The organism is Niabella soli DSM 19437 (assembly GCF_000243115.2).
GTDB lineage: Bacteria > Bacteroidota > Bacteroidia > Chitinophagales > Chitinophagaceae > Niabella > Niabella soli.
Genome location: NZ_CP007035.1, coordinates 2,767,561 through 2,825,231 on the forward strand (window position 1 = coordinate 2,767,561; position 57,671 = coordinate 2,825,231).

Consider the following 57,671-nt stretch of genomic DNA (forward strand, 5'->3'; position numbering starts at 1 on the left):
CCGCTTCCGCAATAGCCGGGTTCAGCCGGGATTTTACCTCCAGCCTGATCTCGCTTGCGGTAATGGGAGCAAAGTGCAACAGTCGTTTGTACCCGATAGTGGTTTCCTGTATGAACGGCTTCCATTCCGCGCCGTCTTTATACGATACCGTAAACTGTTCTACCCGCTGGCCTACCCGTATATTCTCCTGCACGGAAAATACATTAAAGGTTTTGGGTTGTTTTAATTTGAAAATAATGGTGGCAGCAGTATCCGCTCCTTTCGTGGTAAAATGAGTGGCATTATTACCATCCAGCAAGGCCGGCATATTCGTTCCGTTTTTACAGGTAATGGCCGCTCCTTTCAGCAAATTGGTTTTAAACAGTTCCTTGCGCATCCGGGCCCATTCCTGCAGGGTTTTTACATCCGCATCGCTGACACGTCCCCGTTTATCCGGCGGTACATTCAGCAGCAGCACACTGTTCATTCCCACAGAAGTAAAATAAATATTCATCAGTTGTTCCGGGGTCTTTACTTTTTGGTCCTGGTCTGTATGGTAGAACCAGCCCGGGCGGATGGATACATCGGTTTCTGCAGGGTACCAAACCAGGCCTTTGGCATTCAGGATTTTTTCCCGACTGCCGAGGTCATCTCCTTTAAGATCGCTGATAGGTTTAAATAACATTCCCTGTTGCGAATTCGCCGCTACCGCCTGCTGATCCAGGTTATTGGTGGTCACCACGCTCCATTCCATCCGGCGGCCTTTTCCAGTCTCGGTACCTACCCATCTTACATCGGGCCCCATAATAGCAATTACCGCCTGTGGTTGTAATTTTCTAATTAATTGATACCAGCGGTTAAAATCATACACCTGCTTTTTACCATTGGGGCCTTCGCCATTGGCGCCATCGAACCAAACTTCATCTACCCGGCCGTATTGCGTAAGCAGCTCAGTAAGCTGTCGCACAAAAAAATCGTTGTAGGCATCCGATCCGTATACCGGGGAATTACGATCCCAGGGCGAAAGATAAACGCCAAAGCCCATATTCAGCTTTTTACAGGCCTCCGCCACTTCCCTTACCACATCTCCCTTTCCGTTTTTCCAGGGACTGTTTTTTACCGAATGTTCTGTAGTGCTGGTAGGCCACAAACAAAAACCATCATGGTGTTTGGCCGTGATGATCACTTGTTTGAAACCCGCATCCTTCATGGTTTTTACCCATTGTACCGCATCTAATGCAGTGGGATTAAACAGCGTGGGGTTTTCCTTGCCATCGCCCCATTCCCTTCCGGTAAAAGTATTCATACCAAAATGAAAAAAGGCAGTCAGCTCCAGTTGCTGCCATCGCAGTTGCCGGGGCGTGGGCACTATATTGGCAGCCTGTTGAATGATCTGCTTTTCCGTTTCTCCAGTTTTAATGGAAACATAATTTTGTTTCTGGGCGTTGGCGCCAGCGACGCTGATAAGCGCTGTAAGAATAAGTAATTGTTTAATCATGCTTGAATTTATTGTTGGAGCGTAAGGTGAAAGATCTTTCGCCCTTGCATTTTCGTTCAAAAATAAGAAACACAATGGAGTTGCTCTTTCCATTGCGTTTCGGTTTTTAGTATGTTATTTTAATACGCGTCCGTTAACCACGGGTGGTCAAAACCATGCTTTATCAATAATCCTGTTACTGCCATCCCGGATTTTGTGTAAGCGAACCTTTTCCCAGGTTGATCTGATCTGTGGGGATGGGGTTCAGGTATAACTTATCGTTCCACACCCGCATGGGTATCGTATAGGGCGCTATTACCTGTTTGCTTTTACCATCCCAGTCATTAATGGTAGTAAGATTTACGCCGGTAAATACATTGCTGTTGTAATAGCTGTTATACTCGTTTCTTACATTCTGGCTGGCTACTATTCCATACACCGTTTTGGGGTTCTCAATTAATTTACCGGCATTCCATCTTACAATATCATCCCACCTGAACCCTTCAAATGCCAGTTCAATCCTGCGTTCCCTCCTGATCTCATAAATAAGCGGGGAAACGGCATAACCGTACCTTGACTTACCGGCGATAGTGGTTGCATTAGGATCTGCAGGCGGGTTTAACGTTAACCGCGGCATAATGCCTCCCGGAAGTGAAGGTTCATCTAAACGGGCCCTTAATAAGTTGATTGAGTTATCCAAATCCGTTTGTGAGATGGTCCCCAACTCAGCCAGTGCCTCTGCATACGTTAGCAAAACCTCTGCATAGCGGAATACAAACATGTCGTAAGTAGTTTGATTGGCTTCATTTTGCTTGGTAATGGGGCTTCTGAATTTTGAAGCCATGTATCCTGTAGGTGTACTGGATGCAACCGGTGACAGATAGTTGGAAACAAGGCTGTTGTTATTCATATTGTTCGGCAAAAACCTGTTGTCGATCATATTACGTAAGCGGGGATCCCGGTTTTGAAATTCTATACTTGCAGAATCATCGCCTTTATATCTCGGGCTAAGCGCAATAGGCAGTCCGTCATCGCATAAAAAGTCTTCGATAAGATCTTTGCTCACCCCTACATTGGCCTCATTTACCGATCTCGACAAACCACTGGTCAATACATTAACAACATATATTTTGGGCATCACACATTCTTTATTACCGGTAAGGTCTTCCGTAATAAATTGTTCCCGGTAATACAGGGGGTAATCTCTTGTAGCATAGGTGCCTGTTTTTGCATCTACCAGGTCGCCGTTCTTATAGTAATATAAAGCGGCAGGCCTGGGGATGGAATAAAGCCCGCTTTGCATCACCTGTTTGGCTGCATTTACCGCCGCGGTCAGGTAGTTCTGCCAGCCACTTATATTACGGTATTTCATCCAGGTACCCTGGTACAAAGCAACCCTGGCAAGCATTTGAAAGGCGGCATATTTATTCAGCCTTCCCAGTTCTGTGCTGGCCGGCACCGGCAGATTGGCAGCGGCAAAATTAAGATCGGCAATAACACTGTCAATTACTGTTTGACGGGGTGTTCTGGTCTTGTAAAGAAAAGCGCTGTCATTGATGTTAAGGTCTTTATTGATCCAGGGCACATCACCAAAGGCCTTCACCTTATTGAAGTATTCATACGCCCTGAAGAACTTTATTTCGCCTACATACCGGTTGATCAGCGCCGGATCGTCCATTACCTGCTGGTAACGGGCTAAAAAATAATTGGCGTTCTTAATATAGGACCAGTCGCCGTATGCCCAGCCGCCGCCGCTGGCGGGAACCACCGTTTGGCTGTAAAGAAAACTGTTAGGGGAATTGGGTATGGCATTATCACTTTGGTTATCAGAAGTGCTGCCGGGTACGGATAACCTACTATAAAAATTATTGCAAAATAATTTAAGATTATCTACACTGCTCCAGAAATTAAGATCGGTAATGGCATCCTGTGGCGTTCTGTCCAAAACCTTTTTACAGGAGCTGCCCAATGCCAGCAATAGGATGATGTATATTAATTGTCTTGTTTTCATGTTCAAATTTTTAGAAGTCCAACTCAAATGGATGGGTTAAGAAATGGCAGTTATCTGAAGGTGATATTTAGGCCAACTGCCCAGGACTTGGTAATAGGGTAACCCAGCAGGTTAAGATTCTCCGGATCATACAATTTGGAAAGTTTCGTAATAGTAAGCACATTCTGACCCGTTACATAAACTTTTACTGTACTGATCCTTGCCCGCTCCAACCAGGGTTGTACAATATTGTATCCCAGGGTTACCTGTTTCAGACGCAGGTAAGCCGCATTCTGCATATAACGGTCTGTGCCGTATCCGAAGCCACCCCGGTTTCCATGGGCGCCATCAATATAAGGGCGGGGAAGGAATCCGCCGGGGTTTCCATAAGACCAGTAGTTCAACGCCGCTTCCATCGGCACATCCCACTGGCTGGCAATACCATAATAGCGCCCGTCCGGCATCCAGTCTCTTTTGGCTACCCCCTGTACAAAAAGATCCAGGTCCAGCCCCTTCCAGGAAAAACCTCCTGTAACCCCATATTGATAGCGGGGTGTGGTATTCCCTATAATACGCAGATCGCCACTGGAATCGGCTGTGTTTTTGCCGCGGGTTATTTTATTATCGCCATCCAGATCAAGATATTTTACATCCCCCGCATGCCATTTGCCACCGAATAACTGCGACTGGTCAATTGGATAAGATGCCGCCTCGGCTTCTGACTGGAACAATCCATTGGATTTTAATCCCCAGATCTGGCCTAACCGGTAACCTACATAATACGGGTCATTTATTAATTTAGTGGGGTTGTTGTTATATTTAGTAATGTAGGCGTCAGAATTAGACAGCACAATACCTACCCGGTAGCTGGCATTTTTGCCAATATTATCCTGCCAGTTGGCGGAAAATTCCCAGCCTTTGGTTTTCAGATCTGCAGCATTAAGCCTGGGCGGTGTTGCCCCTAATACAGCAGGCATGGCCTGGGCTGTAACAAACATCCCCGTTGTATACCGGGTGTAGTAATCGTAAGACAGGCTTAACCGGTGCTGCAACAGCTCCATTTCGGTACCAATATTCCACTGGCTTACATTTTCCCAGGTAAAGCCAGGGTTCACCAGGCTACCAGGAGCAACCGATACGGGCAAAGTAGTGTTACTTCCTAATATGTACGAATACGCGGTGTTAGTGGCATAATTGGAGATATAAGGGAAGTAACCAAAATCCGTTGGATTTAGCGCCTGGTTACCCGCCTTTCCGTAGGAGGCCTTTAATTTAAATTCATTAAAAAGATCGGAAAGGGCAGCATTGTTCTTCCAGAACTTTTCATTGCTGACCCGCCATGCGCCCGATATAGAAGGGTTGAACACATACCGGTGACCGGGAGCGAAAATGCTGGTACCATCATACCTGCCGATCAGGCTTAAATAATACCGGCTGTCATAATCATAATTGAACCTGCCAAAATAACCCTGCACCGCCCAGCTGCGCAGTTGCTCATTAACCGTCATCGTTCCTGTAGCCTGGTTCAATACCGGCAGGTTATTGTCGATGAGGTTGGTTCTTTGAGCAGAATAGAATTTCAACAGTTTTACTTCCTCATTATATCCTGCCATTAAACTAAGGTTATGGGACCCGAGGTGCTTTGAATAAGTACCGTATGCATTAAGTGCATGATAATAGTCATTATTATTATTCAGGTTCACCAGGTTGGGGTTGGTCCAGGGATAGATGTTATACGTACCATCCGCATGATATTCCCGGAACAGTTTTGAGGTAAATTCGGTATTGGATGAATACGGATTAAATGAATAATCTATATCCAGTTTGAGGTCTTTTATTGGTGTAAGTGTTGCCGCCGCCGTTGCCCACAGATCATTCTTTTTGGTTTGGCTATGTCCGCCCAAAGCGCCTACTGCAAAGGGATTGGTAAAGCTGCCCTGGCCGGCAAAATTGCCGTCGGGATGTCTTACCGGCATTATTGGCCGCAGATCCCCTTTAAGTGAGCCGCTGGTAGCTGAAAGACCTGAGTTACCACCGGTACCACCGGATGGATGATCCTCAAATGAATAGGTGTAGCGTATTTTGCCGGATAGTTTCAGCCATTTGGTTATATCTGATACAACATTCAGGCTGATATTGTGCCGCTGGTAATAATCATTGTAGGAAGCCAGAAAGCCGTTTTGCCGCATATTGCCATACGACATATAATAAGTCGTATTTTTTGAACCGCCATTCAACGAAACACCATTGTTGAGAATGCTGCCGCTTTTGTATAAAGCATCTGTCCAGTCTGTATTTCCTACATAAGTATAGTAGCCTGTTTTATCAATAGCCGGGTCATACAATACATAAGGATTATGCGCCGGGTCATTGAAATAGGCTGTTACGCCGTCCCGGATCCGTTGGGAAAAATAGAGGCCGCTACCTGCATTAATACTGGCGGAATCCATGTAATTGACATAAGCAAGGGAGTTCAGGTATTTTGGCCTTACGGTAATATCATTGATCGCATAAGAACTGGTAAGGCTGATAGTAGGTGATTGCTCCTTCCTGCCGGATTTTGTAGTAATTAAAATAACTCCGTAAGCGGCCCTGGCGCCATAAATGGCCGCCGAGGCACCATCTTTCAAAACAGTAACACTGGCCACATCAGCGGGATTCACCAGGTTGGGGTCCTGTACCACTCCATCCACTAAAATCAATGGACCGCCATTTGTAAGTGAAGTAAACCCTCTTATATTGAAGTTAGAGCCCTGCCCCGGCGCACCGCCCTGCGGGGTGATTTGCAGGTTGGGCACCATCCCCTGCAAGCCGGCGCCTAAATTGGTGATCGGCCTGTTTTCCAGCACTTTCCCGGACACCTGGGTAATAGCTGCAGAAACATCTCCTTTTTTCTGTGTACCATACCCTACCACAATCACCTCGCTTAAACTGTTGTCTACGGTTTGCAAGGTTACTTCTATCGTTTCCTGATCGCCCACTGTAACTTCCTCGGCCAGGTAGCCAATGCTTGAAAACACCAGCACATCTCCCTTATTAGCATTAATGGAAAAACGCCCGTTCTCCGAAGTGGTTACTCCGTTTGCCGTGCCTTTTATGACAACCGATACATTTTGCAGCGGCAACCCTTTACTATCTTTTACAAGACCTGTGATAATACGTTTTACAGCGCCCGCGCCTGCATCAGGTACATTGGCAGCAATAACCACCTGGGTGCCCTGTAACAGCCGCCAGTGCAGGCCGGAGCCTGCCAGCAGTTTGGTCATCACCTCATCCAGGGTGGCATTTACCGCCTGTATAGAAGTAAAATTCTTTTCGGGCACCACATCATTGCTGAAATAAAAACGGTAGGGGGATTTTCGTTCAATTTTTTTAAAGATCTCGGAGAGCGTGATGTTCTCTTCCTTCAAATTCAGCACTTTCTGTCCATAATTATTGGCAGACACTTGTAAAGCAAGAATTAAAAAAATCGCAGATAACTTCATAGTCAATACAATTGTCCTGAAGCGCGGCCGGTTGCCCGCTTCATGGCAAGTACATTTTTGCATATATTTGTTTTGAGTTAATTATTAATCACATCAGAGCGTCAACTTTAATGTGCAATTACTTAGGGAGAACGCGCCAACGTTCTCCTTTTTACATAAATGTGTTATTTCTTTTCTTTTACATGCAATCTGATTTTAAGGGTTTGCAATCATTATTCAATAGTGATCTGGTTTTTATCGCGTTGATAATTAATTGGTTTGGAGAGTTTTAGGATCTCCAGTATCTGATCAGGACTGCTGTTGTCAATATCAAATACCCCTGTATACCTGTATTGTTTGGTTTCGTCTGACTTAAAAATTATCGTTATCCCATATGTTCGTTCCAATTCCACTGCTATTTCCGCCAGGGGTTTGTTCCCAAAAACCAACTGTCCTTTGGTCCAGGAGGTTTCCGCTACCAGCGTATCTTTAACGGTTGTAATCGGAATAATATCGATCGAGTCGCTACGGCTTTCTTCCGTATTCGTCACCAGTTTCTGCCCCGGGCTCAGTACAAAATTTTCTTCTTTATGCTGCTTTAGGTAAATCGCTACTTTGCCCCGTATCAGCGCCGTTTCAAAAACACCATCGTCAAAAGCCCTTACATTAAAGGCGGTACCCAGTACTTTTATATCACCCGCTTTTGTGTGTACAATAAACGGATGCGCCGCATCATGCACCACATCAAAATAGGCCTCCCCCGATAATGTTACTTCGCGCGTATCGCCTTTAAATTTTTCATTATAGCTGATCCGGCTGTTTGCGTTCAACATTACCACTGTACCATCCGGCAACGTAATAGTGGATTTTGATTTTTTCGTAGTTGCCATTTCATTTTTCAATGAGCCACTCTCCTGTTTTCCCTTCAGTATACTGATCAAAAAACCTGCAAGCGACAATATCACTGCCGCTGCGGCATAACGGGCAATTTTCCTTCTGAAACCCGTAGGCCGGGGAACAGGAGCTAATTTCTTTTCATCATCAAACAATCCCTGCAAATGCAGTTTCGTAAAATGCGCCGCATATGCCTGTTCTGCCAAACCAGCGTCCTCTTTTTCTTCTGCCTTTTTAATAACCAACTGGTCATAAAAAAAGCGCAACTCCGGATTTTCACCCAGGATCGCTTCCAGGCGCTCCAATTCTTCGACAGATGCTTCTCCGGATAATTTCAGGGCAAACAACCTGTAAAACTTATTTTCCAGTTTTTTGTCCATTACAATATTATAAGACTATTAAAAATAACGTTGCCGTGAAGGGATCAGGATTTTTTTTTCAAAAGATAGGTATCCAATGCGCCTTTCAGGCGTTTTAAAGCAGTGCGCATGTGTGTTTCAAGGGTATTTTGCGATAATTCCAGTACACTCCCGGCTTCCTTATAGGAAAGTCCTTCTTCTTTTATTAACCGGAAAACCAACTGACATTGGTGCGGCAACGTTTTTACAGCCCGTTCAATCAGCAGGGAGAGTTCCTTGGTTGCCAAATGCTGATCCGGTTCATTGCCTGGAACCGGCTCGTCACCAACCATCATTTCCGGCAGGCAGGCTTCACGCCGATACTTTTTCAAATAGGTGATCGCTGTATTCCTTGTGGCAGTCAGCAGGTACATTTTCAAATGATCTATATACGCCAGCTTCGTTTCCATTGTCCATAGCCGCGTCATTACGTCAGAGACGATCTCTTCGGCCAGATGTTCCTGTTGAATGATCAGAACAGCCAGCTTGCGGAGCATTGGATAAAAATGCAGGAACAATTCTTTGTATGCCACCTGGTCACGGGCATACGCCACCCGGTTCTGCAGATATACAAGATGTGCCTTATCCTTCATAACAAGCCTTATAGCGCCATGAAGGTATAACAAATGAAAATAGCAACAAAAAGATCACCTAATGGAGATCAGCATAACTTATTTTGTTAATGGCCGGATCTTAATATTCCTGAAATGCACGGTATCCCCGTGCTCCTGCAACAGGATAGGAGATTCCTTTACCAGTCCAAACCCTTTTTCGTTTTTAAATTTACTTTTGGCAATACCAGCATTAAAAGCAGCGCTGCCCCGGTCGTATTCCAGCATTTTTACTCCGTTTAACCAATGCTCCACGTGATTGTTTTTTGCAATGATCACGGCTTTATTCCACTGCCCCACCGGCTTAACCGGTTTTTTCAACGGGGCCGGGATAACATCATAAAAGGATGCCAGGCGGCGGTTGCCGGCTATTCCCAATTTAGCATCGGGGTGATTTTCATCATCAATGATCTGGTATTCGCAGCCCAGCGAAGTATTCGGCAACAGATAATATTTAATACCGCTGTTAGCCCCTTTTTCCACTTTAAATTCAACAGATAATTCAAAATCGGAAAATTTCCGATCCGTAACGATATCGCCGCCATGGCCATCGGCAGGGTTTACACTCAGCACACCGTCATCAATCTGCCAGCCTTTTGCTGTGAACGGCTGCCCGCTGGCTTTTTTCCAGCCATCAAACGTTTTTCCGTTGAACAATAAAACCCAGCCTTGTTTTTTTTCTTTTTTTGTCAGCGCCGGTAGCTGTGCTTTTAACTGCATTGAAGTTCCCAGCAATAATAATGCTGCAAACAGCTTTACTTTTTTCATATAGAAACATTATTAAATTTTGGGCAGACAATGATCGTCTGCTTCAGCCAGTGAAGTTAGCAATACTATTTAGAATCGAAAACAAAGAGGCGGATCAAAATTGACCCGCCTCTCACAATTAATTGCGAAAACGTTATAGCCCGCCGAAGCTTAAACCAACCGTTACAGGGCGCAGATCAGGCCCTACCCCCTCCTTCAGCAACTTGGTAAATTGATAAGAACCAAACAGGGTAAAATGCCCCACCCCGATCCGGGCGGTCCCCGCAACCCGGGTAGTATTAAAATAATATTTGCTGGATTCTTTTAAAATAAACTGCTGTGTTCCTACTTCCTGCAAACGGGTGCGGGTATCCGCTTTGATCATCGTTCCCACCTTTACACCCAGCGCAAATTTGAAGCTGCGGTCGCTATGTTCCGGATCTGCCACAAAGCGTAATTCTACCGGCAGCTCAAGGTAGGTAGTTGCCAATTTTGTCTTTTTTATGGTCATCCGTGTAGAATCATAAAGAAAGGGCAATCGTGCAGAGGTTGCTTTTACATTAACAAAATTCTGTTTTTTATCGAGCGAAATATTATCTGATCCGATACCCAATCCAATCGCCGCACTTAACTGGGGCGTTGTTTTGAAAGGAAAGTCCAGCATAAAATAGGCGTTGATCGTTTTAGGTAAGCCTCCGGTTTTAATACTATCCGGCGTGTTTAACCATTGGGTATACCCCAACTGCAAAAGAAAATGATCGTTGGCTCTTTTAGTAAGATCGTATTTCTTTTTATGCTTGACCGGCGTTTCTGTTGTAGTTTTTGTTGGCGGGGGAATGCTGTTAGCAGATGTGTCAACCTGTGCAAAGGACGCCTGGCCTAGCAAGAAAGCGGCGATAAGGAATAAGACTATTTTCTTCATAATTCATTTAAGTTGGCGCAAATATATTTGTCTTTGGGTTAAAATTAGGTTAATACGCCCTTGTTCTTTTGAAGAAGTTGCACTTTTTCTTTATTAAATATTGATTTTACATTGCCAGAATAACTATTTCCTTTAGTTTTGCACTCCCCAAGCCGGAAAATATTTTTGCTAGGCTTTGGGGGCAGATGTTATCAGGAGTTCGGATCTCGTGAAAAAGGTAAACAGTTCTTTTTAGATAGAAATATATTATTTATGCGATTTATTGCATAAGGTCCTATAGCTCAGTTGGTTAGAGCACCTGACTCATAATCAGGTGGTCCCTGGTTCGAGCCCAGGTGGGACCACATAATTAAGCAGTTACGAATGTGTAGCTGCTTTTTTTATTCCCTTAGAACTTCTGAATATAACAACGGCTGAAAACCATGAGCGCTCCCGGCCGGCATATATTCATTTTTTCTTCTACATTATTCACCAAAAATCCAAAAAGGACTCCCATCCGGAGCATCGAATGCAACGGGTTCAACTAACCTAAAAAAAATTGTTGCCCCGTCTTTCAAAATAACCCAAAAACCAACATCTCCTTTTAAGGCGCCCAGGTCAGCACTCTGCGCCTCCGGGTACCTTTGATAGATCCTGGCTAATGTTTTACTCCTGTTTTCATTAAAGTCCATACACAATCGTTCAATTTTGCCGATGCCATAGGAAGGTATCGCGAGCAAACGGCTATTTTGTAGTGAGTACGGCCAAATATAGGCAAATATGCTCATAGGTTTATTTGCCTATTTAGCGACTTTTATTTTTGTGACCAAAGAAGAGGCACAAATATTAAAAGATTTCGGTAAACGACTGAGGGGCATTCGTTTAAAGAGAAAGTTTACCCAGGAAAAATTGGCCTTTACGATGGAGATGGAAATTTCGCAAATAAGCAGAATAGAACGAGGTGTGATAAATACATCGCTTCTCAATATTATTAAAATAGCCGAAACGCTTCATATTTCACCCTGTGAATTATTTGAAGGCTAACAAAAAATACCGCTCCAGCGACGAACGGGAGTGTCCTTACTTTTGTGACCAAAGGAGTGCACGATAAATGACAGCACTATCCCCTTCAGAATACTATTGAAATTAGACAGGTGCATAACATTTTTCTACCTGGGTCATTCTATCCCTTTACTTCTTTGTCGGTTTTCTGGCGACCGGGAGACTTGTGTAACAGCAATAGTACAATGCTGCTGTGCGCCGCCCCAGTCTTCTCTGTCTCACTAGAAAACCAAACTAACACCGGGTTTGTTTTTAATGCCCAGCCTTAAAAAAACCATCATCTTGAAAAAAATGTTATGCACCCATTGGAAGCACCGGTAACACAACTATTACCTTATTTTATACCTTTGCAACATCCTGTTTTACGGGTTCTAATAAATGGAATAATATGCAAACACAACTCTTTCCTGCATCTGAGCGTGGTAAAAAAGATATCGGCTGGCTGAAAAGCAATTTTGTTTTCAGCTTCAGCAACCATTATCATCCCATGCGAAGCGCATTTGGTACTTTGTTTGCCTTTAACGATGACTATGTGCAGCCGGGGAAAGGTTTTGGGATTCACCCCCATGTGAATATGGAAATCATTTCCGTATTGCTGAAAGGCAACATGAATCATATTGACACCCTGGGGTACAGTACTAAATTTGAAGCGGGCGGCGTGCAGATCATGAGCGCCGGCAGCGGTCTGCGACACGAGGAATATAATATTGGAGCAAACGATGTGAATTTTTTGCAGATCTGGATCTACCCCAAGCTACAGAACATTACTCCCCGCTACCAGTTCCGTAATTTTCCAAAAGAGGAACGCAAAAACAAACTGGTCACCATCGTTTCGCATGAAGAAGGTTTCGGCCATTGCTGGATCAACCAGAATTCAAAATTATCACTGGGCTATTTTGATAAAAACGAAACAATCAACTATACCTTCCCCCCGGAAAATATGTGTCTTTTTATTTTCGTGATTACGGGAAACGTTATCATCAATGACATTGCTGTTCCCGAGCGGGACGCGATTGGCATCTGGGATACCGACCGGATTATGATTACCTGTAATACGGAAAGCGAATTTTTAATAATTGAAACGCCGGTTAATCAGAAATAAAAAACGGTAAAATTAAGGCCCTATAATTCAACTTAAGGGTCCAGAAATATTAACCTGATATATTTGCACGAAATCTCACTCCAAATGCATTGGATCTTATTAATCATAGCCGGGCTATTTGAAGCGGGTTTTGCAACCTGCCTGGGCATGGCCAATCAAACCAAAGGGCAAACTTCTCTTTTATGGTTTGCAGGTTTTATTGTTGCGCTGATCATAAGTATGGTGCTCCTGTACCTTGCCACGCAAAAGCTGCCTATAGGCACTGCTTATGCCGTGTGGACGGGCATTGGCGCCGTTACAACCGTAATTGTAGGAATTGTCGTATTTAAAGAACCGGCCACTTTTTGGCGCCTGTTCTTCATTGTTACACTTATCGCAAGTATTATAGGGTTGAAGTACGTTTCGCCCGCTTAACGTTTGCTGTGCGCGGTAATAAAACACCCGGGTCTGCCTGGACCCGGGTGGATATACTATTTTTTGCCGCAGTTTACCTACGCCTGTGTTTCATCAGCGACCGCTGCTTCGGGCGCATTCTTTTTTACTGATTCAATACCATTTTCCCTCGCTGCTTCTGATTCATACAATTCACTCGTCCCGATCACCTGCCCGTTACCGGCTTTCAGGTTAAAAAAGGGTTTGTTGTTAGAAGATGTTTTGCGTTCATAATGCTTGTCATCCGATGCATTTTTCTTAACGGATTCAATGCCGTTATCGCAGGCGGCGCGTGTTGTGTACCCTTCGCTGGCAAGAATGGTTTGTCCGTTTGCAGCATTCAGTTTAAACTGGAATTCCCCGTTTTTTCTTGTGGTAATTACAAATTTGCCCATAGATTAAAATTTTTTTGTCCTTAAAGATGGTGAATTAATAATATCCGGGCAAATTTATAATAGTTTTTATTGCTGGCTACCTGATTCTGACTAGGGCAGAATGCTAAACGCAGAACGCCAAATGCAAACGGACAATCACTAACAGCTTTAAGCGTTAAGCGTTACGCATTTAGCACAATCACAGTCCCAGCACGGCTTTCAGCTTACCGTAACCATTACGGCTTACGTTGATCTTGGTGCCGTTTTTAAGTATGGCCACATGCCCATCTTTTTCATAGGGGTCAATGCGCGTAATTTCCTGTACATTAACAATATAGGACCTATGGCATCGCACAAAAAGATCCTGCGAAAGGAAGTTTTCAAAAAAGGACATGGTTTTATTTTTCAGATAATACCCGTCTTTGGTAAAGATCTTTACAAAATCGTCAGCCGCCTCCAGGTACAGCACTTCGTGCACCGGGATGATCTTTATTTTACTTCCATTTTTTACAACAATACGACTGTTAGAGTTGGGCAACTGCACATCATTCAGCAATTCCTGTGTATTGGTTTGATTACCTTTTTGCTGTACCAGGAACTTATTCACCGCTTTATCAAAACGCTCCTGGTCAAACGGTTTTAATAAATAATCAACAGCATGCGCCTCAAAAGCTTTAATAGCATATTCATCAAACGCAGTAGCAAAAATCACTGCAGGAGGCTCTTCAATCAGCTCCAGCATTTCAAAGCCGCTTATTTTTGGCATCTGAATATCCAGGAAAATGAGGTCAGGCTTATGCTCCTGGATCGCTTTTATCCCTTCAAATCCATCGCCGCACTCGGCTGCCAGCTCCAGTTGAGGAAATTTCTGCAGGTATTCCTTCACCATACTTCTTGCCAGGAACTCATCGTCAATTATTACTACTTTGCTCATGCTGTTGCGGTATTTTAACTATTGTAAAAAAAATATTCTCTTTTGTTTTTGTCGTCAGGAGGTCGTTCCTGCCATATAAAAGATACAGGCGCCGTCTTATAGAGGTAAGCCCAAAGCCCGTTCCTGTTTTAGGCAGCGAGGTTTCCGGGTCAAACGGGTTACTTACCAAAATACAAAGATCGCCCTGATCCACCATACATTCCATTTTTATAAGTGTTTCGCCGATGGTATCGTATAATCCAAATTTAATCGCATTTTCCACTATCGGCTGCAAAAGCAGGGTAGGTAATTTCATTTCCTTTGTATCATCGCCCACAATAATAGCCGTCATCAGCCGGTTGCCAAACCGCACTTTTTCTATTTCCAGATAAAGGTTCAGGTAGTTAATTTCTTCTGTTAGCGAAATCAGTTGTGATTCTTCCTTTTTCAGCGTACCTCTTAAGAAGTCAGATAGCTGCTGTACCATCTTCCGCGCCTGTTGGGGGTTCAGGCCAATCAGGGCATTAATGGAGTTCAGACTGTTAAACAAAAAATGCGGCTGCAATTGCTGCCGCAGTTTAAACAGTTCCGCGTCGCGGGATAAGCGGTCGGCATCCGTTCTCCGTTGTTCTACTTTTTGTTTTTCTACCCAGTTATACCACAAAATTGCAGCAATGGTAACGATCGTTAAAACCAGGAAAGCAATGCCCGCCCGAACCACCAGTGAGGTATTGAGGAAAGAGGCGTAGGCTTCGTTGTCGCCTAAAAAGAGTTTTAACAATGAATTGCTGACAAACAGCCACAAACCGGTTATTACCAAACAGGAGCCGATCACGTTGGTGTACTGATAGGTGGACGGCAGGTAATAGCGGGTCATATTTAATATTAACAGGCTTGCCAGCAATAACAGTGAATTGCTCAGCAGGCTGTCGCTCACCACTATTTTCAGTGGAAAGTGGAAATAAGATGAAAGAAAAAAACCCTGCACCAGCATTAGGGTTATCCACCCCAGAATAAGAGAGAATAAAAATTTTTTTGTAGCTAACGGTGATGCTGGCACTGCAATTACGGGTTTGATATTTGGTTAAAAACTTTTGATATCGATACCACCAAAAATTACGGTACCTTTTAAGATGAGGGTCTTTGACTGGTCGACGTTACCCATTGAAACCCTGCGGTCCTTTATTTCTCCCAGGATAGCGGTAGCTTCTGAAGAGATCACATTCCAGTGAGAGGGGATCAGCAGGGTGGCCCCTCCAAACACCGCCGTTACTTCCAACACGGCTGTTCCCTCAATATCTGCCTGCAGCAAATCGATTTCGCTTCCGCCAAAGATATTCACCATCTCACCTCCCCTGAAATTTTTCGACAGAACTTTCTTTTTGGTCCCGCCAAAAATAGAAGTGGCTTCTATCAAATCATCGCCGCTAATATTGCCCCTGTACACATTGGTACCGTTGGGCAAACCGGTGTTGGGGTCTTTGGTAACAAATTCATATGATCTCTTGGGCCGCAGAATAAAAAACAAACCCGCCCCGATCAGTATAATAGGCCATATATAGGGTTTTAGTGAATTAAACAGAAAATAACTATCCACCAGCGAAAGCGATCCGATCAGGATAAGGATCAGCCAACCCGGCCCCTGGAAATTTTTACGGAAACCGATGAATATTCCCAACACAATCAGGAACATTTGCCAGGAGAATACAAAATCGGGGAAATCGATCCCCATTCTCCTAAGCAGGTATACCACCCCTACCAACACCATCATCAACCCGATCCAGATATGGGATTGGGAACTGCGCGGCCGGTAGTTTGGCTCTTCCACCGGCGGGGGACCTGCCGGAGGTACCGGCTTCTCCCCTTTATTATAAAAGTCTGTGTTATACGGATTATTTTCACTCATTATTCAATATTTTCTGTAAAAATACCCCCCTAAGATAGGGCTTACAATAGATTTTTCGCCTGTAAACACCAGATATCGGTAAACGCCGGGAACCGCACGGTGAATAACACCCCCTTTTTTCCCGGTAAACTGCTATACCGGCGAATGAACCCTATGATCCATCCCGCGGGACCATCAACTCAAAGCGTTGCCCGTCAAAAAGGCCTTTATCACTCAGCTTCAGATCCGGGATCACCAATAACGCCATAAAGGACAGGGTCATAAAGGGCGCCCCCAAAGTGGAACCCATCTTTTTTGCCAATGCATCGGCTTGAGTATAGGCCTCCGCAATCCTATACCCGTCCGCATTACTCATCAAACCTGCAACCGGCAGCGGTATCAATTGCTCTTCGCTCCCGGCAATGGCACTCACCCCGCCTTTGGCTGCAATAACTTTATTTACCGCCCTGCTAATGCTTTCGTCATCCACGCCAACAGCGATAATATTGTGACTGTCATGCGCTACTGAAGAGGCGATTGCTCCCTTTTTTAATCCAAAATTCCGCACAAACGCAACGGCTACTTTTGCATCCGCATACCGGTTCACCACCACCATCTTCAAAATATCCCGTTCTACATCGCTCACATAATATCCGTTGATAGTTTTAGGTTCCAAAAGCAGCTTACGGGTGATCAATTGCCCGTCCAGGGCCTCAATAACCGGAATGGTTTTACTACCATTTGATGGCTGGACAAAAGAAGCAACATTTTTAGGCGTACAATTAAAGTTATTAATGGCAGGAGCAACAACCGGTTCTATTAGTGTGGTTCCCTGCTCCGCCACCAGGATGCCGTTTATAAAAGTTTGCAGCACTTCAAAATCCTTCAGATCTTTTACCACAATAAAATCGGCTGCGGCCCCTTCGGTCAACAATCCAACATCCAGTTTGTAATGCAGCACGGGATTGATGCAGGCTGCCTTCAATATTTTGAAAACCGAAATGCCCTTTGCCACCGCCCGGGCGCAAAGCTCATTGATATGCCCCGATGCCAGGCTGTCCGGGTGTTTATCATCGCTGCAAAACATGATATCATCCGGGTAATCAGAAAGCAAACCGATCAAAGCTTCGAAGTTTTTTGCGGCGCTTCCTTCGCGGATGAGAATTTTCATGCCCGCTTTCAATTTATCCAGCGCCTCTTCTTTTGTAAAACATTCATGATCGGTTCCCGGCAGGTTGGGGGCTGCTATACCCTTTGCATATTTTTCCGCATCATCCCCCCGCAGTCCCGGGGCATGACCGTCTACCGGCTTGCCGAGGTCATGCGCTGTTTTTATTTTCTGCATTACTTCGGGGTCATTCATCAGCACCCCGGGAAAATTCATCATTTCGCTCAGGTACTTTATTTCAGGGTGTTGCAGCAAACCGGCAACCTCGGTTACGCCCAAAGTAGCACCTGCTGTTTCAAAAACGGTCGCCGGCACGCAACTGGGGGCGCCAAAATTAAATTTAAAGGGGACTTTTTTCCCATTTTCAATCATGTACCATACGCCTTCCACCCCGCATACATTGGCTATTTCATGGGGATCGCTTACCGTGGCAACCGTTCCATGTACCACCGCCAGCCGCGCAAATTCCGAGGGGATCAGCATGCTACTTTCAATATGTACGTGGCTGTCGATAAACCCAGGGAGGATAAAAGGCAAGGTGACATCCGGTTCATTTTGCACCAACCCCATCCTGATTATTTTCCCGTTGGCTGTTTCCACAAATCCCGAGTAGATCCTTTGTTGCAGCACATCTACAATGTTCCCTTTTATATTACTTTTGTGCATACTATTTGTTTGGGTAAATGTATCACATGTTTAAGAAAATTCCGGCCAATAGTATTTTTTGTAAACCAATTTTGACTATATAAAATTTTATATGTCTGACGAAAGACAGGTTTTTCAAACGGATAATAAGGCAAGGTGGTACACTTTTAAATGGGTGAGCCGGGTATTGATCTTTTTTGCGATCGCCCTGATCCCCCTGGGTGTCCTTTCTTTGTTAAAGAAAAACATCCCTATACTCCCCGGGCTTTCTAAAACGGATACCGGCAAATTAATTCATGCTGTAATCCCCAAGAATCTTAGCGAAAAAGACAAGAAGAAATATAAAGGCATGCAGGCCTTTATTGATACGCGTGCGCAAAACAATGCTTTTATAGACAGGGAGCGGAAACGGCCCAAAAATGCGAACATCCGGGCAGCGTTCTTTGTAGACTGGGATCCGCAATCTTTTATTTCGCTGAAAGCCAACATTGACAAGCTGAACATGGTGCTGCCCGAATGGTTCTTTATTGATCCTACAGGCGATTCGTTAAAAGCAACTATTGACAATGATGCCCTGCAATTGATGCGAAAAGCCAGGGTTGCCATAGTACCCATCCTTACCAATGTGGTCAGCAGCGACTTTGATGGCAAGCTGCTGTACAGGATACTGAGCGATCCGCGGAAAAGAAATAAATTTCTACAGGACATTGTAAATACCATCGAAAAAAATAAACTAAGTGGTGTTAACCTGGATTTTGAAGAACTGACGGAAAACAGCCTGCCCTTACTAAAACAATTTCATGAAGAATTGTACCGGATCCTGCATGCCAAAGGGTTGCTGGTTACACAGGACATATTGCCCAACGATGACAGCTATAATATTTCGGAAATATCGAAAATGACGGACTATATTTTCCTGATGGCCTATGATCACCACTATGATACGAGCACTCCCGGCTGGGTAAGCGATCAGCAGTGGATTGAAAAAGTGCTGGACGCTGCCGCAAAGAGTGTGCCTTCTGAAAAAATTGTACTCTGCATGGCCACTTACGGATATGACTGGCCGGAAGGCCAGAAAGGGATCACCCTGACCTATGCTCAGGCGGTATACCTTGCAAGGGAATATAATGCTACAATAGATTTTGACAACGATACCTATAACTGCCATTTTACCTATACCGAAAACAATGGGGTTAAGCACGAGGTGTATTTTAATGACGCCGCCAGTAATTTTAACACCATGCGTTTTGCAGACGATTACGGAACGGCGGGTGTGGCCATCTGGCGATTGGGCGCCGAGGATCAGCGGCTCTGGGCCTTTTATAAAAACGCCCTCACTACGGAAGCCATGTCGGAACAAAAGAAATTGTTTACGAAATTAGAAAACGTACCCGTCTCCTTTGAGAAGCCCGATTACATTGGTGATGGCGAGGTTTTGGACGTAATATCGCAGCCCCAGAACGGGGAAATGAAGATCACCGCTGATACTACCAATGATTACCTGATACAGGAGGAAGAATACCTGAAACTGCCCACTAAATACGTAATAAGGCGGTTTGGTCAGGTGGAGCCGGGCAAACAGGTGCTATTGACTTTTGATGATGGTCCCGATCCGGAATATACGCCCCAGATCCTGAAAATATTAAAAAAGGAAAATGTACCGGCGGCGTTCTTTGTAGTAGGCGTTAACATACAAAATCATCTTCCCACATTTGAACAGGTTTACAAGGGCGGCTTTGAGATCGGTAATCATACTTTCTCCCATCCTAATATTGCCAGCGTGGGTTCTAAAAGGGCGCAGACCGAAATTGATGCTACCCGGCTTTTAATAGAAGCGGTAACCGGGCATAGTACAATCCTGTTCCGCCCGCCCTTTAACGCTGATGCAGAACCAACATCCGCACAGGAATTATTACCTGTTGGGTTGAGTAAAACACTGAACTACTACGACGTAGGGGAAAGTATCGATCCCGAAGACTGGGATACCGACAGCGCTCACGTAAATGCCGACAGTATCTACAATCGTATTGTGCGGCAATATGAAGCACGTCCCCTCAGGGATAAGGGAATCATTTTATTGCACGATGCCGGCGGTAATCGCCAGGGCACCGTAGATGCGCTGCCCCGTATCATCAAATATTTTAAAGACCGGAACATACAATTTATTACGGTGGCCCAATTGCTCAATCTTAAAAAAAACCAGGTAATGCCTCCTGTAAAAAGCGACATTTTGCGGGCAGATAAATACGGCGTCACGATCGTCTTCTGGGTATTCAAATTCCTCAGCACCGCATTCTGGCTGGCCGTTTTCCTGGGCCTGGGGCGTACTGTGACGCTGGGGGCTCTTGCGCTCATCAATTACCGGCGGCAGAAAAAGGAGCGATTGTCCCCGCTGGGTGTCTTTAATCAAAAAGTAAACGTTATTGTACCGGCCTATAACGAAGAGGTAAATAGTGCCCGCACCGTTCAAAGCCTGCTCAACCAGGATTATGCCAACCTGGAAGTGCTTTTTGTAGACGATGGCTCCAAAGACGATACACTGAAAAATATTACCGCAGCCTTCGGCGATAATCCCCGGGTGAAAATACTCTCCAAACCCAACGGTGGCAAGGCCTCTGCGCTCAATTATGGCATTGCCCATTCGAGTGCGGAATACCTGATATGCATTGATGCAGACACCCAACTTAAAAAAGACGCGGTAAGCCAACTGATGCGCTATTTTGTAGACGATACTATTGGGGCCGTTGCCGGTAATGTAAAAGTAGGGAACATCACCAATGTGCTTACCCGCTGGCAATCGATCGAATACATTACCGCCCAGAATTTTGACCGGCGGGCTTTTGATTACATCAATGGAATTACCGTAGTACCGGGCGCTATTGGCGCCTTCAGCAAAAAAGCTATTGTAGAAGCCGGCGGCTTTACCACCGATTCATTGGCGGAGGATTGTGACCTTACCATTCGTATTTTAAGAAAAGGATACGTGATCCGCAACTGCAATGAAGCCATCGCTATTACTGAAGCGCCGGAAACCGTAAGACAGTTTTTAAAACAGCGGTTCCGCTGGAGCTATGGGGTGATGCAAAGTTTCTGGAAAAACAAAGACGCCTGCTTCAGGGCACGTTATAAAGGCCTGGGCATGGTAGCGTTGCCCAATATCCTGTTGTTCCAGATCATACTACCCATCATTGCTCCTGTTGCCGATCTGCTCTTTTTCTTTTCCATTTATTACAACTGGCCCAATGAGCAGCATACCAGTTGGGGAGATATTGACCGGATCGCACTGTTCTACGGCCTCTTTCTTTTGGTAGATGTGGGCGTAGCCCTTTTTGCCTTCAGCATTGAAAAGGAAAAAAATTACTGGCAGCTTTTGTGGCTTATCCCCCAACGTTTTGTGTATCGCCAATTAATGTACGTGGTATTATTCCGGTCCTTACGCCGTGCCATTAAAGGCGAAGGCCAGGGTTGGGGCAGCCTTAAAAGAACCGGAAATGTTGTGTTAAAGGAGTAGGGACATCGATGCTAATTGCTCCGCAACAACAGCACATATTTCCCGAGCAACTCTTTGCAAATACAGTCCGCAAAAGCCAGAATGCGGTCTGCCTTGCTTTTGAGCAACTCCAACATGGCATCCGCTATAACAAAATCATTATTATAGCGGCCGCCGGTATAGGCCTCCTGCAGACAGGCCAGCGCGTTGAGCTCCGAAGCAGATTGAAAAAAGGAAGTAAATCCCCCGCAGATGCGATTGCACAACAGGAATAGTTGTTTTAAACTATGGAGCCGCGGACTGATCCCGGAAAAAGCAGCAACAAAACTGCGTAAGGTTATTTCGATGGCCTGATGTAAAGCAAAACAGGCGATGGCATTTTCGTTACAATCCTCAAAAACCAGTGCGCTGTCAAAAAAAAGCCGCCCCCTCCTGCACCCTTTTCTGAAATCCGTTTCGCGTGCAGCCATTAATGCAGCGAGCGCCGATGTGCCAACATACTCCCACTGTATAGCTGCCGCCCGGTACAGCAAGGCCGTTTCATTACATTTAATCATATGAAAAAAGCTGCCCTGTTTTCTCCTTTCGTTAAACACCGTTAACTGGCAAAAAGAAAACTGTACCGTCCATTGGCCCAGTGTGGCAGTTCGTATAAAAGGCTCCAGGTCTTTAAAACCATTTGCTTCCTGCTGAGCAAGGATTATATATAGGTCCAGTTGGTATTTTGCAGCATTATAATCCAGCTCAAATATCGCAACAGCATTACATAACCCCCGGATCCAGGAGATCACGAGCTCCTTTTGAGATACGCTGCGATACCCCGGCGCACCGGCAAATGGCTTCCGTCGTATATTATTTCGGAAGGGACGGGCAGCATCAGTTTCGGGAAATAAAATTGTTTGGACAGTTGCGATTCGTGCCGCACATTTGGCATTGCTTTTCATCGGTTAGATTTAAAAAATAAACAAATCAATGCCCTTCCACAAGGGCTATACACTACTGACCGCGGGTCAGCTCATCTCAAACGGTGCTTTATAAGGTTTGGATAACCGGTAGGAGGTTCTTGCAATACATAGCAGGCATTCAAAGTCAAAAAGCAGGTTTTTCCTGTCAATCATAAAAGTCTCTCCTTCCTCCAGTGCACATTCAAAAACGAACCACAAATAGGCTTGTGCTCTTTTTTGTGAATACTGCAAAGTGAAGTGCTTTATTTTTTCGTGTGCGCTATCTTTATCCTTCAAATATCTATACCGCAGGTCCGGATCCGTATAAAACAATTGTTTTCCTGCTTTCATTGTTTGTTGAACTGTTACTTCATGTAACGCTTCTATCAGCACCTTGAAATTTCCATCGAACCGCAACAGAAAGCGGCGGTCGCGGTTTTCGCTGAAGGCACTGTAAGGGGCACACAAAGCGCATTGCACCCAGTTGTTCCATATATTCCACAATTCTCCCAACGTTGATGCATCAAAAACTAGCCAAAGACCATGAAGCGGTCTTGATTTTACATAGCGCAAAAAACGCTTTTGTAAAGCGAAGGTCTTTTCTTCGGGTTCAACCGGATGATTTTTGCTCTCGGGGGCATTCCCGGGCAATTGTTGACCCTTAAAAAGAATCTTGTTATTTTTGTTTGACATAACCGGATTGTTTTCATGTTAGCACACCAAATGTACAAATTCATTTGATACAAACAAACAAAAATGAATAAAAATTCAACCTTTTTTGATCGTCTTGAAGAGCTCCGCAAAGCGGAAGGATTTAAGACGATTAACGATCTTGCCCTCAATGGTTTAAAATACCGATCCTCTCAAAAGCTGAACCGTCTTAAAACTGGCAACAACAAGCCCTCTGCTGAAATTATTGAAGACATCAAGAACCGGTTTCCGCATGTTGACCTGAACTGGCTAGTTTCAAACAAGAATGAAATGTATCTACCCGGCGCGGATCTTACGATACAGGAACCGGAGGCCCCTGCCCCATGCAAAGAATGCGCCCTGCGAGATGAGATCATCGATTCCCAGAAACAAACGATCAAGGCATTACAAGATCAGGCGGCAGCGCTACAATTGGCGATGGAAATCATGAGCCGGAAGTTGGTACGGAAGAACGGGGCCTGAGTCAGCATTCAAACAATGTTAACAGGCAATAATGAATGAGTGGCCCACTCGTAGCTAAATCGCCTGATTTGGTTATGCTGAATATTTCTTTTGGGCATCCCTGTTTCCTACCTTTACTATTGGTATCGTCTGTTCTTTATTTATAAACCGTAAACTATGCCTAAATATGTAATCGAAAGGGAAATCTCCGGAGCCGGCGATCTTACCCGGGAGCAGCTAAAAGACATTTCGAATACTTCCTGCGGGGTATTGCGCAATATGGGACCCACTATCCAATGGGTGCAGAGCTATGTTACCGGTAATAAAGTTTATTGCGTTTATATCGCCCCCAACAAGGAAATGGTGTTTGAACATGCGCAACAGGGCGGCTTTCCGGCTAATTCCGTAAGTGAGGTGGTAACGATCATTGACCCCACCACGGCCGAATAGCGGGCTGATGCTATAGAATACAATTATTCCTCCAACAGGTCGGGGCGCCGGTCCCTGGTGCGCTGCAGGGCCTGCTCGTACCGCCATTCTTCGATCTTTGTATGGTTCCCGCTCATTAAAATATCCGGAACCTTCATACCTTCAAAATCGACAGGTCGGGTGTACACAGGTGGTGCCAACAGATTATCCTGAAAAGAATCCGTGAGCGCAGAAGTTTCATCATTTAACACCCCTGGCAACAGGCGGCCAATGGAGTCCACCAACACGGCGGCAGCCAGCTCCCCACCACTCAGCACATAATCGCCTATAGAAATTTCCAGCGTAACGTATTTCTCCCGGATGCGTTCGTCAATACCCTTATAATGCCCGCAAATGATCAGCAGGTTGCCTTTTAAAGAGAGGGTGTTGGCCATACGTTGATTCAATGTCCTTCCATCTGGCGTTACATAAATAATTTCATCAAATTTTTTATTGGCAGAAAGCGCTTCTATTGCTTTAGCAAGTGGTTCGCATAGCATCACCATACCTGCACCACCGCCATACTGGTAATCGTCTACCTGGCCGTATTCATTCACCGCCCAGTTTCGCAGATGATGAACGGCGACTGTCAGCAAACCCTTATCCTGCGCACGTTTCATAATGCTGTGTTCGAGGGGGCTGGCTAATAATTCGGGTAAAACGGTAAGGATATCAATGTGCATGAGCAATTTCTAATTTGAAATTTTTGATTTGGGATTCAGGCTTCCAGAGCCTCCAACCCTTTTTCATCTCTTAGTCGATATTTTTAATTTATTATTTTCACTCCTCTCCATCCATAAACTCATCCAGATCCCGGCGCTCTTTTTTGGTGGGCCGTCCAATTTTGCTCAGGCGCTTGCCGCTGAAGAAAGAGGCTGCCTGGTTTTTGGCTTTTTCCAGCTCTTCGGGAGGAGTAAGATCTGTGTAGTACTTTATGGCCTCCTCATATTTCACCCGTGTATGTAACAATCCTGTCGCCTTCACCACCCATTTGCGCCCTTCGGTGCGTACTTCATAAATATCGCCCAGGTGCACGTTCTTACCGGGCTTGGTATTTTCCCCCTCATATTTCACCTTGCCGTCATTACAGGCATCAGTGGCCAGCCGCCGGGTTTTAAACAGGCGGATGGACCAGAGGTATTTATCAACACGTAATTTTTCTTTCTCCATGAAAACAATTTGATAAACCTCACAGGTTTATAAGTTGATGCCTGCACTGCAGCACAAGCGTGCGACGCAACCAAATTTCATAGTAGCATTACAGCCGGGCCCATAAAACTTGCCCTGCAAGATACTATTGACTATTGACTATTAGCTATTGACTATTCCCCGAAATATTTATGGAAGTATGGAATGGTCTCAATGCCTTTATAATAATTCTCCAGGTTATATTTTTCGTTGGGGCTGTGGAGGCCATCATTATCCAACCCAAAGCCCATAAAAATAATTTTGATGCCCAGCTCTTTTTCCAGCACGGAGCAAATAGGAATACTACCCCCGCCTTTCACCGGGATGGGCGTTTTGCCAAAAGTCGTTTCCAGCGCTTTGGATGCCGCCTGGTAACCCTTACTGTCAATCGGCGTGCCATAAGGTTCTCCCCCATGGTGCTCAAATGCATTTACCGTAACGCAGGAGGGCGCAATTTTCCGGAAATGATCCAATAATAGTTTGGTGATCTTTTCGCTGGACTGATTGGGCACTAGCCGGGCCGATATTTTGGCGGTGGCTTTTGCAGGTAATACCGTCTTCGCGCCTTCTCCCGTATAGCCGCCCCAGATACCATTTAATTCCAGTGTGGGCCGGATACCGGTGCGCTCATACGTGCTGAACCCTTTTTCACCATATAACTCTTTAATGCCGATTTCATCCTTGTATTCCTGTTCGTCAAACGGCGCTTTATTAATCAACGCGCGTTCTTCCGCTGACACTTCCATCACATCATCATAAAATCCCGGGATGGTAATGTGGTTATTTTCATCATGGCACCCGGCGATCATTTTAGACAGGATCACGATCGGGTTAGCCACCGCACCGCCATAGGTGCCGCTGTGCAGGTCCCTTCCGGCTGCAGTCAGTTCCACTTCAATATAACTCAGCCCCCGCACGCCCGTATCCAGCGAAGGATTTTCCATACTTAACAATGAGCTATCACTGATCAAAATCACATCGGCTTTCAGCAGGTCTTTATGTTGCGCTACAAAACTGCCCAGGTTGGGCGAGCCCACTTCTTCTTCCCCTTCAATAATGAATTTGATATTAGTGGCCATGGTATTGGTTTTCACCATGGTTTCCAGCGCTTTCACGTGCATGTAAAACTGACCTTTGTCGTCCGCACTGCCACGGGCAAACACTTTTCCATCTTTAATGGTAGGTTCGAAGGGGGGCGTATGCCACAGTTCCAGCGGTTCCACCGGCTGCACATCATAGTGCCCGTAAACCAATACCGTAGGTTTGGAAGGATCAATTATTTTTTCGCCATACACAACGGGGTGACCGCCGGTTTCCATCACCTCCGCCTTATCGCAGCCGGAAGTCAATAAGGCTGCTTTTACTGCCTCCGCACATTTTTGCATATCTTCTTTATTCTCGCTTTTAGCGCTGATGGAAGGGATGCGCAGCAGGTCCATCATTTCATTTAAAAAACGCTCCTGGTTTTCTTCCTGGTATTGTTTCCATATTGCTGACATAGTACTATTTTTTGTTGCACGAAGGTAAGGATTTGAGGAATGTTTGCAGAATGATAAGCGAGAGAGCATAACCCCGCCAGAATGAATCTTTCGGGCTGGCGCAAAGCCTAGGAGCCACGAAGATTAAAAAAATGCCACGAATTCGATTGTTCTGCGTTGCAGCATGATTTAAGGATACAGCGAAACTTATCCCGGCAGATCAACGGGAGAGGCCTCCCGCATTCCGATTTATCGGAAGCAGATTTTCGCAGAAGAAAGAAGTGTAATCCGCGCTGCGTCGATAGCGGTCCCGATAGCTATCGGGATGCATAAATCTGCGGGCCAAAAATTAGTTTGAACGGCTTTGTTGTACAGAATGCACGAATAGCAAATCATTCGTTCATTCGCGGCACTCAACTCCGGATATCGGGCAATCCGATATAACCATTGTTAGTTGCTCTAATCTTTTTGCAAAGCGATCTTTCCGTCTACAACCGCCCCGTTCCGTACTTCCTCTGTAACGGCCGTGATCAATGTATCATTCTTACTGAGATTGCCATATACCGATATTTTATCGTCGGTTTTAACACCTGTGGACACCGGTACCCACACTGTTTTTCCATTGATCACTTTTATTACAAACACCCCCATACTGGAATTCAGCAGCGCGCTGTTCGGGATCACAAATACCTGGGTATTGCCGGAATGCAGCGGGATCTTTACTTCGGGGATCATACCGGGCAACAGGACTTTATTATCATTATGAACATCCATTTCCACGCGTTGCGCCCGCAACCTGTTGTCTAATGCCCCTGATACGCGCGATGTTCTGGCTTCAAAATAGCGGCCGGGCAAAGACTTTACCGCAAACTTCACCGAGCCATTTTGGTTCAATACCCCCGCGTTACTCTCAGGGAGGTTCACCACCAGTCTTAATTTCTTTTGCTCCTGCAGGGTAAACATCGGTACCGCGCCCGCCCCGGGGCCTACATAAGCTCCTGCACTCACATTACGTGCAGTGATCACCCCCGAAAACGGGGCACGTATTTCCAGATAATTTCGGGTATCCGTAATTTCCTTCACCGCTGACTTGGCTGCCATATATTGCGCGTAATCTGATTTCTGGCGGGCATTGGCCATATCCAGGTCGTTCTGCGAAACAGTACCCGGCGTTTTGCTCGTTTCAAACAGGCGGTCATACGTTGCCTTGCTTGCCAGGTAAATAGCCTCCTGTGATTTCACTTTGGATTGTGCCCCGTCGTGCTGCGCGTTCATTTCGGGCGCCTCCATTACCGCTAATAATTGCCCCTGGCGCACCTCACTACCCACATCCACATACAGCTTTTTCACAAAACTGCTCACCTTGGCAAACAGATCTACATTCTGAAACGCCACCAGCTCTCCCGGCAGGGATAACGTATCCGAGAGGCTTCCTTCCGATAATAAAAATGCCGGCACCGTAGTAACGGCGGGCTTCTCAGCATTTTTTTCTTCCTCTGCGTTAGATGATTTGCAGCCCGGGATCAGCAGGGCGGTAAAAACGCCGGCCAATAACAAGATCCCTGTTCTTTTATTTTTTATCATGATCGAGTACTATTAGAAATAAATATTTTTTTACCTGTGTTACACTGGTAGTGAAACGTTAAGAGTGAAACGTGAGCATCTCACATTTATGGCCCGCCTGACCGGACGGGCAGATCTCACGGCTCCTCCCGATGCCATACGCCTTGCAATAAACCTAACACTAATGATGGAGCCCGGGAATATAATGGATACTTTCCTTATCCTCGGGATCCAGTGATACACTTTGCGTACTGGTTTTACCCAGCCCCCATGCAAAGGCCAGCGGTAAAATAAACAGCGCCGCAAAGGTAGAAGCGATCAATCCTCCGATCACCGCACGTCCTAAAGGAGAAGACTGATCACCCGCTTCGCCCAGCCCGGAGGCCATCGGTATCATACCCACCACCATTGCCAGTGCCGTCATCAGGATCGGCCTCATACGCAGTGCTGCAGCTTCTCTTGCCGATTTCAGTGCATCCCCGTTATGCTTGCGGATCTGCTCGGCATTGGTGATCAAAAGTACAGCGTTTGAAATAGATACCCCTACAGACATGATCATCCCCATATACGACTGCAGGTTCAGCGTAGAACCGCATAGCATCAGCAACACCATTGACCCAAATAATACCGCCGGAACCGTAGCCAGTACAATGATCGATACTTTAAAGGATTGGAAGTTAGCCGCCAGCATCAAAAAGATCACCACAATGGCCACCAGCAGCCCGCTCTGCAAACTATCCAGTGTATCGGTAAGTGTTTCACTTAACCCGATCAGGTCCACATTCAAGCCGCGGGGAAGTTTACCCAGAGAATGAATCGCCGCTTGCACGTCCTTAGCCGCCGCGCCCAGGTCTTTATTATTCAAATTGGCAGTGACGGTTAGCATGGGCACCGATCCCAGGTTATCCGCCTCGCCGTAAGTGGTATCCGGTTTAATTGTGGCCACATCCCCCAGCAAAGGTCGGGCGCTATTGGGGCTAAGCGGTATCTCCCGGATATCATTCTGGCTTTGCATCTCGCTCTCCGGCACTTCCACCTGCACACTGTAGGTGAGGTTGGATTTCGTATCTACCCAGGTATTCTTTTCCGTTAAACGCGAAGAGGAAGTGGAGGCAATCAGTGAACGGGAAATGCTGCTCATATCCGTTCCCAGTTGTGCTGCCCGTATCCGGTCAATGTCAATTTTTAACGCCGGGTAATGAATCGACTGGCCGATCTGCACATCACGGAGATAATCGATCTTTTTTAGCTTATCGACCATCTGCGCTGCGTATTTTTCATTCAGCTTTTTATCCCTTCCCGAAAAACGTACTTCAATAGGTGTGGGCGAGCCCTGGCTTAAAATTTTATCCGTCAGCTCTATCGGCTCAAAGGATAACTTCATTTCGGGCGCTATTTCCGCAGCACGTTTCCGGATCTTATCCTTCAATTCATCCAGGTTTACTTTGTAATCTTCTTTAAGCGCTACCTGCAACACCGCCTCATGCGGTCCGGCCATCCAGAGAAATATGGGCGCGGTGGAAAATAACTGCGGGTGCATCCCCACAAAGGTGGAGGTGATCGACACATTCTTTTTACCCACCACATTATTGATCACATTCAAAAGATCAATCGCTTTTAATTCCGTTTTTTCAATGCGCGTACCGTCCGGCTCTCTTAAACGCACCTGGAATTGACGGCCATTTACCTTTGGCAACACATCCCGCCCAATAATACGCAGGAAGAAAACGGATGCCAGCCCGATGATCAAAATATATAGCGTTACGATGAGCTTGCGGTAGGGCATCATCCGGTCCAGGAAGCGCATATATCTTGCCCTAAATTTATCAAAACGGCTCATTTTTTCACCGGAATCAGCCCCCTTTAACAGCCGTTCTTTCTGCGACCAGGTATCTTCTTCTCCTTCTGCAAGACCCGCATTAGCATATTCTTCTTCCTCCGTCAGCTCCCTGCCGTCTTTGCCCTTGTGATGTTTGATCTTCATGATCCAGTTGGCCATTACCGGCACAAAGGTTTGTGCCAGGAAATAAGAGGCGATCATACTGAAACCGATCGCCAGCGCCAATGGCAGAAATAAAGAGCCTGGGATACCTCCCATGGTAAACGCCGGGGCAAACACGGCCAGAATGCAGAACAGGATCAGTAATTTGGGAAAAGCAATTTCCTTGCAGGCATCCCATATGGCAAGGGCTTTCGGCTTACCCATATCGAGGTGCTGGTGAATGTTTTCGATCGTCACCGTGCTTTCATCCACCAGGATACCGATTGCCAGGGCCAGTCCGCTCAGCGTCATAATATTAATGGTTTGACCAAACATATTCAGGAACAAAACGCCCGTAATGATGGAAGTGGGAATGGTAAGAATCACGATCAGCGCCCCACGCAGATCGCCCAGGAACAGCATTACCATTAAACCCGTTAATATCGCCCCGATAACGCCTTCGCTCATCAGGCTTTTTACCGAGTTCATTACATAGGAGGACTGATCAAACTCATAGCTCAGTTTTACATCTTCGGGCAACTGCGATTGTATTTTAGGCATCGTTTTTTTCAGGTTCTGCACTACTTCCCAGGTGGAGGCATCTGCGGCTTTCGCGATATTAATATAAACGGAACGCTTGCCATTTATAAGGGCATAACCAGCGCTCACGTCCGCGCCATCTTCAACGGTTGCCACATCCCGCAGATAAAGATTGGAAGCCTTACCATTTATAAACAACGGCATATTTTCAAAATCCTTTATCTGTTTGATGGTAGTATTGGCAGGCGTTACATAGTTTTTATCGCCGATGCGCACATTACCTGCCGGAGAAGGAAGGTTGTTGACGCGCAGCGCGCCTACCAACTGATCGGCCGTCATATTATGCGCGCGCAATAATTCCGGGTTTACTTTGATCACCACCGTTCGCACATTACCGCCAAATGGCACGGACCCCACCAGTCCCGGGATGGAGGTAAAAGAGGATCGCACATAAACATTGGCCATATCCAGCAACTGGTTATTGCTGCGTTTATCACTGCTCAATACCAATTGCCCCACGGGAAGAGTGGACACATCAAAACGAATAATAAATGGCGGATTGGACCCTTGCGGGAATATAGCCTGGATCCGGTTGGAAAACGCACTTACTTCTGCCGCCGCCTGGGCCATATTGGTACCCGGATAAAAATTGATCTTTATTAGTGTAAGACTCTGTATATTTTTTGTTTCAATACTTTTTACCCCGTTCACATACAACAGAATATTGATGTATTGTTTACCAAAAAAAGCCTCCATCTGCTCCGCCGTATAACCGCCAAAGGGGTGCGACAAATAAATGGCCGGCAGATCCAGTTTTGGGAAAATATCTACCTTAATGGAGTTCACCGCCTTCATCCCAAAGAAAAAAAGTGCAACAACCAACACCAGTATGGTAATGGGCTTTCTTAATGCAAAACGAATTAAATTCATCTGTATTTTCCTGTTTTAAAACAATTATTTCTGCTCTCTTCTATAAAATCTGAATTACAGTTATGTTCTCCCTCCCCATTCACAATTCACCACTGCCTATTCACTTCCTTTTAACGCAACTGCTCTTCAAATAAATTAAAATCACCCAGTGCGGCAGCCCGCAACAACAAAGCCTGCCATACGTTATTACTGGCAATATCCCTGTCCGTTTCCGCCCGTATCAACGTATAATTTGCCTGGGTAACGTCTACCATATTGGTAAGCCCGTTTCTATAGAGCACCGATTTTTGATGATAGGCGTCGGAAGCCGCTTTTACCTGCACCGGTGCTTCCTTAAAATTGGCCAGCGCATTGCTCATTTTGCTTTTTGAGGTTTGCAACTGTTGCTTTATGGCTACGTCCGCCAAATTATATTCTTCCTGCAATCCTTTGCTGATGAGGCGTTGCGCACTCACCTGTTTGGATAAACGTACCGGCTGCATGATGTTCCAGGTAACACCTACTCCAAATAAATAGTTGGTCCGGTTGGGGTTAATACCGCTCCAGTAATCAGTGGAAAAGCTGTTTTGATTGGAGGCATAATCGCTCTTAAAACCAGAAGCTCTTGATTGCAGCAGGCCCACCAATGAAAAGCCGGGGTAATACTGCGTTCTTATATACCGCGTTTGCTCATCGCTAACAGCAATACGACTTTTATAATATTGCAGCAACGGATGCAAAGTTGCTTCACTGGTGGTATCCAGGTATACGCCGGGCAAAGCGGATATAAAAGAAGTATCAATATCAAACTCATTATTATTGGTACCCATCAACTGCGCCAGAATATTTTTTTGTTCCTGCTCTTTATCTCTGGCATTGGTGAGCAATATACGGGCGCTGGAATATTCGGCGTTAGCGAGCGAAGAATCCACTCCCGCCACTAACCCGTTCTTTACACGCGCTATTACAAAGGTCCGGATCGAATCAGCCCGGTTCAGGTTTTTTTCGTAAGATCTAGCGATCTGTCTTCCCGCCACCAGGTTTAAATAGGCCGCAGCCACTTTTACTTTATGTTCAAATAATTCCTGCTCCAGATCCCTTGTATTGGTTTCCTGTGCCCGTTGCGCTACCTTCACCCGCTCTTTATACTTGCCAAACGCAAAGAATTCCCAGTTTACATTAGTGAGGTATAAAGCACCAAACGCGGCATTCCAGTTTTGAGTTGCAAGCGACGGGCCCGCTGAGGCAGCCGCCAGCCCGCCGAATCCGTACAACGGTCCGTTAGTTCCGTTAATGGTTCCATAATCCTGCTGCACCGCCAGGTTTACATTGGGTAGCTGTTCCCGTTTTGCTGCAGTCACCAGTTCCCCTGCGGCCCGCATGTAAGCTTTTTTTGCTTTAATTGAGGGATAATTAACAACGGCCGTCTGGATAGCATCCTTTAATGTTACGGTAGTTTGAGCTGCCGCTGTTACTGAAGCAAAAACAACTATAAGTAAAATCAATCTAAGCTGCATGGTAGGAACAAGAGTTATTTTAGGGATATGCAAACCAAAAAAATCTTTTTGAAGCAAATTTGAAGCTGCATAATTTAAGTTTTAATTTAAAAGTTCAGACATGGTCCCCGGGAAAAACCATCCGTTGAGCATCAGGCCGGGAAGGTATCGCATCCGTTGCCGCCAGATACTGATCATTAAAATAAACACAAAAAACATGACGGTCTTCCACGAAGGCATAGGAGACCCTGAAATTACATACTTCACAAATTTGTTTTACAATTGCCAGCCCAAGCCCCACACCTTCATTTTTTTGATTTCCTTTTTTAAACCGGCGAAAAATGTCTTTATGGGGTATGTCAACCGGCTGCCCCGTGTTGGTCATGCGAAAATAATCCGAAGTCAGTTCAATGTGGATCGATCCCCCCTCTTCATTGTACCGGATGGCATTACGCATCAGGTTGGCCACCAGGATATCCGCCAGAGTAGGGTTCGTTTTGATATATACTTTGCTGTCGACATTCCGGGTAATGGAAATATTTTTCAGATCTGCCCAATACTCGTAGGTCTGGATCACATTCTTTACCACTTTGCAGAACTTGACATCTTCGCCGGTATTGAACTCATGATTTTCGAGTCGCGCCAGCAATACCAGCGACTTGGTGATATTGGAAAGCTTGTTGATCTCCAGTTGCATCTGCTCAATCAATGCAGCCTGCTGACCGTTCAGTTCTGTTTGTGTCAGCAATTCATTTTTTGTGCGCAACACTGCCAGCGGAGTTTGTAATTCATGCGAAGCATTTTCACTAAACTCCCTCGCCGTTGCATATTCTTCCAGGATCCGGCTGGTCATTTTCTCAATAAAGCCATTCAGTTCATTGAACTCAGTTGTAGACGAACGTTCCAGCTCCAGTTTTTTCTTTTGACGTACATTAAAATGGCGGATCGCTTCCAGCGTTGATTTAAAGGGGCGAAACAGTGTTTTGGAAAAAATTCTTGCGGAAATAAAGACTGTTGCGGAAATAAGCAACATTTTCCAGAGCATGGCTATAAACATGCTACTGAAAAATTCATTGGGGTTAATGAAATAACTATGCGTTGTTATCTTATAATTTTTACCATTAACAGCGTGATAACTCGTCACAAACAAAGCCAGTTCTTTTTGATCCATCCCTTCCACCTTTTCCACCCGTTTGGTGATCTGCGGATTTTCCGGGGGAATAGCCCCGGCGTATGGGGCTACGACTACTTCCCGGTCTTTTAAAAATGCATCGGCCGGTTGTCCGCTGCGCAGCAGGCTTATGACATGATCGTTTACAGAACGCAGCCGTTTTATTTCAAAATCGGTTATTTTTCGCTTTATGCTGGAATGCGAAATAAAAATAGTAACCGGGGTTATCACCAGTATGATGCAAAGGAACCAGATGGATATTTTATTAATAAGCTTCATAATTTAAACCGGTACCCCAGGCCATACACCGTTTCTATATAGTCGTTGCCATTGGCTGCCGCTATTTTTTTCCGGAGATTTTTTATATGCTGATAAATAAAATCAAAATTGGCAAGGTTATCTGTGTAATCGCCCCAAAGATGCGTGGCAATGGCCTGGCGCGAAAGCACCCGCCCTTTGTTGACAACAAAATACAACAACAGGTCAAATTCTTTAGGCGTAATATCCAGTATTTGCGTATGCACCCGTGCTTCTATGGTGTCCGTATTCAGTTCTATTTCGTTGGCCAAAACAATATTGCTGCCATTCAGGTTGCTCCGGCGGTACATGGCGCGCAGGCGGGCATGCAATTCAGGCAGATGGAAGGGTTTGGTAATATAATCATCGGCGCCGCCTTCCAGTCCGTTGATCTTATCATCCAGCGCATTACGTGCAGAAATGATCAATACCTTGCTACCGATCCTTTCTCCTTTGATAAAGCGGAGCACTTCCAGGCCGTCGCCGTCAGGAAGCATCATATCCAATAAAATAAAATCATAGGTAAATACCGATAGCTTTTGCTGGGCTTCGTCAACACCAAAGGCACATTCACAAATAAAATGCTCTGTCTGCAAATATTCTTTAATACTTGCAGACAGAGCACAATTGTCTTCGATAATTAAGATCTTCATCTCCTGCAAAATTAATGTGCAGTTTTGAAGAAAAGTTGAAGCAGGTAAATCCCAGTATTCAGATATCAGTACTCAGTATTCAGCGTTTAGCTTTAAGCGTTCAGCATTCAGCATTTAACTATTTCGCCTTTGTAGCCACAATAATCCCCCTGAAATAGCCCAATGATTCCGCAATGCCCATAAAGGGGTTGTTCATAAAACGCTCGTACTCCAGGCTTACTTTGCCGGTGTACCCCACCTGGCGCAGCATTTTTACAAAAGCAGGGAAGTTAATAATGCCGCGGCCTACTTCTACGGAAGCGCCGTCTTTTGTTGGGGCGGTTACATCTTTTAAATGGATATCAAAAACGCGGGCCTTGTACTTTTTCAAATCAGCCACGGCGTCCTTGCCATTGCGCGTATCATGGCCAATATCCAGGCACATCCCCATGCGGGGGTCCAGGTCTTTCACATGATTCCATACATCATCTGCATCCTGATAAATCTTAATATCCGGCCCGTGCAGGTGAATAGCATACTTCATATCGTATTCCTTCACTTTTTTGTTTACATAAGGCAGCAGCTCATAATTAGGTACCCCAACGATCAGCTTTACTCCCACTCTTTTTGCATATTCAAACGCCCTGTCCACCTCCGCTTCTGATTTCATGTAAATAGGGCCTACACCATAACCTTCCACCCCTTTTGCTTTCAATTTTTGATGAAACGCCGCGATCTGCTCGTCTGTGCTGTTCAGCGGCAGATGAAAATCCTTTATACAGAGATAATGGATCTCTTCCCGTTGCATCGTTTCCAATGTAGTATCAATACCAAATTTTGCGAAGGTATAGCCCGCCATCCCCAGTTTAAACCGCTCACCGGTCTCGGGCGGCGGCGCCGTTGGAACTTTCTGCGCAAAACAATGATTCCAGCTCAAACCAGATACCAGTAAAAAACACAATGCAATCCGTTTCATATCCTTTAATTAGATTTTAGTGACGTTAAATTTATTAAAAAATCGGGTTGCTGCGCCTACCTTTTTATGATAACGTTTTCGTTACATCGAACCCCGGCCCTCAATTATAAACGGGAATTGGCCGCTATTGCTTTATGACCGATATTCGGCCAACAATTCTGGCATAATGATCCGTTATCTTTCAATAGCGCTCCGCGGCTGGCAGGAACACCGGAAAAGCAGGAAACTGCTTGCCGGATTTGCCCGCTGGAAAGCGCTCCTTCAGCAGGTGCCGGTGCCGAATGCTGTTACCGGCAAAAAAATATTGCTGATAAGGCTGGACGATATTGGCGACTATTTGCTGTTCCGTAACTTTTTACCCGCTTATTATCAGTTTGCAAAGCAACAGGGCTGCACCCTAACCTACCTGGGCAACAACGCCACCAAAAGTATCTTTAACCTGCTGGATGCCGCAAATGCTGATGCCACCATCTGGGTGAACAAAGCGCAATATCACAGCAGCGAAGACTATAGGATGAACCTATGGAAACAATTGCGCGCAGCAGGCTTTAGCCAGATAATCAATCCTTCCCGAACGCGCCCCTTATTATTAGATGATTTGTGCGCATTGGCTGCGGCAGCGCCTGAAAATACCGCCGCGGCCAACAGCTTCAGAACAAAGAAGCTGAACGAGGCATCGGATCAACAGTACCAACGTCTTTTTCCAAACCCTGAGCACTTGCACGAATTTGAATACAATAAAGCCTTTGCAGCCTGGTGCACCGGCACAACAATACCAATAAACAGACCCACTATTGCCGCTACCCCCTCCGAAGCACCTTTAAAACAACCTTATGTATTATGTTGCATCGGCGCGGCGCATAAAAGCCGGCGCTGGCCCCTGGCCCGGTGGGTCACCTTTATACAACAGGTAACAACAAGCGGTACAGTCCGGCCGGTACTTTGCGGAAGCAAAGCTGAAACCGCAGCAGCTGCAACGATAGCAGCGGCTACCGGCGCCCAGAATATAACCGGCTCCACCACCCTCCCCGAGATCATTAACTGGATGCAACACGCCGCCGTTGCAATTTGTAACGACAGTATGGCTGCGCACCTGGCCGTATCCTGTGGCACTCCGGCCATCATTGTATCCAACGGGAATAATTACCCACGCTTCACCACTTATGCCGAGACCGGGATCCCCAAGGTTTTTACCATTTATGCAAGACCTTTTTTAAAAGTGCTCGAAACCCGGGAACAGAAAATTTTTTGGCACTATACGCCGGTAACAAAAGATATGGATACAATTGACCCCGCGGCCGTTTTCGACCGCTTACAATCCCTGCTGGCCCAGGAATTTAGTTCCAAATTAACGTGATCATCATGCCGGATTAAGGATTTGCGGTACCAAATCATTGAAACGATGATACAGTAGGCTAGCCGAGACTAAAATTTGAATGGCCTAATAATTCTATTTTTTTTAATATGATTATATTTTGTATCTTTACGATGGTGTTTTTCATAGGTTAGCAACGCCCGCCTTTTCCAGGGCGGGCTTATTATTTCTCACTTTTTGCCCCTGTCAGTTTTCCTGTTTTTTTATTCTTTTATTGCGGCGATGATGACAAAAACAGTTAAAAAAAACTCGCTACCTTTAAGCAATGAAGCAACAAATTCTTGACGCCATTATCCTGGAATTGCAACAGTTGCTGAGCAGCTACCAGCAACGGATAGGTACATTAGAAACCAGTGCGGACGTAGATGCGGCAGCAACGACCGACCTGGACGAAAACTCCCAACAGGATGAAGCAGCAACAATGGGTAACCTGCTGCAACCACCCCAACAGGAGCTGGAAGATAGCATCGGCATTATTAAAACATTTGGAGCCATCCCATGCAGCCAATTTGCTTCCGGCGCCCTGATCGAAACCGATGCGCATTACCTTATTGTAGGCGCCTCCCTTCCTCCATTGAAAGTAAACGGCAAAAAAGTAGTAGGCATTACCCCCGAAGCCCCGGCTTATACAGCATTGGAGGGTAAAAAGAAAGGCGATGAACTTCACCTGGGCAATAAGGATTATTTGATTTTATCAGTGTCCTGATCTTGTCCCGGACGCAACGAATACCTGCTGTCCGGGATAGCTACTATTAGCAGATTCTTTGTACCTTCGGTCTATGGCAATTTTAAAATTCAGGGTATATTTTGAGGAGGACGACAGCATCTACAGGGATATAATAATAAAGCATATCCAGTCTTTTTTGGATTTCCACGAAACCATACTCAAAGCATTTGAGTTTGATAATAAACATCAGGCTACTTTTTTCAGAAGCAACGATCATTGGCAAAAAGGGCGTGAAATATCCCTGGAGGTTTATGCGGATCATTCGTACAAAATGGCACCGCTTTTAATGAAAGACACTTCCATCGGATCAGAAATAAAGAACACAAATCAGCGTTTTACCTATACGTACGATTTTCAAAAACACTGGGATTTTCTGATCGAGCTGATCAATGTTTCCAAAGATGGCGATGCCGGTACCGAATATCCAAAAATTACCCGCACGGAAGGCATCAGCCCCAAACAATACGGAACAAAAGGGCTATTGGGAGAAAAGTTTGCCGATATTGAAGAAAAATATGATCTCTCCAAAAGCGCCGAAGGCTTTGGCGAAAAGGGCGAAGACGGAGAAGATGTGAATTATGATGAGGGAGGGAGTGAATATGCTGACGAACAGGACCTCTAATGACAACGGGTAAAAAGCCGCTGCTGATCGTTATTGCGGGACCTACGGCCGTAGGCAAAACCGCAACGGCCATTGAGGCGGCAAACTATTTTAATACCGTTATTCTTTCGGCAGATAGCCGGCAATGTTATAAAGAACTGAATATTGGCGTAGCACGTCCCTCCGCTCAGGAGCTTAAGGCCGCGCCCCATTACTTTATTGCTTCACATAGTGTTCATGACACTATGAATGCTGCATTGTATGAAACATACGCACTCGGCTTGTTGCGGCAGCTTTTTGTACAACACCCCGTAATAGTGGCCGTTGGCGGAACGGGCTTATATCTAAAAGCATTACTGGAAGGCATGGACCCGATTCCCCCCATACCGGAAACAATCAGGCAAACGATCGTTGCCGCCTACAATACCAAAGGCATTGACTGGCTGAAGGCGGAGCTTGAAAAAAAAGATCCGTTGTTTTTTGCCAAAGGCGAAATGCAGAACCCGCAGCGCATGATGCGCGCCCTTGAAATTATGGAGGGCACCGGCCAATCGATACTCGAATATCAGAAAAAAAATAAAAAGGCGCGGTTCTTTGATGCGCTTTGCATTGGCTTAGAATTGCCGCGCGCTGTTCTTTACGAGCGCATCAATGAACGGGTGTTAGCTATGATGAACGAGGGCCTTGAAAAAGAGGCCAAAAGCCTGTTGCCCCTCAGAACGGTTAATGCCCTCCAAACCGTGGGCTACCAGGAGTTATTTCAATACTTCGACGGGATGCTCACCCAGACGGCCGCTGTAGCACTCATTCAGCAAAATACCAGGCATTATGCCAAACGGCAACTGACCTGGTTTAAGAAACAGCAGGACTTATACTGGCTGAACGCCGCCCGGCCTCAAATAGTACCGCTTATACTTTCTGCGATAAAAGAAAAAGAAAAAAACTAACCGTCCGCCAACTTTATTGGCAGCAGATTGTTTCTGATTATTCCCCGAAAGCAGGGTACAATTAAAAAAAATTAATACCAGTTAGTTCGTTTTTTACCGAACTAACCATAGCTTTGCGGCTGTTATTTATACAACATGACTTCAACAGCAAAAAAAGAACTCTACCAGGATATGGTAACCTTTTATGGTGATCTGTACCGCCTGCCCCCTTTAAACGCGAAAGTATATGTATATATGATGTTCGATCCCGGCGGCGCGGGATATACTTTTGATGCATTGCTGTTAAAATTTAATGTGAGTAAAAGTTCACTGTCTAACGCCTTGCAAATGCTCTTACAGAACCGGTTCATCGAATACATCACCCCGATCGATTCGCGTAAGCGGCAGTACCGCATCAACCCACAGTATATGGGCATCCGGTTTGGCAACATCCTTAATAAACTGAAAAAGGAAAAAGAATTAATGGCACGCATGGCCCAGTGCTATAAAAAAGACAAAGCGCCCAATGCCCCTTTTATTAAATCGTTGGATCAGTACGGTGAAATACTAAGTAAGCATATCAAAACCATTGACAGTACGATAAAAAATTTACAGAAAAAAAATTGAAATCTGGATTTATGAATATAAAACTACAAGTAATCGCAAGCTGCATTCCCGCATTGATCCTGCTGGCCTGCGGAGGAAAACAACAGGCGCCTAACCCAAACGCCGCACGCCCTTACCCGGTTATTGCCGTACCGGTAAAATCGGTAACCGGCTATTATACGTTCCCGGCCAGCATACAGGGTCGCGTAAACAATGACGTGCGCGCAAAAATTTCCGGTTATATAAAACAGGTGTTGGTTGACGAGGGGCAGCCCGTGCACAAAGGGCAGGTGTTATTTCGCCTGGAAACCAACACGCTTTCGGAAACGGCCGCCGCCGCCAAAAGCGGTGTGGGCGCGGCCCAAGCCAATATCAGCGCTGCTGAAGCTGCTGTAAATGCAGCGCAGGTTGACGTAGACAGACTGGTGCCATTGGTTGAAAAAAAGATCATCAGTAATGTACAACTGGAAACGGCCAAAGCGCAATTACGTTCGGCACAAAGCCAGTTGCAGCAGGCCAAAGCAAGCCGTAACCAGGCCCAGGCCAATTATCTCAGCGCCGCAGCCAACGTTGATTACTCGGTGATCCGGAGCCCGATCAATGGTATTGTAGGCAAGTTGCCGCTACGGGTCGGCAGCCTGGTAGGGCCAACAGACCCAACCCCGATAACAACTGTTTCGGATGTAAGCGAGATCTACGCTTATTTTTCAATGAATGAAAAAGAATACCTCGACTTTTTAAAACAAACCCCGGGGAGCACCGTAGCAGAAAAACTTAAAAACATTCCGCCGGTTTCCCTCCAATTGGCCAACGGTCATCTCTATGAGCAAAAAGGAGCCGTAAAAGCAGTTACCGGCCAGATTGATCCCCAAACAGGAACTATTCTTTTCCGCGTATCCTTTCCCAACCAGGGGCACCTGCTCGCCAATGGCAACAGTGGCACGGTAATGATCCCCAAACCCTACAACAACGTATTGGCGGTTCCGGAAGCGGCCACCTTTGAGCAACAAGGCATGGTATATGTTTATAAAGTGGACAAAGACACCATAAGCTCGGTGCCGGTGGGCGTTTTAGACCGTATTGACAACATGGCCCTGCTGGGCGGTGGTATAAAACAGGGCGATACTATTATCGCCTCCGGCGTGGGCAGCCTCAGAAACGGCGCGGCTATTATTCCGCGTCCCGCAAATTTCGACAGTATCATAAAAGCCATTAAACCTGTATTCTAAGCATCATGATTAAAACATTCATCAACCGGCCCATACTCTCCACGGTAATCTCCATTATCCTGGTGTTATTGGGAATACTGGGAATCATTTCCCTGCCGGTAACACAATACCCCGACATCGCTCCGCCAACGGTAAACGTCAGAGCAACCTATACCGGGGCCAATGCACAAACCGTACAGAAAAGCGTAATTATTCCGATCGAAGAGCAGGTGAACGGGGTGGAAGGAATGGATTATATTACTTCCACTGCGGGCAATGACGGTAGCGCTACTATCAACGTTTTCTTTAAGCAGGGTATCGATCCCGATATCGCCGCGGTAAACGTACAGAACCGCGTAGCTCGTGCCGCGCCGCTGTTGCCTTCCGAAGTAACCAGGGCAGGTGTGGTAACACAAAAACAGCAGACCAGCGCCCTTATGTTTCTTACCTATTATTCAACCAATAAAAACCTGAATGATGTATTCCTTCAGAACTATCTTGATATTAATGTAATCCCCGGTATCAAGCGGATCTTTGGTGTGGGTGATGCACAGGTATTCGGTGGGAAGACCTACGCCATGCGTGTTTGGCTCGATCCGCAAAAACTGGCCTCCTATGGCATCGTGCCTGCAGATGTGGTGAGCGCTATTAACAGCCAGAGCCTTGAAGCCGCAGCCGGCTCCCTGGGGCAGAATGCCGGTGGTTCGTTTGAATATGTGATCACCTATAAAGGAAAGTTCAACGAGGAAAGCCAGTATGAAAACATCATCATAAAATCGCTGGGGCAGGGCCAGTTCCTGCGCCTGAAAGATGTAGCTTCCATTAAACTGGATGCATTGGCTTATTCGGGCGTTGGGGAAAGCTCCGGCTACCCGGGCATCAGTATGGGTATCTTTCAAACACCGGGATCGAATGCACAACAGATTATCATCGACATAAAAAAATACCTGAAAGAAGCGGAAAAATCATTACCCAAAGGGATCAGCTATGTGATCAACTATGATACGAATGAGTTCCTAGAAGCTTCAATCGATAAAGTAATCCACACACTTGTGGAAGCCTTTGTACTGGTATTCATTGTGGTGTTCATCTTTTTGCAGGATTTCCGTTCAACTTTAATTCCGGCCATTGCCGTTCCGGTATCCATCATAGGCACCTTTTTCTTTCTTAACCTGATGGGCTTTTCATTAAATCTTTTAACGCTCTTCGCATTGGTGTTAGCCATCGGAATTGTGGTAGATGACGCCATCGTAGTAGTAGAAGCCGTCCATGCAAAAATGGACCATGGGGAAAAAGATCCCAAAAAGGCCACTATGGATGCCATGCACGAGATTACCGGCGCCATTATTTCAATAACCCTTGTAATGGCCGCCGTATTCATTCCCGTTACCTTTATCAAGGGACCAACAGGTGTGTTTTATAAACAGTTTGGGATTACGCTGATCGTGGCTATTCTCATTTCAGCAGTGAATGCGTTATCGCTGAGCCCGGCGCTTTGTGCCTTGCTGTTACGACCGCATGACGAAGCGCATGAACATAAAAAGAAAAATTTCGCCCGTCGTTTTTTTGATGGTTTTAATGTTGCGTTTAACACTATGACCAAACGCTATGGGAAAGCCTTCATCTTCCTTATCCGTCATAAGTGGGTAACATTAATTATCCTGGCAGCTTCAATGGGATTGATCTTTTTCATCAGCAAAAAAACGCCTACGGGATTTGTGCCGGCGGAAGACAGGGGGATCATCTTTGCAAACGTAGAGCTTCCTCCCAGTGCCTCTATGGACCGCACCTACCAGGCGATGAAAGAACTGACGCAAAAAGCTTCCAAAATACCGGGAATCGAAGGCGTTACCTTTAGCACCGGGCGCAGCCTCATATCCGGGGCAGGAAGTAATTTTGGCCTGGCTTTCGTTAAGCTAAAACCCTTTGCGGAAAGAAATGATGCAAAAGATCAGTCGGTAGACGTTATTACAAAAAAACTTTTCGGAGTAGGCGCCAGCATACCAGACTCAAAAATGATCTTCTTTAGCCCGCCAAGTGTGCCCGGTTTTGGTAACAGCGCCGGTTTCCAGTTTTCCCTGTTGGGCAAAGGCGGACAACCGATTTCTGAACTGGATGGAACGGCACAACGTTTTATCGGCGAACTGATGAAACGTCCTGAAGTACAGTATGCGCAAACTTCTTTTAACACCCGGTACCCACAATATGAAATGGTGATCAATGTGCCCAAGGCCAGCGAAGCCGGTGTTTCTGTAAGCAGCCTGCTTTCTACCATGCAGGGATATATCGGAGGAATTTATGCGGCCGACTTTGCAAAATATGGTAAACAATACCGCGTAATGGTGCAGTCCCTGCCCGGGAGCAGGATAAACCCCGGCGACCTGAATTCATTTTTTGTAAGAACAGGAAGCGGGCAGATGGCGCCGGTATCACAGTTTTTAACCCTGGAACGATCGTACGGTCCGCAGTTTGTAACCCGTTTCAACCTGTTTTCGTCTGTTGACATTACGGGGGCATCTAACCCCGGCTTCAGCACAGGGGACGCCATTAAAGCCGTGCAGCAGGTGGCGCAAAGCACGCTATCCACCAGTTACGGGATCGACTATTCCGGATTGACGCGGGAGGAGATCAATTCCGGGTCGCAAACCCTTATCATCTTTGCATTAAGCCTGGTGTTTGTTTATTTTATCCTTAGTGCGCAATACGAAAGTTATATCATTCCGCTCTCCGTTATCATATCGCTCCCCATGGGGGTAATGGGCGCTTATTTCGGGCAATGGCTTTTCGGTTTGGAAAATAATATCTATTTCCAGATCGCATTGATCATGCTGGTGGGGTTGCTCGCAAAAAATGCGATCCTTATTGTTGAGTTCGGCGTACAACGCAGGCAAAAAGGCGAAAGCATTGCCATGGCGGCGATCAATGCGGCCAAAGCCCGTTTGCGCCCCATTCTTATGACTTCCTTTGCCTTCATCGCCGGTATGATGCCCCTGGTTTACGCCACCGGCATCGGATCCATCGGTAACCGGTCCATCGCAACGGGTGCGGCTTCGGGTCTTTTAATAGGCACCATTCTGGGATTATTGGTAATTCCCGTGCTCTTCGTATTGTTCCAATGGTTACAGGAGAAAATAAAACCTCTAAAATTTGAGAAAAACTTTGATCATGAAATTTGATAGTTATACAAAAAAAACGGGGCGTTTGAAGTTAATTCCGGTTATCGGAATGGTGGTGGCGCTGCAGGCCTGTTTTGTTGCAAAACCCTACCAGCAGCCCAAAGCATTGGAAAACGACGCCCGGTATCGCACAGACCAGTTAACAACGGACACTACTACCCTGGCAAGCGTTTCATGGAAAGAACTGTTTACCGATGAAAAGCTCAGGGGTTATATTAACCAGGCGCTGGACCAGAACCTCGATATTCGTAACGCCATCCAGCAAATTACCGCGGCAGAAGCTTATCTGAAGCAGGGAAAAGCTGGCTTTTTCCCCACGCTTTCTGCCGGCCCTTCTTACAACCTGTCCAGCAATTCGCTCAATACCCAACTGGGGCAATTATCCGGGGGTAAGCGCCTGTTTTTAGACCAATACACGCTTTCCGGCACGCTTAACTGGGAGGCCGATATCTGGGGCAAGATCAAAAGCAACAAAGATGCAGCGCTGGCAAGCCTGCTGCAGTCAAAAGCAGCGCATCAGGCAGTAAAATCAACCCTGATCGCCGCCATTGCCGATACGTATTACCAACTGCTGGCGCTCGATGAACAAAAAAAGGTAACGGAAGAAACAGTGACGTATCGCGCAAGTTACCTGGAAACCACAAAGGCATTGCAACAGGCAGGAACGGTTACAGCCGTTGCGGTGCGCCAAAGCGAGGCACTGTTGCTCAATTCAAAAGGTATCCTGGTGAACCTGGACAAGAGTATCAAACTGCTGGAAAACTATTTCTGCACCCTGCTCAGCATTCCGCCGCAGCCGATCGACAGGAATACGCTCGACCAGCAGCAGATCACCTCATCATTGGCTATTGGAGTACCGGTTCAACTGCTCGCCAACCGGCCCGATGTAAAAGCTGCTGAATTTTCCTATATGAGTGCTTTTTATTCGACCAATGCAGCAAAGGCCGCTTTCTATCCGTCATTGACGATCAGCGCTACCGGCGGACTACAAAGCGTTGTGTTCGACAGGCTGTTTAGCGCCAGTTCTCTTTTTACCTCGCTAACCGGTTCATTGTTACAGCCGGTCCTTAACAAACGCCAGATCCGCACGCAATACGAAGTGACCCGGGCCAACCAGCAGATCGCTTATAATAATTATAAGAAAACGATCCTCAACGCAAGTAAAGATGTATCGGACGCCCTGTTTACGTACGATGCACAGGCAAAACTGATGGACCTGAAGCAACAGGAATTCCGGCAATATGATACGGCTTCCAAATACTCCCAGGAATTGGTCAATAACGGTTTAGGGAATTATCTGGATGTGATCACTGCAATGACAAACGAATTGCAGGCGGAGCTCAATTATGTTGACGCCAAATATGGCCGTTTGAATGCCATTGTGCAGCTTTACGAAGCATTGGGAGGAGGATGGAAATAATGAGGCCTCATTCAAATTTCGCTACCATCCTGCCTGACGGCAGCCAGGCAGGCGTATGAAAGGCATCTTATTAAGGCAGCGAAGGCTTCTCATTTGCACTGCCAGCGACATACATTTTAAAGTTATGAAGACCAATCACTAATGTCATCGTCGTTTCGACGAATCCGCTTAGAGCGGAGGGTTCAAATCCGATAGCTATCGGATGATGCGTTAAAATGATGGCTAGCTCAGGCGAAATTTGAATTACCTCAATAGTTTGAGTTCTTTCGGGTTTAACTATATTTACGTCCTCAAAACATACTTACGCATGACAGAACAAGAAGATCCGTCAATTTCTCAAAATAATGAGACCGATCCGGTTTTTGACCAGCAATTTAGCAACATCAGCCGGTGGGTGCGCCTGATCACCACCATCGGGTTCGGTATCGGCGCTTTTATTGTTGTAGGAATGCTGTTTAACGGGGCTGCTATCTTCCGTGAAATGGAGGCCGCTGCACCTGTAAGGATGACGGGAATGTATGGCGCGCTTGTTACGGGCTTTTTAATTATCTTTTTTATTGCAGCGGCTGTTTTATACTTTTTATACAAGGCGGCTACTTCCTTAAAAACAGGAGTGCTTCAAAAAGACACCGCTTTGATAAGTGAGGCATTCGTGAACCTCAACCGTTTTTTTATCGTTATGGCGATCTTTTCCACGATCAGTCTTTTAGTAAATCTTTTAACACTATTCTCATGAATACGGGTCAGGAGCTGCATGACAATATACCGTCCGAAATACCGTTGGACTTTTATACCAAAAGCAAAATTATCACTACTTCAAAAACAGCGGGCGTGGCTGCTTTATTGTCGATTGCCGGAACATTGGTAAGCGTTGCGGCTTTTTTTCTGAAATCTACAGCCGCTCCGCAGCCGGCTAAAGAGGGGTTTAATGACAGTACAGCCAAACTTGCAGCCACCGGCAACATTTTTATGTTGCTCCTTTCACTTATTATAAGCGGGTTACTTTTTTATACACTGTTCACTTTTTCGCGGTATGCAAAAAAAGGAATAGAGCAGGACAACCGCACCCTGTTGATCAGGGGGCTTATTGCATTGGGGGCTTATTTCAGGATCGTGGCCATCCTGGCGATTTCCTTTCTGGGGCTTTTGCTGATGGTGATCCTGATGACAAGAATGGGCGGCGCCATAGGCTGATCAGGTCTGTCGTTTGGCATTTATCCCCAGTATCCTGCCGGCTGTGCGTGGCTTGCAGCCGCGCACTTTTATTTTGTCGCCTGCGGCGACCTATTTCTACAATAGCAAAAACACCCACACAAAGGGAATCGCCACCAGCAGCGAATCAAACCGGTCCAAAAAACCGCCATGCCCTGGCATAATATGTCCGCTGTCCTTTACGCCTGCCATACGTTTGATCTTTGATTCCAGCAGATCGCCCGCTGTTCCCGCAATAGCCGCAATAACCGCAATACCCAACAGTACCGGCCATTGAAACCAATATTGCAATATAAACGTGATGGCGGCCACGCAAAGCAGCATACCGCCGATGGTCCCCTCCAGTGTTTTTTTTGGTGATATTTTAGAGAAAGGAGTTTTCCCGATCATAGAACCCACCAGGTAAGCACAGGTATCATTGATCCAGATCGCTACGATTAACAAAACAGGGATAAAAAATCCGGAAGCTGATTGTGCAGTATCTTTCATTATTGGAATAGCGGTGGAATAGCGCAGTTGCAATAACAATCCCCAGCTTAAGGAAATATAGATAAGGCCAAAGGCGGCGACACCCGTTGCCTTCAGATGCACCCGTTGTTTAAAAATACCGGCAGCCAGCAACACCAACCCTGCAATCAAAAAAGGCAACGAAAAACTATTTACGATATTGTATCCCTGCACCTGCAGGCGATTACAGAAGAATAAAAGCATATGAAACCCGGTTAAACAAAATCCGAATTTGATATAAGGATGAAACGGAACTTTATATATTTGTTCCACCAGTTTTAGATACTCCCACCAGCATCCAAAATGAATGACCGCTATCAACAGGAAAAAACTCCATTCATTATACAGGAGTCCGCCCATCATCACGGCAACAAAAATAAGTGCGGTAAATGCTCTTGTCCAGAAGGTTTTCCAGTTAAATGCCATCAGTCAGGGTTTGTTGTGTTTTCTTTTTCAGCAAAATAAAAAGCAGCACCACCACAGGAACAGCAAGCAACCCCAGGTAACTCCCGCCGCGGTCACTCATGGCACCGATCACTGATTTTCCCGCATGTACCTGTGTGTACAATACAATCATTGCCAAGGCGTTATTTATAAAATGCGCCAGGATGTTCAGCCAGATATTGCCGGTAAATTGATATAACAGCCCGAGGATTATCCCTAAAGCAAACCGGGAAAGAAAACCGTATCCGGACAGATGCACCACGCTGAAAATAAGGCTGACCACAATAACAGGGAACCAAAGATTCTTTTTGCTGCGGTACAAAAAATTTTGCAATCCGCCTCTAAAGAATGTTTCTTCACAAACAGCGGGGACCAGGGCCAGCACCAGGATGGAGATGAGCAGATCCGGTATATTCTTAAAACTGACCAGGCCGGCCGCCTGCACCGCGTATTGGCTTTCCCATTTATCAAAAAGCGTTATAATATTTTGGGGCAGCGGCAGTTGGTAGCTTAGATACCCCAATCCGCTGCTGACGCCCAGGCCTGCGAAAATGATCAAAACGGAGAATATAAGCTGCCGGCCAGTAGACTTCTCTTCAAATCCCATCATTCTCAATGGCTTACGACTCAAAAAAGCAGCCGTGGCTACAGCCGGAACAAAAAAACCAAAAACAGCAGTGATCGTTTGCACCAACTGCATTTGCCTGAGATATGCAGGGTTGCCGATTGCATCAGCCAGCTCCAGAAAGTTTCGGCCCGTGCTCAGGGACCAGGCAATACCTCCTAAAAGGCCACCCAAAATCATCCCGCCAACCCCAAAAGCAATCAGCATAAAAAAGCCTGCGGAATAGGTAATGGGTTTCCTGTACGGATCTTCAGCTATCATCATAAAAATAAATTGTACCTTCGCACCCCGATGGTGATCGGGGCAAAAATAGCAGTTTTCTGCAACTTGGGACCCGGAACCGGTAACCCGAAACCCTGATAATGATCAAAATAGGCAACATAACATTACCCGATTTCCCGTTACTCCTGGCGCCCATGGAGGACGTAAGCGATCCGCCATTCCGCGCTGTATGTAAGGATAACGGAGCCGATTTAATGTATACGGAGTTCATCAGCAGTGAAGGACTGATCCGCGATGCGATCAAAAGCCGCCGGAAACTGGACATATTCGATTATGAACGGCCTGTGGGCATCCAGATCTTCGGTGGCGACGAGGAAAGCCTTTCGCTGGCGGCAAAGATCGTGGACGTAACCCAACCCGACCTGCTGGATATTAACTTCGGCTGCCCGGTAAAAAAAGTAGCATTAAAAGGAGCCGGAGCCGGCGTGTTAAAAGATGTAGACCTTATGGTACGCCTGACCGAGGCCGTTGTAAAATCAACAACGCTGCCGGTGACTGTAAAAACCAGACTGGGCTGGGATGAAAATACGCTGAATATAGAAGAAGTAGCAGAAAGGCTACAGGATGTGGGCATAAAAGCATTGGCGATCCATGGGCGCACCCGCTGCCAGATGTATAAAGGTGAAGCCGACTGGGCCCTTATTGGAAAAGTAAAGAATAACCCCCGTATCAATATCCCCATTTTTGGCAATGGCGATATCGACAGTCCGCAAAAAGCACTGGAATATAAGAATCGCTACGGCGTGGATGGTATTATGATTGGCAGGGCTGCTATTGGCTATCCCTGGATCTTCCGTGAAATAAAGCACTTTATGAAAACAGGCGAAACGCTGGCCCCGCCTACTGTTGAAGAACGAGTGAGCGTGGTGCGCAAGCATCTGCAGAAAAGTGTGGAATGGAAAGGACCCATTGTGGGCATCAATGAAATGCGCCGCCATTATGCCAACTATCTAAAAGGGCTGCCGAATATCAAAGAGTACCGGAGCAAGCTCGTACGTCTTTCGGAAGAAAACGCCATTCGCGAAGTATTGGACGAAATCATTGAAAAATATTCCGCTTTTGAGATTGAAGCCGCACCTATTGAACTGGTAAATTATCACGAAAACTGCCCGGTGAACTGATCCCTCCAAACAGGCCTCATTTTAAAATGGTTATCTTTACAGGAACCATGAATCGCATTACAATGGATCCGGAAAATAAATTAGAAGAACCCATTGTCCCGTACGGACCAATCACCTCCTTAGATCAGCTCAACTTAGCCAAACGCTACTCCTATGCCGATTATTTCCAATGGAAATTTCAGGAGCGGGTGGAACTCTTAAGAGGCTGGATCTACAAAATGGGTCCCGCACCAAGTCCCAGGCATTAATCAGTGTCTATTTCTCTCTCAAGCGTTTTTTATAATTTTTTCAAAGAGAAACCCTGTAGCGTTTTTTCCGCCCCTTTTGACGTACACCTGCCCGATTCAAAAAAACGAAAGAACGATGCGGCGGTTTTTACAGTAGTACAACCGGATATTTGCGTGGTTTGTGATGCCGGAAAAATTGATGACCGCGGTTGTATTGGAGCGCCTGACCTTGTAATAGAAATTCTTTTACCAGGCAATCCCCAAAAAGAAATGGGAATAAAATTTGACCTGTATGAAGAAAGCGGCGTAAAAGAATATTGGCTGGTGGAGCCGCAGGACAGGGTTATTCTTGTATACCTGTTAAAAGACGGCAAATACTCCGGGTTAAAACCGTTTACAGAAAACGATGAAATCAACCCCTCCCTGTTCCCGGATCTGAAATTTAAAGTGAGCGAAGTATTTAAGTAAATTGTTCCTGATTGACTGTTGTGTAGCTATTGGCACATCTTCTTTATTTTTACGGCTGTATGCATACAACAGTTTATAAGGAAAAAGCAGAACAATATTCTATTAAAGCAAATCAATTGCAGCAAAAGCTGGGATGGCTCAGTTTTTCCCGGCTGGTGCTTTTTGCCGGTTTCATTTATTTGCTTTATCGCTCCACTCAAACCGGTACAGCCGTTGCTATCGTAGCAGCTATTGCTGTTTTTGTCGTCTTTATCATGATAGTGAAATGGTACGACCGGCTGCAACAACAAGTTAGTTATTACAAAGCGCTGGTTAAATATAACGCAGACGAGACCACCTTTCTTGAAACGAACCGGTCAACCTACTCAAATGGCAAAGAATACGAAGACCCGCACCATCCCTATTCTTATGACCTTGATTTTTTTGGAGCCGGCGGATTATATGCCCATCTGAACCGCTGCAGTACTTCATTTGGGAAAAAGGAACTGGCGGACCTATTGTTAAATCCGGAAACAAACACAATTGCCCGGCGACAGGAGGCGATTCGGGAACTGGCGGGGTTAACTGATTTTCGTCAGCAATTATATGCTAAAGGAAGCCTGCAGGAGAACCGGGAGAAAGATTTGAAACAACTCACGGACTGGATCCATTCCCCAAAAACCGGGATCAGCAAGCCCCTATATTTTGCACTTTTAATAATGCCCCTGGTCACTATTGGGAGCCTATTATATTATATGTTCGTGTCCGACAATAACGAAGTATTCAGACTCATTTACCTGACGTTTATCCTCAACCTGGCGATCGCCTTTTCATTTGGCAAAAAAATTGCACAGCAATTAAGCGTTTCCACATCCGTAAATAAGATATTAGCGGCCTACAGGGATCAACTGCGATCGATAGAAGAACAGCAATTCCAGGCGCCGCTCCTGCAGCAATACCAGCAACAGTTAAAAGACAATACGCAAACAGCATCCATGCGATTGCACCAGTTAGCATCGCTTTTTGAATACCTGGAATCGATCATTAATTTGATAGTAAGCATTTTATTGAACGGGCTCTTCCTTTTTCATATTCACATTTTATACCGCCTGGGCAACTGGAAGCAAAAACATGCAGCGCAGATCCCCGGATGGCTGGAAGTGATCGGAAAACTGGAAGCACTGGGCAGCCTGGGCAATTTTTCTTTTAACAACCCGGAGAACTGTTTCCCTGAGATCAGCACCGGTCCTGATCTTCAGGCTATGGCGCTGGGGCATCCGCTTATTAAAAAAGAAAAAAGAGTGTGCAACGACATCCGTTTTCATGAACAGCAATTCATCATTCTTACCGGCTCCAATATGAGTGGCAAAAGCACTTTCCTGCGTACCGTAGGCATGAACCTGGCGCTGGCCAAAAGCGGGTCAGCCGTAACCGCCTCCCGATTGGTGTTTTATCCTTTCGATGTATTTGTGAGTATGCGCATTACCGATTCGTTACAGGAAAGCGAGTCCTTTTTTTATGCAGAGCTAAAACGGTTACAAACAATAGTGCAACACCTGGAACAGGGAAACAAAACTTTTGTCATTTTGGATGAAATTTTACGGGGCACCAACAGCAATGACAAACGCAATGGAACTATCGGATTGATCCGCAAGCTGGCGGCCTTTGACACTTTTGGCATTATTGCAACGCATGATGTTATGGTGGCCGACCTGATAAAGGAATACCCTTCCTACATCGCCAATAAAGCCTTTGAATCAGAAATTGTGAATGATGAGTTGTTGTTCGACTATAAACTGAAAAATGGCGTATGTACCAAACTAAGCGCCTCTTATCTCATGAAAAAACTGGGTGTTATTGACCAATAGCTGCTATGCAATAGGTATTGTTTCTCATTAATGACGCTATGCGAAACTTGCAGCTTCGCATTTTTATTTTATCGCCTGCGGCGATTTTTAAATAACTATTGCTGCGCGCCAATGCATTAAATGAAAAGGTGTTGCATTTTATACATTTTGATTTGGAATAATTATTTATTGATTTACAATAAATTTATTTTGATATTCAAAAAAAATCATTTTCCTTTATAGCAAAATTTGCTATATGAAAAAACAAACTGGCACCATGATAAAGATTAAAATCAGCTATGTGTTATTGCTACTCTTTACGTTGTTTTATACCCTGTTTTTTGAAGGGGGCATCCAGCATTTTAAGGAGGGATGGAACAGTGTTGATTGCAGCACTTGCGAAGAAAGCAGAAAGATCATTACCGGTACCAGTCCCGATCCGGGCCGTAGCTTCTGGATCTTGAAAGGATGCTCGTATCTTTTGCTTTTCACATATATAGGTATCGGCATCGCTTTTTTATCCAAATTATATCATTTTATAAAATCTGCAAGTCGAAATAAAATTTTCGAGTCAATCAATATTAAACGTGTCACGTCCATGGGATGGTTGGCCATATTGATTGGCATTATTACTTACCTGATTAATTATCTTCTCGTTTACACAAAAGGTACACCTGTACCTCAGCCCGCAGCCGTTATTTATAAAACAGAGTTCCCCTTTTGGCCCTTCCTGTTAGGTTTAGTGTTGCTTACCGTTGGCTATACTTTTAAAAAAGGGGTGGAATTAAAAGAAGAAAACGATTTAACTGTTTAAATTAAAAACAAATGAAAACAAAGCAAGTTATTTTACTTTTGAATATTCTCGTGTGGATCATATTTGTTGCGCTGTGCGTAGAAGCAGGCTCCATCCTGATAAGCAGTTTGGTATGGCTGGTCATGCCTAATAGTTCCTATCATTTATTTAAGTGGAAAGCGCTATCAGCACTGTTCGGATACGATAAAGGACATTTTGCTGCTATAATAATCGTAGTAAGTATTGTAACCATACTTAAAGCGTATCTTTTTTATCTTATTATTAAATTGATGAGCAACAAAAACCTTAAGTTCTCCCAGCCCTTTAGCGCAGAAGTCAACCGGTTGATTTCATGGGGATCCGTTTGTGCATTATTTATTGGTCTTTTTTCAAAATATGGATTCGAGTATGCCCAATGGCTGTCAGCAAAGGGCATCTCTATGCCGGATGCAGCAGCGCTGAAACTGGATGGCGCTGAAGTATGGATTCTAATGGGCGTTATACTTTTTGCAATTGCCCAGGTTTTCAAAAGGGGCGTTGAACTGCAACAGGAAAACGATTTAACTGTATAACAATGCCGATTATTATAAACCTGGACGTGATGATGGCGCGGCGCAAAATGTCGCTGAATGAGCTCAGTGAAAAAGTAAGCATTACCCTGTCCAACCTTTCTATTCTGAAGAATGGAAAAGCAAAAGCCATTCGTATCGAAACCCTGGAATCTATTTGCCGGGCATTGGATTGCCAACCGGGGGATATTCTTGAATATGTAAAAGACTAGCTGATCACCTATGTACAAATAGCAATATTTTATTAAAACACATTTATATAACCATGAAATTTAAAAATATGATTTTCAATTTTCATGGTTATCTATTTTAATACACACGCCTTCATTTCCTACAAAAGGCCCTATATCGCTACATTACAGCATTTATAAAAACGCACTTTTTAAAATGCCCCTACATAAATTCAAACCCGATATCTCTTCGGTAATACATATCATCAAAATGAATATCAGAAAGAATGGCTTTTGAATTACGCACCGCATCTGCAACGGTGTCCCCAAAAGAAGTAACGCAAAGCACACGGCCACCGTTGGTAACCACCTGTCCGGCATGTGTTTTCGTGCCGGCATGAAACAAAATGGATGCACCCATCGGCTGATCCAACCCGGTGATCTTAAATCCCTTTTCATAATCGCCGGGATACCCGCCGCTTACGGCCATTACCGTAACAGCAGTACGCGGATCTTCTTCAACTGTAATTTCAGCAAGCCGGTTTTCAGCAGCCGCTTTACAGATAAGCGCCAGATCCGTTTTCAAACGCGGCATTACCACTTCTGTTTCGGGGTCGCCCATACGGCAATTATATTCAATCACAAAAGGATCATCTCCCACTTTTATCAATCCGATAAATACGAATCCCGTATAATCGATTCCTTCTTTTTTCAGCCCCTCCACAGTAGGCTTAATAATACGGTCTGTGACTTTTTGCATAAACATGGCATCCGCAAAAGGCACCGGACTAACGGCCCCCATGCCCCCTGTATTCAGACCACTGTCTTTTTCTCCAATGCGTTTATAATCTTTTGCCTGTGGCAGTAACACGTATTCGTTGCCATCTGTAACAATGAACACGCTCATCTCAATACCGGAAAGAAATTCCTCCACCACTACTTTACGGCTGGCTTCGCCAAATTTCGCCTCCTGTATCATGGCTTCAAACTCGGCAACCGCTTCTTCATTGGTCTGACAGATCACCACCCCTTTCCCGGCCGCTAATCCATCAGCCTTTAATACTACAGGTAGCGCGTGGTTACCAACATAGGCTTTTCCTTCTTCAAAATTGATTGCCGTAAACTCCCGGTAGGCAGCCGTTGGTATCTGGTTCCGTTCCATAAAGCCCTTGGCAAATGCCTTGCTCCCTTCCAGTTGCGCACCGAATTGCGAGGGGCCAATAAATAATATATCTTTTAAAGCAGCATCCTTTTTAAAGAAGTCCCAGATGCCTTTTACAAGGGGTTCCTCGGGACCTGCTACCACCATTTCGATCTGGTTTTGCCGGCAAAAGGCGCCGATCCCTTCAAAATCATTGATCCCAAGATCAACGTTAACGCCCAGGGCTGCTGTGCCCGGGTTGCCCGGAGCAATAAACAATTCATGATTGCCACGGTTTTTCATATTCCACACCAATGCATGCTCCCTGCCGCCGCTTCCTAAAACTAATATCTTCATTTTTGCTTTAAATCAATTTTATGCGGGAAAGATAGCTATAAAATGAAAATAAATGGTGATTCCGCATTTTTATGTATTTTGCCCGGCAAACTTCACACAAACATTTGTTAAATGAATAACAACGTGACCGTTCCTTCCTCCCCAAAGCACCCAAAGGGGCTTGCTGTATTATTTGCAACTGAAATGTGGGAACGGTTTAACTACTATGGCATGCGTGCCATCCTGGTATTATATATGACCAAGGCGCTGTTCTTTGATAAGGCCTTCGCCTCAAATCTATACGGAAGCTATACCAGCCTTTCTTACCTGACGCCCCTGATCGGCGGCTATATAGCAGACCGGTATTGGGGAAACCGCCGCTCCATTATTACCGGCGGCCTTGTGATGGCCATTGGAGAGTTTATATTATTTATCTGTGCGTCTGTATATTCCACACAACCCCAGCTATCAACATTTTTATTTTTTACCGGGCTGGGCGTTATGATCGCCGGAAACGGATTTTTTAAACCAAATATTTCTTCGCTGGTAGGTCAGTTATACCCCAAAGGAGACCGGCGGATTGATGCGGCCTATACCATATTTTATATGGGCATTAACGTAGGGGGAGCCCTCGGGCCATTTGTTTGTGGCATGGTTGGGGATACGGGTAATCCGGCTGACTTTAAATGGTCGTTCCTGTGTGCAGGCATCGGCATGTTGATCAGCGTAGCGATTCAAAAGGCATTTCATCATAAATATGTAGTAGCCCCTGACTCGGGCAAAGTACTGGGGCTTACGCCCGAGAATACTCCCCGCAGGGTTATCGCCCCCCTGTTTATTATTCTGGGCATGGTTGCCTTTGCGGTTATCACAACCGGCGCTTTATACGCCGATGCCAAAGTTTTCAGCTATCTTACCTACCTGCTGGCCGCCGCCGCTTTGTTTATTGCTTTTATTGTCTTCTCTGATAAAACGCTTAACAAAATTGAAAAGCAGCGCATTGGTGTAATATTTATTGTATCCTTTTTTGTTATCTTTTTCTGGAGCGCTTACGAACAGGCAGGCGCTTCCTTAACCTTTTTTGCCGAAGAGCAAACCCAGCGTAACCTGGGGTTCTGGACGGTTCCGGCAAGCCTTTTTCAATCCCTGAACTCCATTTTTATTATATGTTTTGCGCCTGTCCTGGCCTGGCTGTGGATAAAACTGGGCAAGCGGGAGCCTTCCTCTCCGGCAAAAATGGCCGGGGGCCTGTTCTTTCTTGCGTTAGGATATTTGTGGATCGCCTTTGGCGTAAAAGGTGTTGCGCCCGGAATAAAAGTAAGTATGATCTGGCTAACCGGGATGTACGCACTGCATACCGTTGGAGAACTTTTCCTTTCCCCAATTGGCTTATCCCTTGTAAACAAACTGGCGCCGCTCAAATTTGCCTCATTGTTGATGGCCGTTTGGTTTTTAGCAAATGCAGCGGCCAATAAACTTGCCGGTGTACTAAGTTCCTTATACCCGGATAATGGGAGAATTACTAATTTTCTGGGCTATCATATGAGCGACATGTATGACTTTTTCATGTTATTTGTTATTATG

The 57,671-nt window shown here is 45.5% G+C and carries 51 protein-coding genes and 1 tRNA gene (2 of these 52 only partly in view); 25 read left to right on the forward strand and 27 right to left on the reverse strand.

From position 1 onward, the window contains the following. From NIASO_RS11795 to NIASO_RS11825, 7 genes are all read right to left on the reverse strand, one after another. Window positions 1-1,477: the 5' portion of an alpha-L-fucosidase gene (locus NIASO_RS11795; RefSeq protein WP_025298910.1), read on the reverse strand. The gene continues 44 nt to the left of window position 1, outside the view; the window shows 1,477 of its 1,521 coding nt (coding positions 1-1,477); the start codon lies at window positions 1,475-1,477; its stop codon lies beyond the left edge, outside the window. 175 nt (window positions 1,478-1,652) lie between these two features. Beyond that, window positions 1,653-3,467 carry a RagB/SusD family nutrient uptake outer membrane protein gene (locus NIASO_RS11800; RefSeq protein ID WP_008586075.1) on the reverse strand — a complete coding sequence of 605 codons (1,815 nt, stop codon included), beginning with the start codon at window positions 3,465-3,467 and terminating at the stop codon, window positions 1,653-1,655. 50 nt (window positions 3,468-3,517) lie between these two features. Beyond that, the gene (locus tag NIASO_RS11805; RefSeq protein ID WP_008586076.1) at window positions 3,518-6,994 is read right to left on the reverse strand and encodes a SusC/RagA family TonB-linked outer membrane protein; all 3,477 of its coding nucleotides are present in this window, start codon (window positions 6,992-6,994) and stop codon (window positions 3,518-3,520) included. A gap of 149 nt (window positions 6,995-7,143) precedes the next feature. Then, a complete protein-coding gene (locus NIASO_RS19705; RefSeq protein ID WP_008586077.1) occupies window positions 7,144-8,184 on the reverse strand; it encodes a FecR family protein in 1,041 nt (346 codons plus the stop codon). Window positions 8,185-8,228: 44 nt separating this feature from the next. Continuing rightward, the gene (locus NIASO_RS11815) at window positions 8,229-8,795 is read right to left on the reverse strand and encodes an RNA polymerase sigma factor (RefSeq protein WP_008586078.1); all 567 of its coding nucleotides are present in this window, start codon (window positions 8,793-8,795) and stop codon (window positions 8,229-8,231) included. Between the two features lie 78 nt (window positions 8,796-8,873). After that, window positions 8,874-9,581, reverse strand: a complete 708-nt coding sequence (locus NIASO_RS11820) for a 3-keto-disaccharide hydrolase (RefSeq protein ID WP_008586079.1) — start codon at window positions 9,579-9,581, stop codon at window positions 8,874-8,876. 133 nt (window positions 9,582-9,714) lie between these two features. Continuing rightward, complete coding sequence (locus NIASO_RS11825; protein WP_008586080.1) at window positions 9,715-10,482, reverse strand: outer membrane beta-barrel protein; 768 nt, start codon at window positions 10,480-10,482, stop codon at window positions 9,715-9,717. A gap of 270 nt (window positions 10,483-10,752) precedes the next feature. On the opposite strand from NIASO_RS11825, the gene NIASO_RS11830 reads away from it, so the two are divergent. Further along, window positions 10,753-10,826: transfer RNA gene (locus tag NIASO_RS11830), tRNA-Ile, on the forward strand. A gap of 120 nt (window positions 10,827-10,946) precedes the next feature. Here NIASO_RS11830 and NIASO_RS11835 read toward each other — a convergent pair. After that, window positions 10,947-11,249 carry a hypothetical protein gene (locus NIASO_RS11835; protein WP_044046317.1) on the reverse strand — a complete coding sequence of 101 codons (303 nt, stop codon included), beginning with the start codon at window positions 11,247-11,249 and terminating at the stop codon, window positions 10,947-10,949. Here NIASO_RS11835 and NIASO_RS11840 point away from each other — a divergent pair. From NIASO_RS11840 to NIASO_RS11850, 3 genes are all read left to right on the forward strand, one after another. Continuing rightward, entirely contained in the window at window positions 11,242-11,505 is a 264-nt protein-coding gene (locus NIASO_RS11840; RefSeq protein WP_008586082.1) for a helix-turn-helix domain-containing protein, read from the forward strand. The genes NIASO_RS11835 and NIASO_RS11840 overlap by 8 nt on opposite strands. A gap of 406 nt (window positions 11,506-11,911) precedes the next feature. Beyond that, window positions 11,912-12,625 (forward strand): pirin family protein, encoded by a 714-nt coding sequence (locus tag NIASO_RS11845; RefSeq protein ID WP_008586083.1) that lies wholly within the window; start codon window positions 11,912-11,914, stop codon window positions 12,623-12,625. 84 nt (window positions 12,626-12,709) lie between these two features. Beyond that, complete coding sequence (locus tag NIASO_RS11850; protein ID WP_008586084.1) at window positions 12,710-13,039, forward strand: DMT family transporter; 330 nt, start codon at window positions 12,710-12,712, stop codon at window positions 13,037-13,039. A 77-nt stretch (window positions 13,040-13,116) separates the two neighbouring features. Here NIASO_RS11850 and NIASO_RS11855 read toward each other — a convergent pair whose 3' ends face one another. From NIASO_RS11855 to ade, 5 genes are all read right to left on the reverse strand, one after another. Continuing rightward, window positions 13,117-13,452, reverse strand: a complete 336-nt coding sequence (locus NIASO_RS11855) for a YegP family protein (protein WP_008586086.1) — start codon at window positions 13,450-13,452, stop codon at window positions 13,117-13,119. Between the two features lie 178 nt (window positions 13,453-13,630). Further along, window positions 13,631-14,365 (reverse strand): LytR/AlgR family response regulator transcription factor, encoded by a 735-nt coding sequence (locus NIASO_RS11860; protein ID WP_008586087.1) that lies wholly within the window; start codon window positions 14,363-14,365, stop codon window positions 13,631-13,633. Next, complete coding sequence (locus NIASO_RS11865; RefSeq protein ID WP_025298914.1) at window positions 14,343-15,404, reverse strand: sensor histidine kinase; 1,062 nt, start codon at window positions 15,402-15,404, stop codon at window positions 14,343-14,345. Before NIASO_RS11865 ends, NIASO_RS11860 begins: the two co-directional genes overlap by 23 nt. A gap of 24 nt (window positions 15,405-15,428) precedes the next feature. Beyond that, window positions 15,429-16,250 (reverse strand): LiaF transmembrane domain-containing protein, encoded by an 822-nt coding sequence (locus NIASO_RS11870; RefSeq protein ID WP_008586089.1) that lies wholly within the window; start codon window positions 16,248-16,250, stop codon window positions 15,429-15,431. 151 nt (window positions 16,251-16,401) lie between these two features. Next, window positions 16,402-18,063 (reverse strand): adenine deaminase, encoded by a 1,662-nt coding sequence (ade, locus tag NIASO_RS11875; RefSeq protein ID WP_008586090.1) that lies wholly within the window; start codon window positions 18,061-18,063, stop codon window positions 16,402-16,404. A 91-nt stretch (window positions 18,064-18,154) separates the two neighbouring features. Between ade and NIASO_RS11880 the strand changes: the two genes are divergently transcribed. After that, on the forward strand, window positions 18,155-21,553 hold the full coding sequence (locus NIASO_RS11880; protein WP_008586091.1) for a glycosyltransferase: 3,399 nt from the start codon (window positions 18,155-18,157) through the stop codon (window positions 21,551-21,553). Window positions 21,554-21,564: 11 nt separating this feature from the next. On the opposite strand, the gene NIASO_RS11885 is transcribed toward NIASO_RS11880, so the two are convergent. Both NIASO_RS11885 and NIASO_RS11890 read right to left on the reverse strand, forming a co-directional pair. Then, entirely contained in the window at window positions 21,565-22,476 is a 912-nt protein-coding gene (locus NIASO_RS11885) for a HEPN domain-containing protein (protein ID WP_008586092.1), read from the reverse strand. 66 nt (window positions 22,477-22,542) lie between these two features. Beyond that, window positions 22,543-23,169, reverse strand: a complete 627-nt coding sequence (locus NIASO_RS11890) for a hypothetical protein (RefSeq protein WP_008586093.1) — start codon at window positions 23,167-23,169, stop codon at window positions 22,543-22,545. 63 nt (window positions 23,170-23,232) lie between these two features. On the opposite strand from NIASO_RS11890, the gene NIASO_RS11895 reads away from it, so the two are divergent. Next, entirely contained in the window at window positions 23,233-23,649 is a 417-nt protein-coding gene (locus NIASO_RS11895) for a hypothetical protein (protein WP_008586094.1), read from the forward strand. Between the two features lie 156 nt (window positions 23,650-23,805). Next, on the forward strand, window positions 23,806-24,078 hold the full coding sequence (locus NIASO_RS11900; RefSeq protein ID WP_008586096.1) for a DUF4242 domain-containing protein: 273 nt from the start codon (window positions 23,806-23,808) through the stop codon (window positions 24,076-24,078). A gap of 23 nt (window positions 24,079-24,101) precedes the next feature. Here the strand turns inward: NIASO_RS11900 and trmD are convergent, their stop codons facing one another. The 9 genes from trmD to NIASO_RS11945 form a co-directional block, all read right to left on the reverse strand. Next, window positions 24,102-24,779 carry a tRNA (guanosine(37)-N1)-methyltransferase TrmD gene (trmD, locus tag NIASO_RS11905; RefSeq protein WP_008586097.1) on the reverse strand — a complete coding sequence of 226 codons (678 nt, stop codon included), beginning with the start codon at window positions 24,777-24,779 and terminating at the stop codon, window positions 24,102-24,104. A 97-nt stretch (window positions 24,780-24,876) separates the two neighbouring features. After that, the gene (locus NIASO_RS11910; protein WP_008586098.1) at window positions 24,877-25,266 is read right to left on the reverse strand and encodes an RNA-binding S4 domain-containing protein; all 390 of its coding nucleotides are present in this window, start codon (window positions 25,264-25,266) and stop codon (window positions 24,877-24,879) included. Between the two features lie 152 nt (window positions 25,267-25,418). Further along, on the reverse strand, window positions 25,419-26,783 hold the full coding sequence (locus tag NIASO_RS11915; protein WP_008586099.1) for a dipeptidase: 1,365 nt from the start codon (window positions 26,781-26,783) through the stop codon (window positions 25,419-25,421). Window positions 26,784-27,221: 438 nt separating this feature from the next. After that, window positions 27,222-28,346: an efflux RND transporter periplasmic adaptor subunit gene (locus NIASO_RS11920; protein ID WP_008586100.1), complete on the reverse strand. Its 1,125-nt coding sequence runs from the start codon at window positions 28,344-28,346 to the stop codon at window positions 27,222-27,224. A 160-nt stretch (window positions 28,347-28,506) separates the two neighbouring features. Continuing rightward, window positions 28,507-31,776, reverse strand: a complete 3,270-nt coding sequence (locus tag NIASO_RS11925) for an efflux RND transporter permease subunit (RefSeq protein WP_008586102.1) — start codon at window positions 31,774-31,776, stop codon at window positions 28,507-28,509. Window positions 31,777-31,886: 110 nt separating this feature from the next. Next, complete coding sequence (locus tag NIASO_RS11930; protein WP_025298915.1) at window positions 31,887-33,272, reverse strand: TolC family protein; 1,386 nt, start codon at window positions 33,270-33,272, stop codon at window positions 31,887-31,889. A gap of 94 nt (window positions 33,273-33,366) precedes the next feature. Then, window positions 33,367-34,701 carry a sensor histidine kinase gene (locus tag NIASO_RS11935; protein ID WP_008586106.1) on the reverse strand — a complete coding sequence of 445 codons (1,335 nt, stop codon included), beginning with the start codon at window positions 34,699-34,701 and terminating at the stop codon, window positions 33,367-33,369. Next, window positions 34,698-35,372, reverse strand: a complete 675-nt coding sequence (locus NIASO_RS11940) for a response regulator transcription factor (RefSeq protein WP_008586108.1) — start codon at window positions 35,370-35,372, stop codon at window positions 34,698-34,700. Before NIASO_RS11940 ends, NIASO_RS11935 begins: the two co-directional genes overlap by 4 nt. A gap of 118 nt (window positions 35,373-35,490) precedes the next feature. After that, complete coding sequence (locus tag NIASO_RS11945) at window positions 35,491-36,327, reverse strand: sugar phosphate isomerase/epimerase family protein (protein WP_008586111.1); 837 nt, start codon at window positions 36,325-36,327, stop codon at window positions 35,491-35,493. A gap of 166 nt (window positions 36,328-36,493) precedes the next feature. Here NIASO_RS11945 and NIASO_RS11950 point away from each other — a divergent pair, with 166 nt between their 5' ends. From NIASO_RS11950 to NIASO_RS11995, 10 genes are all read left to right on the forward strand, one after another. Beyond that, the gene (locus NIASO_RS11950) at window positions 36,494-37,684 is read left to right on the forward strand and encodes a glycosyltransferase family 9 protein (protein WP_008586113.1); all 1,191 of its coding nucleotides are present in this window, start codon (window positions 36,494-36,496) and stop codon (window positions 37,682-37,684) included. Window positions 37,685-37,967: 283 nt separating this feature from the next. Next, window positions 37,968-38,408: a hypothetical protein gene (locus NIASO_RS11955; protein ID WP_008586118.1), complete on the forward strand. Its 441-nt coding sequence runs from the start codon at window positions 37,968-37,970 to the stop codon at window positions 38,406-38,408. A gap of 73 nt (window positions 38,409-38,481) precedes the next feature. Further along, entirely contained in the window at window positions 38,482-39,051 is a 570-nt protein-coding gene (locus NIASO_RS11960; RefSeq protein WP_008586119.1) for an IS1096 element passenger TnpR family protein, read from the forward strand. Then, entirely contained in the window at window positions 39,051-39,977 is a 927-nt protein-coding gene (gene miaA / locus NIASO_RS11965) for a tRNA (adenosine(37)-N6)-dimethylallyltransferase MiaA (protein ID WP_008586120.1), read from the forward strand. The genes NIASO_RS11960 and miaA overlap by 1 nt, the downstream gene beginning before the upstream one ends. 135 nt (window positions 39,978-40,112) lie before the next feature. After that, the gene (locus NIASO_RS11970; RefSeq protein WP_025298916.1) at window positions 40,113-40,583 is read left to right on the forward strand and encodes a hypothetical protein; all 471 of its coding nucleotides are present in this window, start codon (window positions 40,113-40,115) and stop codon (window positions 40,581-40,583) included. Between the two features lie 11 nt (window positions 40,584-40,594). Further along, window positions 40,595-41,791, forward strand: coding sequence for an efflux RND transporter periplasmic adaptor subunit (locus tag NIASO_RS11975; RefSeq protein WP_008586122.1), 1,197 nt, complete (start codon window positions 40,595-40,597; stop codon window positions 41,789-41,791). Window positions 41,792-41,796: 5 nt separating this feature from the next. Beyond that, the gene (locus NIASO_RS11980) at window positions 41,797-44,946 is read left to right on the forward strand and encodes an efflux RND transporter permease subunit (protein ID WP_008586124.1); all 3,150 of its coding nucleotides are present in this window, start codon (window positions 41,797-41,799) and stop codon (window positions 44,944-44,946) included. Further along, window positions 44,936-46,366, forward strand: coding sequence for an efflux transporter outer membrane subunit (locus tag NIASO_RS11985; RefSeq protein WP_008586126.1), 1,431 nt, complete (start codon window positions 44,936-44,938; stop codon window positions 46,364-46,366). The genes NIASO_RS11980 and NIASO_RS11985 overlap by 11 nt, the downstream gene beginning before the upstream one ends. Window positions 46,367-46,673: 307 nt before the next feature. Beyond that, on the forward strand, window positions 46,674-47,102 hold the full coding sequence (locus tag NIASO_RS11990; RefSeq protein WP_008586128.1) for a hypothetical protein: 429 nt from the start codon (window positions 46,674-46,676) through the stop codon (window positions 47,100-47,102). Continuing rightward, window positions 47,099-47,560, forward strand: a complete 462-nt coding sequence (locus NIASO_RS11995) for a hypothetical protein (protein WP_008586130.1) — start codon at window positions 47,099-47,101, stop codon at window positions 47,558-47,560. The genes NIASO_RS11990 and NIASO_RS11995 overlap by 4 nt, the downstream gene beginning before the upstream one ends. A gap of 96 nt (window positions 47,561-47,656) precedes the next feature. On the opposite strand, the gene NIASO_RS12000 is transcribed toward NIASO_RS11995, so the two are convergent. Both NIASO_RS12000 and NIASO_RS12005 read right to left on the reverse strand, forming a co-directional pair. After that, on the reverse strand, window positions 47,657-48,511 hold the full coding sequence (locus NIASO_RS12000; protein WP_008586131.1) for a phosphatidate cytidylyltransferase: 855 nt from the start codon (window positions 48,509-48,511) through the stop codon (window positions 47,657-47,659). Continuing rightward, window positions 48,501-49,418, reverse strand: coding sequence for a CPBP family intramembrane glutamic endopeptidase (locus NIASO_RS12005; protein WP_008586133.1), 918 nt, complete (start codon window positions 49,416-49,418; stop codon window positions 48,501-48,503). The genes NIASO_RS12000 and NIASO_RS12005 overlap by 11 nt, the downstream gene beginning before the upstream one ends. A gap of 98 nt (window positions 49,419-49,516) precedes the next feature. Between NIASO_RS12005 and dusB the strand changes: the two genes are divergently transcribed. The 7 genes from dusB to NIASO_RS12035 all read left to right on the forward strand — a co-directional run bounded on the left by dusB (window position 49,517) and on the right by NIASO_RS12035 (window position 54,652). Next, on the forward strand, window positions 49,517-50,557 hold the full coding sequence (gene dusB, locus NIASO_RS12010) for a tRNA dihydrouridine synthase DusB (protein WP_008586135.1): 1,041 nt from the start codon (window positions 49,517-49,519) through the stop codon (window positions 50,555-50,557). Window positions 50,558-50,583: 26 nt separating this feature from the next. Continuing rightward, complete coding sequence (locus tag NIASO_RS20435; RefSeq protein ID WP_084568282.1) at window positions 50,584-50,805, forward strand: hypothetical protein; 222 nt, start codon at window positions 50,584-50,586, stop codon at window positions 50,803-50,805. Window positions 50,806-50,808: 3 nt separating this feature from the next. Further along, entirely contained in the window at window positions 50,809-51,252 is a 444-nt protein-coding gene (locus NIASO_RS12015; RefSeq protein ID WP_008586138.1) for a Uma2 family endonuclease, read from the forward strand. A 59-nt stretch (window positions 51,253-51,311) separates the two neighbouring features. After that, the gene (locus NIASO_RS12020) at window positions 51,312-53,099 is read left to right on the forward strand and encodes a MutS-related protein (RefSeq protein ID WP_008586140.1); all 1,788 of its coding nucleotides are present in this window, start codon (window positions 51,312-51,314) and stop codon (window positions 53,097-53,099) included. Window positions 53,100-53,334: 235 nt separating this feature from the next. Beyond that, entirely contained in the window at window positions 53,335-53,892 is a 558-nt protein-coding gene (locus NIASO_RS12025) for a DUF2975 domain-containing protein (protein ID WP_008586141.1), read from the forward strand. 11 nt (window positions 53,893-53,903) lie between these two features. Continuing rightward, window positions 53,904-54,443: a DUF2975 domain-containing protein gene (locus NIASO_RS12030; protein WP_008586144.1), complete on the forward strand. Its 540-nt coding sequence runs from the start codon at window positions 53,904-53,906 to the stop codon at window positions 54,441-54,443. Between the two features lie 2 nt (window positions 54,444-54,445). Next, window positions 54,446-54,652, forward strand: a complete 207-nt coding sequence (locus NIASO_RS12035; RefSeq protein ID WP_025298918.1) for a helix-turn-helix domain-containing protein — start codon at window positions 54,446-54,448, stop codon at window positions 54,650-54,652. 181 nt (window positions 54,653-54,833) lie between these two features. Here the strand turns inward: NIASO_RS12035 and purD are convergent, their stop codons facing one another. After that, a complete protein-coding gene (gene purD, locus NIASO_RS12040; protein ID WP_008586148.1) occupies window positions 54,834-56,108 on the reverse strand; it encodes a phosphoribosylamine--glycine ligase in 1,275 nt (424 codons plus the stop codon). 111 nt (window positions 56,109-56,219) lie between these two features. Between purD and NIASO_RS12045 the strand changes: the two genes are divergently transcribed. Then, window positions 56,220-57,671 carry the 5' portion of a peptide MFS transporter gene (locus tag NIASO_RS12045; protein ID WP_008586150.1) on the forward strand. It continues 69 nt past the right edge of the window, so only the first 1,452 of its 1,521 coding nucleotides appear in the window; the start codon lies at window positions 56,220-56,222; the stop codon falls past the right edge of the window.

What these genes read in the sequence shown, in the direction of transcription:
- NIASO_RS11800 (WP_008586075.1), bottom strand. Translation starts at nt 3,467, where the DNA reads ATGAAAACAAGACAATTAATATACATCATCCTATTGCTGGCATTGGGC.
- NIASO_RS11805 (WP_008586076.1), bottom strand. Translation starts at nt 6,994, where the DNA reads ATGCAAAAATGTACTTGCCATGAAGCGGGCAACCGGCCGCGCTTCAGG.
- NIASO_RS19705 (WP_008586077.1), bottom strand. Translation starts at nt 8,184, where the DNA reads ATGGACAAAAAACTGGAAAATAAGTTTTACAGGTTGTTTGCCCTGAAA.
- NIASO_RS11815 (WP_008586078.1), bottom strand. Translation starts at nt 8,795, where the DNA reads ATGAAGGATAAGGCACATCTTGTATATCTGCAGAACCGGGTGGCGTAT.
- NIASO_RS11820 (WP_008586079.1), bottom strand. Translation starts at nt 9,581, where the DNA reads ATGAAAAAAGTAAAGCTGTTTGCAGCATTATTATTGCTGGGAACTTCA.
- NIASO_RS11825 (WP_008586080.1), bottom strand. Translation starts at nt 10,482, where the DNA reads ATGAAGAAAATAGTCTTATTCCTTATCGCCGCTTTCTTGCTAGGCCAG.
- NIASO_RS11840 (WP_008586082.1), top strand. Translation starts at nt 11,242, where the DNA reads ATGCTCATAGGTTTATTTGCCTATTTAGCGACTTTTATTTTTGTGACC.
- NIASO_RS11835 (WP_044046317.1), bottom strand. Translation starts at nt 11,249, where the DNA reads ATGAGCATATTTGCCTATATTTGGCCGTACTCACTACAAAATAGCCGT.
- NIASO_RS11845 (WP_008586083.1), top strand. Translation starts at nt 11,912, where the DNA reads ATGCAAACACAACTCTTTCCTGCATCTGAGCGTGGTAAAAAAGATATC.
- NIASO_RS11850 (WP_008586084.1), top strand. Translation starts at nt 12,710, where the DNA reads ATGCATTGGATCTTATTAATCATAGCCGGGCTATTTGAAGCGGGTTTT.
- NIASO_RS11855 (WP_008586086.1), bottom strand. Translation starts at nt 13,452, where the DNA reads ATGGGCAAATTTGTAATTACCACAAGAAAAAACGGGGAATTCCAGTTT.
- NIASO_RS11860 (WP_008586087.1), bottom strand. Translation starts at nt 14,365, where the DNA reads ATGAGCAAAGTAGTAATAATTGACGATGAGTTCCTGGCAAGAAGTATG.
- NIASO_RS11870 (WP_008586089.1), bottom strand. Translation starts at nt 16,250, where the DNA reads ATGAGTGAAAATAATCCGTATAACACAGACTTTTATAATAAAGGGGAG.
- ade (WP_008586090.1), bottom strand. Translation starts at nt 18,063, where the DNA reads ATGCACAAAAGTAATATAAAAGGGAACATTGTAGATGTGCTGCAACAA.
- NIASO_RS11880 (WP_008586091.1), top strand. Translation starts at nt 18,155, where the DNA reads ATGTCTGACGAAAGACAGGTTTTTCAAACGGATAATAAGGCAAGGTGG.
- NIASO_RS11885 (WP_008586092.1), bottom strand. Translation starts at nt 22,476, where the DNA reads ATGAAAAGCAATGCCAAATGTGCGGCACGAATCGCAACTGTCCAAACA.
- NIASO_RS11890 (WP_008586093.1), bottom strand. Translation starts at nt 23,169, where the DNA reads ATGTCAAACAAAAATAACAAGATTCTTTTTAAGGGTCAACAATTGCCC.
- NIASO_RS11895 (WP_008586094.1), top strand. Translation starts at nt 23,233, where the DNA reads ATGAATAAAAATTCAACCTTTTTTGATCGTCTTGAAGAGCTCCGCAAA.
- NIASO_RS11900 (WP_008586096.1), top strand. Translation starts at nt 23,806, where the DNA reads ATGCCTAAATATGTAATCGAAAGGGAAATCTCCGGAGCCGGCGATCTT.
- trmD (WP_008586097.1), bottom strand. Translation starts at nt 24,779, where the DNA reads ATGCACATTGATATCCTTACCGTTTTACCCGAATTATTAGCCAGCCCC.
- NIASO_RS11910 (WP_008586098.1), bottom strand. Translation starts at nt 25,266, where the DNA reads ATGGAGAAAGAAAAATTACGTGTTGATAAATACCTCTGGTCCATCCGC.
- NIASO_RS11915 (WP_008586099.1), bottom strand. Translation starts at nt 26,783, where the DNA reads ATGTCAGCAATATGGAAACAATACCAGGAAGAAAACCAGGAGCGTTTT.
- NIASO_RS11920 (WP_008586100.1), bottom strand. Translation starts at nt 28,346, where the DNA reads ATGATAAAAAATAAAAGAACAGGGATCTTGTTATTGGCCGGCGTTTTT.
- NIASO_RS11925 (WP_008586102.1), bottom strand. Translation starts at nt 31,776, where the DNA reads ATGAATTTAATTCGTTTTGCATTAAGAAAGCCCATTACCATACTGGTG.
- NIASO_RS11930 (WP_025298915.1), bottom strand. Translation starts at nt 33,272, where the DNA reads ATGCAGCTTAGATTGATTTTACTTATAGTTGTTTTTGCTTCAGTAACA.
- NIASO_RS11935 (WP_008586106.1), bottom strand. Translation starts at nt 34,701, where the DNA reads ATGAAGCTTATTAATAAAATATCCATCTGGTTCCTTTGCATCATACTG.
- NIASO_RS11940 (WP_008586108.1), bottom strand. Translation starts at nt 35,372, where the DNA reads ATGAAGATCTTAATTATCGAAGACAATTGTGCTCTGTCTGCAAGTATT.
- NIASO_RS11945 (WP_008586111.1), bottom strand. Translation starts at nt 36,327, where the DNA reads ATGAAACGGATTGCATTGTGTTTTTTACTGGTATCTGGTTTGAGCTGG.
- NIASO_RS11950 (WP_008586113.1), top strand. Translation starts at nt 36,494, where the DNA reads ATGATCCGTTATCTTTCAATAGCGCTCCGCGGCTGGCAGGAACACCGG.
- NIASO_RS11955 (WP_008586118.1), top strand. Translation starts at nt 37,968, where the DNA reads ATGAAGCAACAAATTCTTGACGCCATTATCCTGGAATTGCAACAGTTG.
- NIASO_RS11960 (WP_008586119.1), top strand. Translation starts at nt 38,482, where the DNA reads ATGGCAATTTTAAAATTCAGGGTATATTTTGAGGAGGACGACAGCATC.
- miaA (WP_008586120.1), top strand. Translation starts at nt 39,051, where the DNA reads ATGACAACGGGTAAAAAGCCGCTGCTGATCGTTATTGCGGGACCTACG.
- NIASO_RS11970 (WP_025298916.1), top strand. Translation starts at nt 40,113, where the DNA reads ATGACTTCAACAGCAAAAAAAGAACTCTACCAGGATATGGTAACCTTT.
- NIASO_RS11975 (WP_008586122.1), top strand. Translation starts at nt 40,595, where the DNA reads ATGAATATAAAACTACAAGTAATCGCAAGCTGCATTCCCGCATTGATC.
- NIASO_RS11980 (WP_008586124.1), top strand. Translation starts at nt 41,797, where the DNA reads ATGATTAAAACATTCATCAACCGGCCCATACTCTCCACGGTAATCTCC.
- NIASO_RS11985 (WP_008586126.1), top strand. Translation starts at nt 44,936, where the DNA reads ATGAAATTTGATAGTTATACAAAAAAAACGGGGCGTTTGAAGTTAATT.
- NIASO_RS11990 (WP_008586128.1), top strand. Translation starts at nt 46,674, where the DNA reads ATGACAGAACAAGAAGATCCGTCAATTTCTCAAAATAATGAGACCGAT.
- NIASO_RS11995 (WP_008586130.1), top strand. Translation starts at nt 47,099, where the DNA reads ATGAATACGGGTCAGGAGCTGCATGACAATATACCGTCCGAAATACCG.
- NIASO_RS12000 (WP_008586131.1), bottom strand. Translation starts at nt 48,511, where the DNA reads ATGGCATTTAACTGGAAAACCTTCTGGACAAGAGCATTTACCGCACTT.
- NIASO_RS12005 (WP_008586133.1), bottom strand. Translation starts at nt 49,418, where the DNA reads ATGATGATAGCTGAAGATCCGTACAGGAAACCCATTACCTATTCCGCA.
- dusB (WP_008586135.1), top strand. Translation starts at nt 49,517, where the DNA reads ATGATCAAAATAGGCAACATAACATTACCCGATTTCCCGTTACTCCTG.
- NIASO_RS20435 (WP_084568282.1), top strand. Translation starts at nt 50,584, where the DNA reads ATGGTTATCTTTACAGGAACCATGAATCGCATTACAATGGATCCGGAA.
- NIASO_RS12020 (WP_008586140.1), top strand. Translation starts at nt 51,312, where the DNA reads ATGCATACAACAGTTTATAAGGAAAAAGCAGAACAATATTCTATTAAA.
- NIASO_RS12025 (WP_008586141.1), top strand. Translation starts at nt 53,335, where the DNA reads ATGAAAAAACAAACTGGCACCATGATAAAGATTAAAATCAGCTATGTG.
- NIASO_RS12030 (WP_008586144.1), top strand. Translation starts at nt 53,904, where the DNA reads ATGAAAACAAAGCAAGTTATTTTACTTTTGAATATTCTCGTGTGGATC.
- NIASO_RS12035 (WP_025298918.1), top strand. Translation starts at nt 54,446, where the DNA reads ATGCCGATTATTATAAACCTGGACGTGATGATGGCGCGGCGCAAAATG.
- purD (WP_008586148.1), bottom strand. Translation starts at nt 56,108, where the DNA reads ATGAAGATATTAGTTTTAGGAAGCGGCGGCAGGGAGCATGCATTGGTG.